The 57,671-nt window shown below is 72.3% G+C and carries 43 protein-coding genes and 2 pseudogenes (1 of these 45 running past the window's edge); 24 read left to right on the top strand and 21 right to left on the bottom strand.

Annotated features, from left to right (window positions below):
- Positions 1-877: the 5' portion of a DEAD/DEAH box helicase gene (locus tag ACIHIX_RS36665; protein ID WP_399964026.1), read on the bottom strand. Its footprint begins 482 nt before the window's first position; the window shows 877 of its 1,359 coding nt (coding positions 1-877); the start codon lies at positions 875-877; the stop codon falls past the left edge of the window.
- A 273-nt stretch (positions 878-1,150) separates the two neighbouring features.
- Here ACIHIX_RS36665 and ACIHIX_RS36660 point away from each other — a divergent pair, with 273 nt between their 5' ends.
- Positions 1,151-1,483 (top strand): non-heme iron oxygenase ferredoxin subunit, encoded by a 333-nt coding sequence (locus tag ACIHIX_RS36660; RefSeq protein ID WP_399964024.1) that lies wholly within the window; start codon positions 1,151-1,153, stop codon positions 1,481-1,483.
- A complete protein-coding gene (locus ACIHIX_RS36655) occupies positions 1,480-2,100 on the top strand; it encodes a TetR/AcrR family transcriptional regulator (protein WP_399964022.1) in 621 nt (206 codons plus the stop codon). The genes ACIHIX_RS36660 and ACIHIX_RS36655 overlap by 4 nt, the downstream gene beginning before the upstream one ends.
- On the opposite strand, the gene ACIHIX_RS36650 is transcribed toward ACIHIX_RS36655, so the two are convergent.
- From ACIHIX_RS36650 to ACIHIX_RS36640, 3 genes are all read right to left on the bottom strand, one after another.
- Entirely contained in the window at positions 2,093-2,740 is a 648-nt protein-coding gene (locus ACIHIX_RS36650) for a response regulator (protein WP_399964020.1), read from the bottom strand. The two genes, ACIHIX_RS36655 and ACIHIX_RS36650, sit on opposite strands and share 8 nt — an antisense overlap.
- Positions 2,737-3,993 (bottom strand): sensor histidine kinase, encoded by a 1,257-nt coding sequence (locus ACIHIX_RS36645; RefSeq protein WP_399964018.1) that lies wholly within the window; start codon positions 3,991-3,993, stop codon positions 2,737-2,739. Before ACIHIX_RS36645 ends, ACIHIX_RS36650 begins: the two co-directional genes overlap by 4 nt.
- Positions 3,994-4,129: 136 nt before the next feature.
- Positions 4,130-5,260 carry an ABC transporter substrate-binding protein gene (locus ACIHIX_RS36640; protein WP_399964016.1) on the bottom strand — a complete coding sequence of 377 codons (1,131 nt, stop codon included), beginning with the start codon at positions 5,258-5,260 and terminating at the stop codon, positions 4,130-4,132.
- Between the two features lie 259 nt (positions 5,261-5,519).
- On the opposite strand from ACIHIX_RS36640, the gene ACIHIX_RS36635 reads away from it, so the two are divergent.
- Entirely contained in the window at positions 5,520-6,377 is an 858-nt protein-coding gene (locus tag ACIHIX_RS36635; RefSeq protein WP_399964014.1) for a nuclease, read from the top strand.
- Between the two features lie 57 nt (positions 6,378-6,434).
- On the opposite strand, the gene ACIHIX_RS36630 is transcribed toward ACIHIX_RS36635, so the two are convergent.
- Together ACIHIX_RS36630 and ACIHIX_RS36625 are read right to left on the bottom strand one after the other, a co-directional pair.
- Entirely contained in the window at positions 6,435-7,118 is a 684-nt protein-coding gene (locus tag ACIHIX_RS36630; protein ID WP_399964012.1) for a peptidoglycan DD-metalloendopeptidase family protein, read from the bottom strand.
- A 9-nt stretch (positions 7,119-7,127) separates the two neighbouring features.
- Positions 7,128-7,844, bottom strand: coding sequence for a peptidoglycan-binding protein (locus ACIHIX_RS36625; protein ID WP_399964010.1), 717 nt, complete (start codon positions 7,842-7,844; stop codon positions 7,128-7,130).
- Between the two features lie 185 nt (positions 7,845-8,029).
- Between ACIHIX_RS36625 and ACIHIX_RS36620 the strand changes: the two genes are divergently transcribed.
- Both ACIHIX_RS36620 and ACIHIX_RS36615 read left to right on the top strand, forming a co-directional pair.
- Positions 8,030-8,833, top strand: a complete 804-nt coding sequence (locus ACIHIX_RS36620) for a BTAD domain-containing putative transcriptional regulator (RefSeq protein WP_399964008.1) — start codon at positions 8,030-8,032, stop codon at positions 8,831-8,833.
- Positions 8,752-9,630 (top strand): peptidoglycan-binding protein, encoded by an 879-nt coding sequence (locus tag ACIHIX_RS36615; protein ID WP_399964006.1) that lies wholly within the window; start codon positions 8,752-8,754, stop codon positions 9,628-9,630. Before ACIHIX_RS36620 ends, ACIHIX_RS36615 begins: the two co-directional genes overlap by 82 nt.
- A 33-nt stretch (positions 9,631-9,663) precedes the next feature.
- Here ACIHIX_RS36615 and ACIHIX_RS36610 read toward each other — a convergent pair whose 3' ends face one another.
- Both ACIHIX_RS36610 and ACIHIX_RS36605 read right to left on the bottom strand, forming a co-directional pair.
- Positions 9,664-11,610, bottom strand: coding sequence for a phospholipase D family protein (locus tag ACIHIX_RS36610; RefSeq protein ID WP_399964004.1), 1,947 nt, complete (start codon positions 11,608-11,610; stop codon positions 9,664-9,666).
- An 81-nt stretch (positions 11,611-11,691) separates the two neighbouring features.
- Entirely contained in the window at positions 11,692-12,927 is a 1,236-nt protein-coding gene (locus ACIHIX_RS36605; protein WP_399964002.1) for a DUF2235 domain-containing protein, read from the bottom strand.
- Positions 12,928-13,151: 224 nt separating this feature from the next.
- On the opposite strand from ACIHIX_RS36605, the gene ACIHIX_RS36600 reads away from it, so the two are divergent.
- Genes ACIHIX_RS36600 through ACIHIX_RS36585 form a run of 4 tightly spaced genes read left to right on the top strand, consistent with a single transcriptional unit; the run spans position 13,152 to position 25,851 of the window.
- Entirely contained in the window at positions 13,152-14,213 is a 1,062-nt protein-coding gene (locus ACIHIX_RS36600; protein WP_399964000.1) for a WD40 repeat domain-containing protein, read from the top strand.
- 5 nt (positions 14,214-14,218) lie between these two features.
- Complete coding sequence (locus ACIHIX_RS36595; protein WP_399963998.1) at positions 14,219-17,125, top strand: DUF6603 domain-containing protein; 2,907 nt, start codon at positions 14,219-14,221, stop codon at positions 17,123-17,125.
- Positions 17,122-19,749: a hypothetical protein gene (locus ACIHIX_RS36590; protein ID WP_399963996.1), complete on the top strand. Its 2,628-nt coding sequence runs from the start codon at positions 17,122-17,124 to the stop codon at positions 19,747-19,749. The genes ACIHIX_RS36595 and ACIHIX_RS36590 overlap by 4 nt, the downstream gene beginning before the upstream one ends.
- 30 nt (positions 19,750-19,779) lie before the next feature.
- On the top strand, positions 19,780-25,851 hold the full coding sequence (locus ACIHIX_RS36585) for a hypothetical protein (RefSeq protein ID WP_399963994.1): 6,072 nt from the start codon (positions 19,780-19,782) through the stop codon (positions 25,849-25,851).
- A gap of 27 nt (positions 25,852-25,878) precedes the next feature.
- Here the strand turns inward: ACIHIX_RS36585 and ACIHIX_RS36580 are convergent, their stop codons facing one another.
- From ACIHIX_RS36580 to ACIHIX_RS36570, 3 genes are all read right to left on the bottom strand, one after another.
- A complete protein-coding gene (locus ACIHIX_RS36580) occupies positions 25,879-26,631 on the bottom strand; it encodes a hypothetical protein (protein WP_399963992.1) in 753 nt (250 codons plus the stop codon).
- 75 nt (positions 26,632-26,706) lie between these two features.
- Positions 26,707-27,678, bottom strand: a complete 972-nt coding sequence (locus ACIHIX_RS36575; RefSeq protein WP_399963989.1) for a hypothetical protein — start codon at positions 27,676-27,678, stop codon at positions 26,707-26,709.
- Positions 27,678-28,553, bottom strand: a complete 876-nt coding sequence (locus ACIHIX_RS36570; protein ID WP_399963987.1) for a hypothetical protein — start codon at positions 28,551-28,553, stop codon at positions 27,678-27,680. The genes ACIHIX_RS36575 and ACIHIX_RS36570 overlap by 1 nt, the downstream gene beginning before the upstream one ends.
- A gap of 167 nt (positions 28,554-28,720) precedes the next feature.
- Between ACIHIX_RS36570 and ACIHIX_RS36565 the strand changes: the two genes are divergently transcribed.
- Complete coding sequence (locus ACIHIX_RS36565; protein ID WP_399963985.1) at positions 28,721-29,806, top strand: FAD-dependent oxidoreductase; 1,086 nt, start codon at positions 28,721-28,723, stop codon at positions 29,804-29,806.
- A 92-nt stretch (positions 29,807-29,898) separates the two neighbouring features.
- Here ACIHIX_RS36565 and ACIHIX_RS36560 read toward each other — a convergent pair whose 3' ends face one another.
- From ACIHIX_RS36560 to ACIHIX_RS36540, 5 genes are all read right to left on the bottom strand, one after another.
- Positions 29,899-31,938: an RICIN domain-containing protein gene (locus ACIHIX_RS36560; RefSeq protein ID WP_399963983.1), complete on the bottom strand. Its 2,040-nt coding sequence runs from the start codon at positions 31,936-31,938 to the stop codon at positions 29,899-29,901.
- A gap of 119 nt (positions 31,939-32,057) precedes the next feature.
- Complete coding sequence (locus ACIHIX_RS36555; RefSeq protein WP_399963980.1) at positions 32,058-34,097, bottom strand: beta-galactosidase; 2,040 nt, start codon at positions 34,095-34,097, stop codon at positions 32,058-32,060.
- 105 nt (positions 34,098-34,202) lie between these two features.
- A complete protein-coding gene (locus tag ACIHIX_RS36550; protein WP_399963977.1) occupies positions 34,203-35,540 on the bottom strand; it encodes an ABC transporter substrate-binding protein in 1,338 nt (445 codons plus the stop codon).
- 94 nt (positions 35,541-35,634) lie between these two features.
- A complete protein-coding gene (locus ACIHIX_RS36545) occupies positions 35,635-36,555 on the bottom strand; it encodes a carbohydrate ABC transporter permease (protein ID WP_399963975.1) in 921 nt (306 codons plus the stop codon).
- Between the two features lie 4 nt (positions 36,556-36,559).
- The gene (locus ACIHIX_RS36540) at positions 36,560-37,486 is read right to left on the bottom strand and encodes a carbohydrate ABC transporter permease (protein WP_399963973.1); all 927 of its coding nucleotides are present in this window, start codon (positions 37,484-37,486) and stop codon (positions 36,560-36,562) included.
- A gap of 227 nt (positions 37,487-37,713) precedes the next feature.
- Between ACIHIX_RS36540 and ACIHIX_RS36535 the strand changes: the two genes are divergently transcribed.
- Entirely contained in the window at positions 37,714-38,775 is a 1,062-nt protein-coding gene (locus ACIHIX_RS36535; protein WP_399963971.1) for a LacI family DNA-binding transcriptional regulator, read from the top strand.
- A gap of 312 nt (positions 38,776-39,087) precedes the next feature.
- On the top strand, positions 39,088-40,647 hold the full coding sequence (locus tag ACIHIX_RS36530; RefSeq protein ID WP_399963969.1) for an alpha/beta hydrolase: 1,560 nt from the start codon (positions 39,088-39,090) through the stop codon (positions 40,645-40,647).
- Positions 40,648-40,679: 32 nt separating this feature from the next.
- On the opposite strand, the gene ACIHIX_RS36525 is transcribed toward ACIHIX_RS36530, so the two are convergent.
- On the bottom strand, positions 40,680-41,279 hold the full coding sequence (locus ACIHIX_RS36525) for a TetR/AcrR family transcriptional regulator (RefSeq protein ID WP_399963967.1): 600 nt from the start codon (positions 41,277-41,279) through the stop codon (positions 40,680-40,682).
- Between the two features lie 111 nt (positions 41,280-41,390).
- Here ACIHIX_RS36525 and ACIHIX_RS36520 point away from each other — a divergent pair, with 111 nt between their 5' ends.
- A complete protein-coding gene (locus ACIHIX_RS36520) occupies positions 41,391-42,305 on the top strand; it encodes an NAD(P)-dependent oxidoreductase (RefSeq protein WP_399963966.1) in 915 nt (304 codons plus the stop codon).
- Here ACIHIX_RS36520 and ACIHIX_RS36515 read toward each other — a convergent pair.
- Positions 42,274-42,552: a hypothetical protein gene (locus ACIHIX_RS36515; protein WP_399963964.1), complete on the bottom strand. Its 279-nt coding sequence runs from the start codon at positions 42,550-42,552 to the stop codon at positions 42,274-42,276. The two genes, ACIHIX_RS36520 and ACIHIX_RS36515, sit on opposite strands and share 32 nt — an antisense overlap.
- 18 nt (positions 42,553-42,570) lie before the next feature.
- Here ACIHIX_RS36515 and ACIHIX_RS36510 point away from each other — a divergent pair.
- The 9 genes and pseudogenes from ACIHIX_RS36510 to ACIHIX_RS36470 all read left to right on the top strand — a co-directional run.
- A pseudogene (locus tag ACIHIX_RS36510) lies at positions 42,571-43,073 on the top strand (ABC transporter ATP-binding protein); the annotation flags it as partial.
- A 59-nt stretch (positions 43,074-43,132) separates the two neighbouring features.
- Positions 43,133-43,723 (top strand): hypothetical protein, encoded by a 591-nt coding sequence (locus ACIHIX_RS36505; RefSeq protein WP_399963962.1) that lies wholly within the window; start codon positions 43,133-43,135, stop codon positions 43,721-43,723.
- Positions 43,724-43,763: 40 nt separating this feature from the next.
- Positions 43,764-44,483 (top strand): YcnI family protein, encoded by a 720-nt coding sequence (locus tag ACIHIX_RS36500; RefSeq protein ID WP_399963960.1) that lies wholly within the window; start codon positions 43,764-43,766, stop codon positions 44,481-44,483.
- An 80-nt stretch (positions 44,484-44,563) separates the two neighbouring features.
- The gene (locus tag ACIHIX_RS36495; RefSeq protein ID WP_399963958.1) at positions 44,564-44,893 is read left to right on the top strand and encodes a hypothetical protein; all 330 of its coding nucleotides are present in this window, start codon (positions 44,564-44,566) and stop codon (positions 44,891-44,893) included.
- Positions 44,890-47,148, top strand: coding sequence for a heavy metal translocating P-type ATPase (locus ACIHIX_RS36490; RefSeq protein ID WP_399963956.1), 2,259 nt, complete (start codon positions 44,890-44,892; stop codon positions 47,146-47,148). The genes ACIHIX_RS36495 and ACIHIX_RS36490 overlap by 4 nt, the downstream gene beginning before the upstream one ends.
- The gene (locus ACIHIX_RS36485) at positions 47,145-47,657 is read left to right on the top strand and encodes a copper chaperone PCu(A)C (RefSeq protein ID WP_399963954.1); all 513 of its coding nucleotides are present in this window, start codon (positions 47,145-47,147) and stop codon (positions 47,655-47,657) included. The genes ACIHIX_RS36490 and ACIHIX_RS36485 overlap by 4 nt, the downstream gene beginning before the upstream one ends.
- Before the next feature lie 81 nt (positions 47,658-47,738).
- On the top strand, positions 47,739-48,377 hold the full coding sequence (locus tag ACIHIX_RS36480) for a hypothetical protein (protein ID WP_399963952.1): 639 nt from the start codon (positions 47,739-47,741) through the stop codon (positions 48,375-48,377).
- A gap of 182 nt (positions 48,378-48,559) precedes the next feature.
- A complete protein-coding gene (locus ACIHIX_RS36475; protein WP_399963950.1) occupies positions 48,560-49,192 on the top strand; it encodes a sigma-70 family RNA polymerase sigma factor in 633 nt (210 codons plus the stop codon).
- Positions 49,193-49,451: 259 nt separating this feature from the next.
- On the top strand, positions 49,452-49,880 hold the full coding sequence (locus tag ACIHIX_RS36470; protein WP_399963948.1) for a VOC family protein: 429 nt from the start codon (positions 49,452-49,454) through the stop codon (positions 49,878-49,880).
- Between the two features lie 56 nt (positions 49,881-49,936).
- Here the strand turns inward: ACIHIX_RS36470 and ACIHIX_RS36465 are convergent, their stop codons facing one another.
- From ACIHIX_RS36465 to ACIHIX_RS36455, 3 genes are all read right to left on the bottom strand, one after another.
- The gene (locus ACIHIX_RS36465; protein ID WP_399963946.1) at positions 49,937-50,806 is read right to left on the bottom strand and encodes a LysR family transcriptional regulator; all 870 of its coding nucleotides are present in this window, start codon (positions 50,804-50,806) and stop codon (positions 49,937-49,939) included.
- 101 nt (positions 50,807-50,907) lie between these two features.
- On the bottom strand, positions 50,908-52,176 hold the full coding sequence (locus ACIHIX_RS36460; RefSeq protein WP_399963944.1) for an MFS transporter: 1,269 nt from the start codon (positions 52,174-52,176) through the stop codon (positions 50,908-50,910).
- A gap of 21 nt (positions 52,177-52,197) precedes the next feature.
- Positions 52,198-53,457, bottom strand: coding sequence for an acyltransferase family protein (locus tag ACIHIX_RS36455; protein WP_399963942.1), 1,260 nt, complete (start codon positions 53,455-53,457; stop codon positions 52,198-52,200).
- Positions 53,458-53,670: 213 nt separating this feature from the next.
- Here ACIHIX_RS36455 and ACIHIX_RS36450 point away from each other — a divergent pair, with 213 nt between their 5' ends.
- Positions 53,671-57,381 carry a helix-turn-helix domain-containing protein gene (locus ACIHIX_RS36450; protein ID WP_399963940.1) on the top strand — a complete coding sequence of 1,237 codons (3,711 nt, stop codon included), beginning with the start codon at positions 53,671-53,673 and terminating at the stop codon, positions 57,379-57,381.
- A gap of 93 nt (positions 57,382-57,474) precedes the next feature.
- Positions 57,475-57,671 (top strand): annotated as a pseudogene (locus ACIHIX_RS36445) (hypothetical protein); the annotation flags it as partial.

The raw sequence follows: 57,671 nt of genomic DNA, 5'->3' as shown, positions 1-57,671 counted from the left end.
TCCCGCTGTGCAGGGCGCCGGCCCGGATGCCGCTGGCCCGCAGATGGCGGGTGAACTGGTCCACGGCGGCCTTGGTGTCCAGGAACATCAGGACCCGGCCGTCCCGCGCGGCGATCTCGGTCGCGGTCGCGTACTTGTCGGCGGCGTGGATGTTCAGCACATGGTGTTCCATCGTGGTGACCGAGCCCGCGGCGGGGTCGACCGACGCGAGCACCGGGTCGTGCAGATAGCCGCTCACCAACTGGTCCACGTTGCGGTCGAGCGTGGCCGAGAACAGCAGCCGCTGACCGTCGGGGCGGACCCGGTCGAGGAGCTCCGTGACCTGCGGCAGGAACCCCAGGTCGCACATCTGGTCGGCCTCGTCCAGCACCGTGATCCGCACCTGGTCGAGATGGCAGTCCCGGCGCTCCACCAGGTCGGTCAGCCGTCCCGGTGTCGCGATCAGTACGTCGACCCCGGCCCGCAGCGCCGCCTGCTGCCGGTTGATCGACAGCCCGCCCACCACGGTCGCCAGCCGCACCTTGAGGGTCTGCGCGTACGGGGTCAGCGCCTCGCTCACCTGCTGGGCGAGCTCCCGGGTCGGCACCAGGACCAGCGCGAGCGGCCGCTTGGCGTCCGCGCGCAGGCCCGCGGTCCGGACGAGGAGCGCAAGGCCGAAGGCCAGCGTCTTGCCGGATCCGGTCCGGGCACGGCCGAGCACGTCGCGGCCGGCCAGCGCGTTGGGCAGGGTGGCCGCCTGGATCGGGAAGGGCTCGGTCACGCCGAGGTCGGTCATGGTCCGGGCCAGCTCCGGCGGCAGCCCGAGCGCGTCGAAGGAGACGGCCGGGGGCAGGCCGGGCGGCACGGTCGGTCCAGGACTCGACGGCTGCGCGTTCATGGGGGAACCTTCCTGATCTGGCGCCCCGGAACGATAGGAGGCCCGTACCCCTTGGCACGGGCCCCGGCGAAGTCGAAGCGTGGCCCCATTTTATCAGCGGCCACCCGCACGACCCGCTGCTCCGGGCGGCGTCCTAGGTCCAAGTGCCGAGACCGGATCGGACCGTGGGCGGGTTTCCGGGCCCGGCCGGCTCGCTGGCGTGGGCGGACCGGCATGATCGCCCGCCCGGCGGTGGGGCGGACGAGCGTGCCCCGGACGCACCCCAGGAGCCCCATGCCCATCAGCGGTCACACGTACCTGTGCAGGTTCGACGTACTGGAGGAGGGCGTGCCCCGGCGGTTCGAGGTGGACGGTCTGCCCGTCTCCCTGGTCCGGACCGAGGGCGAGGTGTTCGCGATCCACGACGTGTGCTCGCACAGCGCCGTCTCGCTGTCCGAGGGGGAGGTGGAGGGGTGCACGGTCGAGTGCTGGCTGCACGGCTCCCGCTTCGACCTGCGCACCGGCAAACCGCTCGACCCGCCGGCCTCGCGGCCCGTCCCGGTGTATCCGGTGCGGGTCGAGGACGGTGACGTGTACGTCGAGGTCATGCTCCGGAGCGCTGGATGACCGACCCGTCGGGCGATCCCGCGGGGGAGCGTGCCGACGCCGTCCGCAACCGGGCCCGGCTGTTGGAGGCGGCCGCCTGGCTGGTGGCCGAGCGGGGCGCCGAGCACGTCACGATGCACGAGGTCGCACAGGTCGCCGGGGTCGGGAAGGGCACCCTGTTCCGCAGGTTCGGCGACCGCAACGGGCTCCTGCTGGCGCTGCTGGACGACGTCGAGGGGGAGTTCTACGACCTCTACACCTCGGGGCCGCCCCCGCTGGGCCCCGGCGTGCCGGCGCGGGACCGGCTGACGGCGTTCGGCTGTGCGCTGATCGACCGCGTCGCCGACGCCACGGACCTGGGCCCGGCACTCGGCCGCCAGATCCCCGTCGAACGCCGCCGCGCCACCCACTACGGCCGGGCCTTCCGGCACCACGTCCAGTCGCTCCTGCGGGAGGCGGACGTCGTGGGCGACCACGCCCTGCTCGCCCACGCCCTGCTCTCCTTTGTGGACCTGGAGACCCTGGACCAGCTGCGCGACGCGGAGTGGGTCACCACCGTGCGGCTGCGGCGCACCTGGGCGGATCTCGTGCGCCGGGTGACCGACGCCGACGCGGGCCCCGGGAGGCCCCTCAGGTGAGTTCGAGCAGGCCCCGGCGTACCGCCTCGGCCACCGCCGCCGCCCGGTTGTCCACGCCGAGCTTGCGGTAGACGCGCACCAGGTGTGTCTTGACGGTCGCCTCGCTCAGATACAGGGCGCCCGCGATGGCCCGGTTGCTGTGGCCGTCGGCCATCAACCGGACGACCTCCCGCTCCCGCCCCGTCAGTTCGGGCGCCGGGGCGACGACCTGGCCGACCAGCGCGCCGACCAGGTCCGCCGCCAGCCCGAATCCGCCCTCGGCGGCGCTGCGCACGGCGCTGAAGAGTTCCTCCGGCGGACCGGCCTTGAGGACATAGCCGCGTGCGCCGGCCTCCAACGCCCGTACGGTGTCCGCGCGTCCCGCATAGCTGGTGAGCATCACCACCGGCAGACCCGGAGCCTCGGCGGCCAGCCGGCGGATCGCCTCGACGCCGTCGATGCCGTCGTCCGTGCCCCCGAAACGCAGGTCCATCAGGACGACATCGGGTGTCAGCGCCAGGGCGAGCCGCACGGCCTCCTCACCGGTGCCGGCCTCCGCGATCACTTCGAGGTCGGGGGCGCCGCTGAGCAGGGCGCGCAGCCCCGCGCGGACGACAGCGTGGTCATCGGCGATCAGGACGCGCCGACGCGGAGCTGTCATCGGACGGCCGCCGCGGACAGGGGCGCATGCGCGCGGGGCCGTACCGGCGTCGGGACCGTGGCCCGGATGCGGGTGCCGCGCCCCGGCGTGCTGACGACCTCCAGGTCACCCCCGTACTCGCGCAGCCGCGCTCGGGCGGCGAGGAGGCCGAAGCCCCGGCCCGCTCGGACCGGACCGCCGCCGCGGGCGGGGTCGAAGCCTACGCCGTTGTCGCTCACGTCCAGCTCGACGCGGTCCTGGAGGCGCCGGAGCGTCACCGTCGCCTGGGTCGCGTGCGCGTGGTCGCGGACGTTCGCCACGACGTTCTGGGCCACCCGGAACAAGGCGGTCTCGGTGTGTTCGTCCAGCTCGACGGTCGGATCTCCCACCGCGCCGAACCGCACTCGGGGGGCGTCGCCCGGCTGGTGGGCCCGGGCGCACAGCAGCCGCAGGGAACCCTCGAGTCCGGCTTCGGCGACGGTCGGTGAGGCGAGGTCCTGGATGATCCGCCGGGTCTCGCCGAGGCCCGCGTCCAGACCTTCGGCGACCGCGCGGACATGGGTGCGGGCCGCGTCGGGCCGTTCGTCCCAGTCCTGTTCGGCTGCCTGCAACAGCATGAGACTGCCGGACAGGTCCTGCGCGAGCGTGTCGTGCAGGTCGCGAGCGATACGGGCCCGCTCCTCGAGCACACCGCTGCGATGCCGCTCGGCGGCCAGGACGTCCCGTGTGCCACGCAGTTCCTCCAGGAGTCGCTCGCGCTCCGCGACGTCGCGCTGCTGGGCCCGGTACAGCGCCACCGTGCCCCACACCGCTGCCACCGGGACGAGCACCATCTCCGGGTCGAACCCGCCCGCGGTACGGGTCAGTTGACCGACGAGCAGGGCGGTGATCAGGGCCAGCGCCGCACCGGCGGCCCGGGGCGGAACACTGCACAGCGCCACACAGGCCAGCGGTACGGCGCACCAGACGTAGGCACCGGTGAAGGGCGGCGGGGCGAGGAGGACGAGGATCGCCCACAGCAGCAGGAGCAGGGCGACCCAGGCGTGCCGGGCACGCGGGCCCAGTCTGTCCCCCAGCGCGAGGCCCACCGCGTACGTCACGGCGAGCAGGGCGCTGACGGTCACGACCTCCCAGCACAGAGGGATGTTGAGCCGCGCCAGGCGCACGGCCGCGGCACCGACGACCAGGAAGAACAACAGGTGCGGCAGCTGCCTCGGGCCGAACCCGCTGCGACGGAACGGCGCGAACGCGTGCGCGGGGCCGGGGTCGGACACGGCAAACCCCCTGGACGGAAGATCCATCAGGACAGGAGAACCGAGTCTATCCACGGCCTGTATGGCCCATGTGAAGAGCGGTGCGGCGGTCACGCCGGACAGGAATCCGCGCGACCACCGCACCGCCGCACAGGGCTCAGGCGCCCGGGTGCAGTCCGAGGCTGCCGGGAGTGGGGGCGCCCTGGACCTCGCCGAAGTACAGGGCGAAGGTCTGCTTCCAGCGCTCCACCTCGGCGCGGTCGGCCATGAAGCGGGGGAAGCCGTCCACGTGGGCCTCGGGGTACTCCCACAGGGGCTTGAGGCCGGCCGGGGGAGTGACGTCGGTGCGCACCGACCATCCGTTGAAGGAGTTGTTCTGCCGCTCGGTCGACAGCTGCCAGTTGAGGAACAGCTTGGCGGCCAGCGGGTTCTTGGCCTGCTTGAGGATGCCCGTGCGCTGCCCCCAGCCCATGAACGGGTGCCCGTCGGCGACGACGAACCGGGCGGGCGACGACTGAGGGGCGACCAGCGAGCCCGCCGTGCCGACGCCGATCGCCTTCTGTCCGGCGAAGACGGCGTCGCCGGGGGAGTTGCTGCCGCGCGCGAACCGCACGTCCTGGGCGGCCAGTCGGGCCACCCAGTCCCAGCCGTACTGCCGGGCGTAGAGGCTGAACAGATAGAGAACGGCGTCGTCGTCGTGCGGGTACGACGAGGCGATCCGGCCCTTCCACTTCGGGTCGACCAGCTCCTGCGGGGTGCGCGGGGCGTCCTGCCCGACGGCTGCCGTGCCGTACAGGAAGCTGAAGGCGATCGCGCCGGTGGCCACCCACGCGCCCTGCGGGTCCTTGAACTTGTCGTAGACCTTCGAGAACCCCGCGGGCCTGTAGTGCAGCAGCCGGCCCTGCTGCTTCCAGCGGTCGAAGTCCTGGAGGGTCTGCAACTGTACGACGTCGGGGACCAGGGTGTCGGTCGCGAACTGGTTGTCGACGCGCACGTCGTGGTACTTGCTGTAGTCGACGATCAGTGTCAGGTCGATGTCCGGGAAACGGTCCCGGAAGGCGGCCTTGGTGCCGTCCTGCTGGGTGGGCGTGTCACCGCCGGCGTAGACGACGAGCTTTGCGCCGTCCGCCACGGCGGCCCGGTAGAGCTCGTCGAGCGAGCGGGTCTCCTCACGGCCGCCGGACCGCCCCGAGGCGCCGGGAGAAGCGGCGGCCGGGACCGCCGAGGCGGCCACGCCGAGCGCGGCACCGAGGGCGAGGACATGTCGTCTGCTGGGCGAAGAGGGCATGCGAGGAGACCTCTCTGAGAGGGGGGTGGCGTCAAGGGCCCGGCGCGTGCCACGGGCGGTGATCAGTGTGCCGCCGCCCGGCCCGCTCGCGCGTCGTCCGTGCGGAGGGAGGCGGGCTCCGGGAGTTGGAAGACGCGTTCAACCGAACGGTTGAACGGAGAACCTGTCGTCGGCGGCGCGCCGACTGCCGCTGAGGTGCGGAACTCCCGATCCGGGCGCACCATTTGAAGGGGGGCCGACCCGTCGCGGAGGTGTCGCCATGCCCATGTTGCTCATCAAGGGGTTCTACGAGGTCAAAGGCTCCCAACCGGACGGGGACACGGTGCATTTCACGGCCGACGACCCCGCGCAGTGGAGTCTGGTCGGCGGCGGACTGGGCCGCGCCGTCGAACACACCGCGGCGGGGCGTGCCTCGCTGCGGCTGGACGCGATCGACGCCCTGGAGACCCATTACGGCCCCAACCGTGTCCACCAGCCGCTGCAGTTCGCCCATGCAGCACGGGACGAACTGCTCAGCTGGCTCGGCTTCACCGACGTCCAGCACGCGGACGAGAGCGTGACGGCCACCACCCCGGAGCAGGTTCCCGGGTTCGTCCTCACCCGCGGTTCCGATGTCCACGGCCGGTGCATCGCCCTGGCCGGGCGCGGAACACCGCCGGGGGACAGCGGCCTGGAGATGGACGTCGACGCCGCCGTGCTGAGGACGACCCTCAACCACCACATGGTGACAACGGGGTTGGTGTACCCGACGTTCTACCGCAGCCTGTTCACCAGTCTCCGGGTGGAGCTGACCACCGCGGCCACGGAGGCCCGGGAGGCGGGACGGGGCCTGTGGCCCGCCGATGTCACCACGACCGGGGCGAAGATCACCGGCCTGTCCACGCTGACGGACGAGGCCGTACTGCTCCCCAAGCTGTTCCGCCGACTGGTGGACTACCTCAAACTGGACATGCCGCTGGCGGCCTTCCCGGCCTTCCTGGCCGGTGTCGGGGACCGCTTCTCCATCCTGTCCACGGGTGAACGCTGCGTCGGTCTGCACCGAGTCGTGGAGACGTCGAACGGCCAGACCGTACGGATGACCCATCCCTGTGAGGACCTGCTCTTCGAGGACTCCTGACCCGCGCCCATGTGAAGGCCCTGGCAGCCCCTGTGGGGCCGGCCAGGGCCTTTCAGGTCACCAGCTCGGCCTGGCGACGTTGCCGTAGGACCACGAGGAGCCTTTCGACATCTCGAAGTGCAGGTGCGGCCCGGTGGAGTTGCCCGTGGTGCCCACCTTGCCGAGCTGCTGCCCGGCGTGGACCCGCTGGCCCACCTTCACCTGACGCTGCGAGAGATGGCAGTACGTGTAGATGTGACCGTTGTCCGCCGACAGGCCGATCCACTGGCCGTACGCCCCGCCCTGCCCGTTGGACCAGGCGATGGTGCCGCCGCGTACGGCGACCACGGGGACGCCGGACTTGGCAGCGAAGTCCTGCCCGGTGTGCCGGCCGACACCGTCGGGCTTCCAGGCGTAGTCGCCGCGCTCGAAGAACTGGAACGTGACCTTGTGCCCGGGCACGGGTGAGGCCACATGTCCCTTGCCGGCGGGCCGTGTCGAGGGGGACGTGTGCCCGCGTTCGACGGTGAAGTGGGCGAAGTGGCCGAGGGTGGTGAGGGAGGTGAGGCCGGGTTTGCCGTCGGCGTCGCTGCCTTTGAAGCCCTGGGCGAGTTGTTCGGCTCGGTAGGCGGCACGGGTCTGTTCGCCGAAGAGGCCGGTGGCTCCGTCGGGGATCTTGCGGCCTCGTTTGATGAGTGCCTTCTGCACGGTGCGTACGTCCTCGTTCCGTTTGCCGAACTGGACGTTGGACAGAGCGACCATGGGGAACTCCTAGTACCAGTGGGGTGGCCGGTGCGGATCGGCCTGCTGGACGCGGGCGGCGAAGTTCGAGCCGGACCGGTTCACGTGGTAGCGGTGGCGTACGTAGTTGATCGTCGCGCACATGCAGGCGACCACGTCATAGGGCGTGTCCGCAGTGCCCGCCTGGTGATACGTGGCGAACGTGGACGGCACGCACTGGGTCGCGCCGCGGGAGCAGTTGAGCGGGTGGCCGTCGGCCGCGGTGCGGCCGTGCGCGTTGACGTCCGTGGTGTTCACCCGGAACTTCGGGTGGTTGCAGGCGGACTCGCGCCGGGCGATGGTGGTGAGCGCCTGGACACCGAACTGCGGGTCCATGCCCGTCAGTTGACAGGCCTTGCGGGCGTAGCGGCGCATCGCCGCCTCGCCCGACTCGTCGCCCGGATCGCGGAAGGTGACCCGGGCCAGGGCGAGCGCCCCCGCCCCGTCGGCGGACGTGTGCCCGCCTTCGACGGTGAAGTGGGCGAAGTGGCCGAGGGTGGTGAGGGAGGTGAGGCCGGGTTTGCCGTCGGCGTCGCTGCCTTTGAAGCCCTGGGCGAGTTGTTCGGCTCGGTAGGCGGCACGGGTCTGTTCGCCGAAGAGGCCGGTGGCTCCGTCGGGGATCTTGTGGCCTCGTTTGATGAGGGCCTTCTGCACGGTGCGTACGTCCTCGTTCCGTTTGCCGAACTGGACGTTGGACAGAGCGACCATGACGGCTCCGCTCCCGGTCTCTGGTTCCGAATGCGATCGGTGCGTTAGAAGGTACGGAGGAGGCGTCAGCAGGGCGTCACCGCGGCGTCATCGGGGAGGCGGGGAGACGTGCCCGTCGAGTTGCCGGGGGGTGCGACAGAGGACGAAAATGGTGGCGGAACACCGTGCGTGAGGCGGTCAAGGTGGTGTCTGCTCCTCCCCGGCTGCGACTGCTCGGCCAGTTCCGGCTGGAACTGGGCTCCGAGAGCGTCGAACTGTGCCGCAACGCCCAACGGCTGCTGGCCTTCATGGGCCTGAGCGGGCGGGTCTCCCGTTCCGTCCTCGCCGGCACCCTGTGGCCAGAGGTCACCGAGGCACACGCGAGGGGCAGTCTGCGCACCACCCTGTGGAAGCTGCCGCGAGCCGAGCCGCCCCTGATCGGCTGCCAGGGCGACGCCCTGCTGGTCACTCCCGCCCTGCGGGTGGACGTCCACGCGCTCACCCGGGCCGCCCTGGGCGTCGTACAGGGCGACGGCACCGCGCTCCACGCGCTGCCCCTGCTGGGACTCCTGACCGGCGAGGACCTGCTGCCCGGCTGGGACGAGGACTGGGTGCTGCTGGAGCGCGAGCGTCTGCGGCAACTGCGGCTGCACGCCCTCGACGCACTGGCCGAGGCGCTGATACGGCAGGGCAGACCGGCCCTGGCGGTGGAGGTGGCGTGGGCCGCCGTACGGGCGGAGCCGCTGCGGGAGAGCGCCCACCGGGCCATGGTGTCGGCGCATCTCGCGGAGGGCAATGTCGGCGAGGCGGTCCGGCACTACGAGGCGTTCCGCCGCCTGCTGGCGGAGGAGCTCGGCGTCGGGCCCTCGTCGCGGTTCGCGCGGATGCTGCCCGAACGTGGGGGAGACAGAGCGAGAAAGGCCGCACCATGCACCAGAGCGTTCGCGACTACTGGATCTCCTTCAACGACCCTCTCGAAGGGCGAGTCCACTTCATGTACCTCGATGTGAAGGGGTATGTGAGCACCGGAATCGGCAACAAGATCGACGAGACCGCGCGGGACAACTCCGCACCCACCGCCCAGGAGCGCGCCCTCTCCCTGGCCGCCGCCGGCCTGCTGCGCTGGCTGGTCAACGACACGGAGAGCGAGGCGACGTCCGAGGAGGTCGCCGCCGAGTGGGACGCGGTCAAGTCGCGGCTGGACCTCGCCCCCTTCGGGCACGGCAACTTCAGGCCGCCGCTGACACGGCTGCACGTGGAGGACGACGACATCGACCGCCATGTGTTCGCCAAGCTCGACGAGATGGAGACGGTGCTCACCGGGCGGGAGGGCTTCGGGGAGTTCGCCTCGTGGCCGGCCAACGCCCAGCTGGCCACGCTGAGCATGTGCTGGGGGATGGGCCCGATGTTCCGCTTCCCCAAGTTCCAGGGCCATGTGGCGGTCCGTGACTGGCCGGGTGCCGCGGACGAGTGTCACTTCACACCGGACGTCGGCACCATCCGCATCCGCAACAAGCTCGACCGGGCCCATCTCCTGCTGGCGTCGGCCTCGCAAGCGCAGGGAGTGCCCGTCGAACAGCTCGTGCTGGACGTCTCCGACGTGTTCGGCGTACAAGGGGCACTGCTCGCCCTGGGCGTCAAGCCGTTGACCCAGGACGGCGTGGACGGCCCCCTCACCCAGGGCAAGGTCAAGGAGTTCCAGTCGGCCAACGGCCTCGCCGAGAACGGGGCGTTCGACGACCCCGACACGGTGTCCGCCCTCGCGTCCCAGCTCTCCGGCCTCGGGTTCACCGTGTTCGGAGCCTGACCGCCGACGCCGTGTGCCGGGCCGACACGTCGCTCAGCACACGGTGTTGGGGTTGAGAAGGTCCCGCAGGAACGACTCGGGGCTGGGCACGAGGTCCGCGAGGACACCGAGGTCCATGCCCGGCACCAGCGGGAGGGGAATCGCGAGCGGGCCGAACACCACCGGGGCCAGAAGCTGCCAGTTCTCCATCTGCTGGACGCTGCGCAGCAGTTCCCGCAGCACCTCGCGCCAGTCCACGGCGGGAACCTGCGGCGGAACCGGGAAGTTCACCAGATGGCCGGTCTTGCCGCCCCCGGTCGGCATACGGCCGAGGCCCACCAGCGGGTCCTCGTGCAGCGACGGGTCCTCGTTGAGGTGCTCGCCCCAGATCTGGGTGCGCAGATCGCGCACGGACACGCCGAAGCGGTGGGGCGCGCCGCCGACCGTGCCGTCGGCCAGATCCGTGTCGAAGACGCCCAGGTGCAGCTCGGAATCCGTGGTGTGCGACCGGAAGTTGAGGTTGGCGCTGCCCGCGGCGGCGTACTGGTCGTCGACGATCATCAGCTTCGCGTGGACATAGATCTGCAGGGCGGTCGCCGCCTGCTCCAGATGGAAGCAGTGGACGTTCGCGGGCGCCGCGGAGGCGATGCGCTGGAGGGCCTCGGCACGCAGCGCCTTGTGGACGTCGCCCAGCCCCGGCGCGTCGAAGTCGCGCGCGGTGACGAGGATGACCTGGACACCCCGGGCCGCGGCGTCGCGCAGGTCGTCGACGAGCGGTGAGGGCCACAGGTACTGGTCCTCGATGTAGATGTAGTGCCGCGCCCGTCCTATCGCCTTGCGGTAGGCGGCCGTGACGGTGAACTCGCCGCCCGGCAGGAAGGAGTAGACGCCCTTGCAGGTGAGGGTGCGCAGCACCTGCACGGCCTGGGTGCCCGAGGTGGGCGAGGGGCCAGGTTCCTCCGACGACGGGATCGGTACCGGCGGGGCATCGATGCGGCTGGGCGTGGTGGGGTCGTTCCAGCGCTGGACCAGGGCCTGCCAGATCTGGGCGGTGGCGGGCCCGAACACCCCGCACTGCACGTCGTGCCAGCCGGGCAGGCTCGCCTTGACACCGAGGAAGTCGGGCTCCCGCTGCCGGAAGGGAGGATCGACGTGGGCGGCGTTGTCCCAGCGGTCGAGACAGACGTCGATCCCGCCGACGAACGCGCACGGCCCCTCGGCGGTCCCCTGCACCACCGCGCACTTCTGGTGGTGGGAGCCGAAGTGCCCCACGCGGGCGTCGAGAACGGCCTGGGCGCCCGCGCCGACCAGCGCCGTACGGAAGTCGAAGTTGTCCTTGGACGGCAGGGTGGGCACCCTGGGCCTGCGCACGGGCAGGGTGGAGAACTGCGAGCCGTACAGCAGCGCTCGGACGACGACACCGTCGGTGTGGAGCTTGAGGAGCCGATCGAGGATCCCCGGTGAGCCCGCGGTCGCCGGGCGCAGCATCTGCTCGGGCGAGAACCGCCAGCCGGCGAACAGCACCCGGTCACCGGCGGCCAGCGCGTCCAGCCGCGCGGCCAGTGTGTCGTAGTACCCCTCGCCGTCGACGAAGAACACCACCAGGTTGTCCAGGGTGAAGGCGGGGGAGCGGAAGGGCCCCGTCTCGGCCTCGGTGAGCAGCCAGTCCTCGGGTACGACGCTCTCCACGGGCGGCCGTTCGGCGGCAGCGCGCAGCTCGTCCAGCTTCTGCACCGTCAGCGGGCCGACGTCGTCGATCACCTCGGCCTGGGGAACGCCGAGCACCTGGACCTTGAACCGGGCCACCGCGCCGGCGGTCTCGTCGCCGTAGTCGCCGTCGGCCCCGAACCGGGGCAGACAGTCCGGGTCCTGGTCGAGCAGGGCGATCTGGATCTTCCGCACCGCCGGATCGTTGCGGTGCCGGGTTCGCGAGATGCGGTCCTGGTCCTGCGCGATCGCTTCCAGCAGCGGGTCGCCGGCGAAGAGGGCGGAGGTCAGCATCCCGGTTCTCCTTCACCAAGGTGGGGCCGCCTTCGCGTGGTCCGGCAGTCGGCGGCTGTGGCCCGAGCGGCCACGGCGGTGTCACGTCGTGCGGTGGAGGTCGTCGCTCGTATCGGCCGGCGCCTCCTGACCGGAGGAGGCGGACGGCGCGGGCGGCGCGGGCGGCGCGGAGGGCAGGGGCGGCAGGCCCGCGGCAAGTCCCGGCAGCAGCACCGGCTCCAGACGGATCCGATCGGCGTCGGCCAGATACCGTTCCAGCTCCGGCGGCCGGTAGCCGGGCTCCTGGTCGTACCGCTCCTTCGCGGGCACCGCCAGGAACTCGTTCCCGTCGGGCTCGCCCTGGTCGTTCAGCGCCGCCGCGATCGACCGGTGCAGCGGCTTGGCCAGCTTGAACATCTTGGTCCGTGAGTCGTGCAGTGTCCCCAGGGCGTCCGGCCGTACGCGGAAGTCGATGCTCTTCTCGGGCTCCATCTTCTTCGGGCCCGCCTCGCTGAGCGCGTCGTCGTCGAACTCCAGCTCGTGGCGGCGGGCCTGATCGACCATCCACAGCAGCGGGATGTCGGACAGCCCCGTCTCCATGTAGCTGCCGCCGACATCGCAGTGCACCCCGGAGAACCAGACCTGCTGGAGCTCCTGACCCTGCTCGGCGGCGCCGGGCTGCTGGTGCCACAGGGTCGGCCGGAACGCCGAGCGCTGCTCGTCGACGGCCAGTGCGTGGAAGGCCGCCCTGACCCAGCCGCTCAGTTCGGTGTTGTGGAACGCCCAGCGGTGGTTGAACCGGTTGGCGGCCGGCTGGAGCCAGGCCGCGTCCGGCACCGGGATACCGAGGGAACCCACCGTGTCCCACACCCCGATGAAGCGGATCTCCGTCTCGCGCGCGTACGAGCGGCGGAACAACGTCGCTGCCGCGCCGTTGGGCTGCTCGATCCGGTCGCGGTACAGCGCCCAGGCCTCGGGGATCCGGTCGGCGTGGTCGCGGCGCAGGATGCCGCAGTTGCGGATCAGCCCCGCCAGGCTGCGCGCGGTGAACGCGCCCCGGCTGAAGCCGAACAGGAACAGCTCGTCGTCGGGCTCGTACGTCTCGACGAGGAAGCGGTAGGCGTCGACGATGTTCCGCGACAGGCCCGCGCCGAACGCGCCGCCCCGCAGCCGTTCCCGGCGAAGGGTGCCGACGCCGCTGTGGTAGTAGACGCGCTGTTCCTTACCGGCGGCGGTCCCCGAACGCAGGGACAGGGCGACCTTGGCGACGTTCGTCTTGCTGGGCTGGTCGGCGAAGTTCCAGGTGCCGTCGCAGCAGACGATCAGACGTTTCGCCATGACCATCCCTCCTCGCGAGAGCGCGGAGCGTCATATCACACCACCTCCATGCTTGCACCGCTCAAACGGTCGCGCCATGCGACAGCAGTTCGGGTCGATGACCTGCGACGGTTCATGTGGCGGGCGTCGACATTGCGGCTAGGCTGGTGAGTTGCCGCAATTCGCAGACGAGCAGACGACCTGACGTCACCACCGAACTCCTCGCCGTCAAGGAGGAGCCGCTCATGAGTGAGCCGGGCACCGTGGCACTCCCCGTCAAGCACGACGGTTCGGTCCAGGCGATCGCCTTCAGCCCGGACAGCACCCGCTTCGCCGGCGCCGGCAGCGACTCCCTGCTCCGGATACGCCCGATCGGCATCGGTGTCCCGCTGGACGTCCCCGTGGACGGCTCCGTGACCGGCTTGGCCTTCAGTCCCGACGGTACCCGGATCGCCGTGGCCGACTTCGAGTCGGTGTCGCTGCGGGACAGCGGGACCGGCGCGGTCGTCTGGCAGGGGCCGCTCGATCCGGGCAACTCCGTGAACACCGTGCGGTTCGCCCCGGACGGGCGAGTGATCGCCGTCACCGACACCCTGGTCGCCGTACTCGACCAGGCCACCGGCGCGACCATCAAACGGATCACGGTCGACCCGCCCCTGATCGCCGACGTGGATCTGAGCCGGGACGGCACCCGGATCGCGCTGGCCATCGACGAACGCCACGGCGGGAACCACAAGTTCGCCGGATCCGCGCGGGTCCTCGACCTGGCCACCGGCGCCGAACTCGGGAAGCTGACCCCTGCCAACGCCGTCCACGCGGTCGCGTTCAGCCCGGACGGGACAAAGGTGCTGTGCTGCTCTGCGGACGACACCACCCGCATGCTCAAGGCGCAGGGAGGAGCGGAGGAGTGGCGGGTCGGAGGCGAGGCCGACGACGAGGTCACCAGCCCGAACTGCGTGGCGTTCGACCCGAAGGGCAACTGGACCGTGGTCGGCGGCTCGGACGGGTTCGCGCGGGTCCTGGAGGCGGAATCCGGGACCAAGAAGGCTCAGGTGCCGAAGCTGGTCGCCGGTGGCTCGGACCCGGGAGCCGTCACCCACGTGGCGTTCAGCCCGAACGGCAAGCTGGCGGCCAGCGCCTGCATCGACAACGTCGTACGGCTGTTCAATCTCAACAGCGATGAGCTGTACGCGGTGGGCACCGAAGAGGTGCTGACGATGGCGTTCAGCCCCAACGGCCGCTGGCTCGGCGTCGGTTGCTTCGGCCGCGCGCTGGTCATCGACAACGGTGAAGCCAACCAGGGGTGAGCGCCATGGACCCGCACGAACTCCTGCACCAGGTCGCCGACCAACTGCGCGCCCTGACCCGGGACGCCGTGGAGGGACTGGTACGCGATCTGCCCGAGCTCGGCGAGGACCCCTCCGCCGCCGGCACGATCCTCGCCGGACGGCTGCGCGCCGTCCACGACCGGCTGCCCCCCGGGAACTCGCTGGTGGAACTCGTACGGGAGATGCTCGGCGACCTGCGAACCGACTCGCCGGTGCCGTTGCGACTGCACGGCTGGCAGCGGGCGCCCGGCGCGCGGGGCGTGGCGCTGGTCCTCACCGCCCCGTCCGGAGCGGCATTCGGGCGGGCCGTGCTCGGAGTGACCCCGGACGGGCCGGTGTTCGACGTGGTGGTCACCCCGGGGACCGCCCTCTCCCTGTCCTCGACGGCCACGCAGGCATGGAGCGCGGAGGCCACCGTCGCCGCCCCGCCCGAGGGCTGGGACAGCGCCTTCGGCCCCGGCCTGCCGCCCGCGCCGCCCGGCGGCACCGCGACGATCACACTCCAGCGCACCGGACGACTGGCCGCCGGGATGACCGAAGGACCGGGCATCGGCGTCGACGGAATCGGCCTCAAGGTCATCGCGGCCCCGGGAGTGCCCGCGGCCGTCGAGGTCGAGCTGCGCCGGCTCACCGCCGCCGTCCTGCCGGCCGCGCTGGCCCGGCTGGTCGGCCTCGGCGGCGGCAGCCCGATGTCCGACGGCTCCGGACCGGTCGACGTCACCCTCCGGGCGGACGGGGCCGAGGGCCTGCGCTTCACGAGCGGCGCACTGCGCGTCCCCCTCCCGCTGCGGGTGAACGCGCCGTACGTGTCCACCCGGGGCGCGGCCCTGGAACTGACCTCCGACGAGGGCGGGCCACGGCTCGCCCTCTCCGTGTCCGCCACCGCCGGGCTGCCGGGACTGCCCCTGCGGGTCTTCCTGGAGGGCGCCGGAATCGACCTGCCCGTGGCGCTCTCCCCGGCGACCCGCCCGGGCCTCGACCCGAGCCGGCTGCGCGAACTGTTCCCGGACGGCATCGGCACCGAACTGAAGCTGCCACCCGTCTCCGGCGGCGGTGTGGTCCGGCGGACCCCGGACCAGGGGTACGCGGGGCTCATCTCCGTCGACCTCGGGGTGCTGCGCGTGCAGGCCGTCGCGCTGTTCCGGCCGCCCGACGGAAAGGCTCCCACCAGCTTCCTGGTGCTCCTCTCCGCCCAGTTCCCGGCCCCCGGCATCCAACTGGGCCTCGGGTTCGCGCTGGACGCGGTCGGCGGCCTGGTCGGCGTCAACCGGCGCGCGGACATCACCGCCCTTCAGCAACTGGTCTGCGACGGCAACGCCGACCACGTGCTGTTCCCGGACCGCGTGGTGGAACGCGCCCAGGAGATCACCGGCTCCCTCGGCGCCGCCTTCCCGGTCGCCACCGGGCGCTTCCTGGTCGGACCGATGGTCCGCATCACCTGGGGCGGCCGGATGGTGTCCCTGTCCGGCGCCCTCATCCTGGAACTGCCCGCCCCGGCCCGCGCGGTGCTGGTGGGACGGCTGCTGGTCGGACTGCCCGACCCGGCGGCCCCGCTCATCCGGTTGCAGGCGAGCGTCCTCGGCCGGCTCGAACCGGCCGTCCCGCTGGTCGAACTGCTGGTGTCGCTGTCCGGCTCGTGGATCGTGGGACTCGCCGTGCGGGGCGAGCTGTATCTGCTGGTACGCGGCGGCGCGCAGCCGGAGTTCGTCCTGTCCGCCGGTGGCTTCCACCCCCGCTACACCCGGCCCGCCCGGGTGCCCGCGCTGCGCCGGCTCCAGGTCGACCTGGCCCCGGGCAACGGGTTCGGACTGCGGATGGAGGCCTACTTCGCGATCACCTCCAACGCGCTGATGTTCGGCGGCCAGGTGCAGTTGGACGCCTCGATCGCCGGCTGCGGGGTGCAGGGCTGGCTCGGCCTTGACGCCCTGTTCGTGTTCGACCCGTTCGCGTTCTCGGTCCACGTACGCGCCGGGGTGGCGGTGTGTGCCTTCGGCCGCCGACTGGCCGGCATCGGCCTCGACTTCACCCTGGAGGGTCCGGCGCCGTGGCACGCCTTCGGCACCGGCAGCATCTCGGTGCTGTTCTGGGACGTCGAGCTGGACTTCGACGTCCGCTGGGGCTCACCGCCCGCGGTCGGGCAACAGCCCGCGCGTCCGCCGATCGAGGCGCTCACCTCGGAACTGGCGCGGGCGAAGGCCTGGGCGGCGGAGCGGCCGGCCGAGGAGCGCACCGCGCTCGTGTTCACGCCCGCGGCGACCGAGAAACTGAACCAGGGGAGCCTCGTCCACCCCGACGCCACCCTGCGCGTCACCCAGCACGCCGTGCCGCTGGGCGTGCCGATCTCCCGGTTCGAACGACGGCCGGTGCCGGTGCAGACCTGGACGATCACGGAGATCACCCTCGGTACGCCGAGGCCCGCCGCCGGACTTCCCTCGTTGCCCGAGCGGTTCGTGCCCGGCGAGTTCTTCGACCTCACCGAGGACGAGCAGCTGACCAGACCCGCGTTCGCCAGCTACGCCGGCGGGCTGCGGACGGGCCCCGACGACGGCATCCGCGTCGGCGTCGGGCACCGGGTCGACGACGGTTACGAGACGGGCTACGAACCGCCCCTGCCCGAGCGGCAGTTCTCCTCCTGGCCGGGGTTCTTCCGCCGCGAGGCGGTCTACGGGGTCAGCGCCGCCGAGCGGCTGGAACGGTGGCGCACACGCGAAGCGGCCGTCACCGTACGCCCGCCGACGCTCACCGTGGCCGCCGCCGACACGCTTCGACCACTGCTGGACGACGTCACCCTGGTCGACGCCACGGCGGACGCGTGGGAGGCGGTCCGCGGACAACTCGCGCGACCGCAGGACGAGGTGCGGCTCGTCGAGCGCTGGGAGATCCACCCATGAGCGCGCGATGGTTCTTCTCCTCGGCGCGACTGGGCGCCGCCGCCTCGGCCCAGGGCCAGGCGCTGGCGACGTCGGTGCGGTTCGCCCGTGACATCGACGGCCGCCGTGAGGAGCCGGCACCGGTGCAGGGACCGACGCTGACGCTGGTGGGGCCGGGAGACGTGTTCGGGTTCGAACGCACCATGGTCCTGCGGGAGGAACCACCGCCCGGCACCGCCGACGCCGCGGAGAACGTGCTCGCCGGAGTGGAGCTGGCGCACGCCGACCTGCCCTGGCTGCTGTCCCCGGGAACGGCGTTCCCCCCGGGCGGCCCCACCCCGCAGCCCTGGCTCGCGCTGATCGTGCTGGCCGAGGACGAAGCGGCGCCGCCGCGTGACGCGCGCCCGCTCCCGGTGCTCACCGCTCCCGTCGCCGCGCTGCCCCCGCCGGCCGAGCGATGGGCCTGGGCCCATGTGGAGGCGCGGCTGCCCGACAACGTCACCGACGAAGCCGGTGCGCGGACGCTCGTGGAGCAGGGGCTGCGCGCCCACTCGGCCGACGTCGTCGCGCGACTGCTGTGCCCGCGCCGACTGGCCCCGGACCGGGGCTGGATCGCCGCCCTGGTGCCCGCCACCGCCGCCGGACGCGACGCGGGCCTGAACGTGACGCCCGGGGGAGCGGCCACCGAGGACGCCTGGCCGATCGCCGGGCGGGACACCGTCGACCTGCCCGTCTACCACTGGTGGAGATTCCGTACCGGGAAGGCGGGCACCTTCGAGGAACTGGCCCGCCGACTGCGCTTCCGGCCCGCCGCCGAGGCCGGACTCGGCAGCCGCACCATCGACGTCGGCCGTCCCTGGCCCGCCGAGCCGACCACCGGACCGGCCACCGTGCCCCTGGACGGCGCACTGCGGCCCCCCGGCACGGCGGTGCCCGAGACCTGGTCCGACCCCGTCGCACAGGACCGGTTCCGCACCCTGCTCACCCAACGCCTCGACGCACCGGCCCGGCGCCGCGAGGAGCCCGTGACACCGGGCGAGGAGGGGGCGGACCAGCCGCCGGAGGAAGGTGACGGACAGCCGGTCGAGGACCGGGACACGGTCGCCGTGGCACCACCGCTCTACGGCAGCCACCACACCGGCCGGCAGACCGTGCCCGACGAGCCGGACAGCTGGATGAACACCCTCAACCTGGAGGTCCGCCGCCGGGTGGCGGCCGCGCTCGGCACCCGCTACGTGCAGTTGGAGCAGGAGTTCCTGATGGCCCGGGCCTGGGAACAGGTCGGCGAGATCCGGCAGGCCAACCGACTGCTGGCGACCGGAGAACTGGCCGCCGTCGCGGCCGAGCGGGCCCAGCGCAAGCATCTGGACCCCCTGGGGGTCGCCGACCTCGTCACCGTCATGGCACCGGTCAGCGGCCGCATGGCGCTGTCCGTCCCCGCGTCGGTCGCGTCCGAGACCACTCTGGCCGTCCCGGACCCGGACGAGTCCGGGACGGCACCGGAGATGATCGGGACCACCCTGGCCGGTCTGCTGGCCTCGGCCAAGGACAAGGTGCTGGCCGGCACGGCGAGCACCTCGTTCGTCCGGCTGACCCGCAGCAACGGCGCCCTCGCCCGCCGCGCCCGGCGTGGCGCGAGCGGCGACACCCCCGGCGACGAGCAGCCGGCCGACCCGGTCCTGGCGCGGGGGCTGAGAGACATGGGCGTCATGGGCGACGACGCGCCCGAGAACGGCCTGCCGGGCGAACTGCGCGCCGGACTCGCCGCGGCGCGGCTCCAGATGCTGCGCATGAGCGACCGCATCCCCGCCGACTTCTGGGCGGAGCGCGCCCCGACCGACGCCCGCCCCCTGCGGCCGATCATGGCCCACCCCAAGTTCACCGTGCCCATCGCCGAAGAACTCCTGGCCCGCTGGCCCGAGTGGGCGCTGCCCGGCATCAGCGCCCTGCCGCCCGACTCGGTGACCCTGCTGGAGACCAACCCCGAGTTCATCGCCGCCCTGCTCGTCGGACTCAACCACGAGTTCAACCGGGAACTGCTGTGGCGGGAGTTCCCCACCGACCAGCGCGGCACCCCCTTCGCCCGGTTCTGGCCCGGTGACGACGCGGACGTCGAGGAGATCGCGCTGTGGCCTCCGGACACCCCGCTGGGCAGCCGGTTGCGCACGGGCGGCCAGGGCAACCTGGTGCTGCTCGTGCGCGGCGACCTGCTGCGGCGCTTCCCCGGCACCGCCCTGCTCGCCGTACGCGGGGTCGACGGCAAACTGCCCCCCACGTTCGACGGAGTGCCGGCCACCCCGCTCGCGCTGGACGAGTCCACGGTGCTCTATCTGTTCGCCGGCCTCGACGCCGCCCGGGCCCGCGCCGAGGACTGGTTCTTCGTCTTCCGCGAACCCATGCGCGGCACCCAGTTCGGGTTCGACTCAGGGGGGCCGCCCGAGGAGCTGAAGACCTGGGCGGACCTGACCTGGGGCGCCGTCGGAGTGCCCGAGGCCGCGTGCGTCCGGCTCGACCCCGCACCCGGACCACCGACCCGGCAGCCCGACCCCCCGCTGTGGGGCCACGACCCGGCCGACATGGCCCGCATCGCCTTCCAGCAGCCGTTCCAACTGGCCTTCCGAGCCACCACCTTGCTGGGCGGCTGACCACCGCGCGAGGACAGGAGCACCCCCGACATGACGGACGCCTTCGCCGCCCGCGCGCAACTGGACCGGGCACGCACCGACGCGGATGCCGCCCAGGCCCTCGCGGACGAGCAGGAGGCCGTCGTACGGCGCCTCCAGGAGCACATCCGGGCCGGACTGCCCGACCCCGTCCAGATCGGCCAGCGCCCCAGCGCCGAACTGCTCACCGAGGCCGAGGCCGGCCTCACGGAACTGCAACGGACGGCCGAGCAGGCCAACAGCCTCGTCGCCGACGCCGAGGAGGAACTGACCCGCGCCCTGGGCGAGGGCGCGGCGCTCTTCCCCGACGGCAACACCGACCCCGTCGCCCTGCTGCCGGTACGGGTGGAGACCATCTGGTGGGAGCCGAGCACCCTGCGCGTGCGGATCTACCCGGACGACATCCTGCTCACCCCCTTCGACCCCCGGCTGACGCCCGCCGAGGCGGCCGCCGCCGCCGAGTACTGGCAGAAGCCGGGCCCCGACGCCTGGCAGAAGGTCCTCGGCACGCTGCGCCCGGCCCGCGCCTCCTGGGCGGTCCGCGCCGCCCGCCCCGGCTCCCCGCCGCCCGGGGAACGCCCCGACGACCCGGGCCAGCAGCGGCAGCGGCAGGTCGCGATGCCGAAACGCTGGCGCTTCCTCGGTCTGCTCGACGGTCAGATCGTCGTGGACAAGCTCGGCCGCCCGGTGCCCGACCCGCTGCCCGTCGGCCTGCTGCGCGCCGAGGAAGAGGGCTGGGAGACCGACTGGTTCCAGGCCCTGAAGTCCGGCATGGGCATCGAGCTGACCTTCCCGCCCGACGGCACCGACCACCTGGACGAACTGCTCGTCGTCGGCGTCCGTGAGGACTCCGCGGCGGACGGCGCGGCCCGGCTGCGCGATCTGCTGCACGGCCACCGGTTCGCGGGCGGACTCGGCATCCTGCCCTCCGGAACCGCCACCAACAACACCCCCCGCACCCGCTCCGGCTGGTCCTCCGCACCCGCCTACCCCGGTCCTGACGCCGACCCCGAAGCGGGGCAGCGACCCGTCGCCGACGCGCTGGCCGCGGCGCTCGGTCTGCCGGACGCAGGGTTCCTGCGCGGCTGTTCCGGCGCGGACGACCCCGAGCCGTCCGCCGTCGCCGCGCTGACCCTGCTCACCTGGCCCACCCTCGGCAAGGGGTTCGCCGAGTCCGCGCTGAGCACCCTCGACCTGGGCACCCGTCAGGTCAGCGGCGTCGCCCCGGGCCGCCCGTGGCGGGCCGTCCGCGACCATCTCGCCGAGCATGTGCGCGGTCGCGGGCCGCTGCCGATGCTGCGGGTCGGGCGCCAGCCGTACGGCGTGCTGCCGGTGACCGCGCTGGGCGACTGGCGTGCCGAACGCACCCGTGACGTCGACGCCCTCCTCGCTGCCTGGCTGCTGCGGCTGCGCGAGTGCTGGCGCGCGGCGCTGAACGGCAGGATCCCCATCGACCCCATCCCTCATGTCGAGCCGGGGCAACCGGTCGACCAGGTCACCGTGGAGGCGCTGAAACGGCTGCCCGTGGCGACCGGCCTGGCCATGCGCCGCATGGACGGCCCCACCTTCGCCGTGCCGAAGACCTCGCGCGACGAGCCCCCCGCCCGGCCGGGCCTGCCCGGACTGGCACCCGACGGGAAGCTGCGCTGGACGACGAGCGGCGACGGCTGGACCTCCCTCGGCTGGGGTCTGGACGACGGGACCGGCGTCCCCGGGTTCGTCACCCGGATCACCCCGGACGCCACCGCCTTCCCGGCCCGGGCGACGGCCACCGCGGACTATCTGGGGGCCGTACGCGCCTTCCTCGCGGGCCAGTTGGACGCCGCCGCCTTCGACGCGGCGTGGCCGGTCGAGCTGTCCTCGGGGCGCGAGACCCCGCCCCGGCGCAGCACCCTCTTCGACCTTCCGGGAGCGCAGGCCGAGGAGCCGGGCGAGGGCGAGACCCCCGACGAGGGCGGCGAACAACCGCAGGACGGCCAGGACGGCCAGGACGGCGGGGAGGCGCCGCCCGAGGACGACGGCACCCCGCAGGAGTTCCCGCCCGAGGCCCCACCGGACGCGAGCGGACTGCTCGACGCCCTGCTGTTCCTGCCCAACTGGGCGTTCTTCGACGGCGACGACAGCGAGCAGGGCACCGACGACCCCGTGCGCCAGGCGCTCGCCGCCACCAGCGACGTGGACCAACTGGTGGCCGACGTCATCGACGGACTCGACGAGCAGGAGCGCGCCGAACGCGTCGCCGCCGCCACCCGCGCCACGGCCGCGCTGCCCCGCCTCGAACAGGCGCTGCGGACGCTCGCGGCCGTACCGGTGACCCGGCTGCCCGAACTGTTGCTGGAGGTCATCGACGCGTACGCGCACCGACTGGACGCCTGGGTCACCTCACTGGCGTCACGGCGGCTGGCCGAACTGCGGGCGTCCGGCGTCGAGGGCGTCCGGTTCGGCTGCTACGGCTGGGTGGAGAACCTGCTCCCGCCCCAGGCGCGCGAGACGGTCGACATCGAACTGGACGACGTGGACACCACCGTCGAGGTGTCCGCCCAGGACGGCTACATCCACGCGCCGTCCCTGCAACACGCGGCCACGGCGGCCGTCCTGCGCTCGGGCTTCCTCGGCAACCCCGACGAACAGTCCTACGCGGTCAACCTGACCTCCCGCCGGGCCCGCGTCGCCCGCTGGCTGCTCGGCGGGGTACGCCAGGGCCAGAACCTGGGCTCCCTGCTGGGGTACCGGTTCGAACGGGCCCTGCACGACGCGCAACTGGACACTCTCGTCCCGCAGTTCCGCCGCCAGTTCCCTCTGCCGGTCGTGCCCGAACCGCAAGGAGAGGCGGGCGACGCCGACTTGTGGGCGCGCAGCGCGGAGGCGGTCGCGGCGCGCAACGTGGTCGACGGAATGGCCCTCGCACGGGCCGGCGGCAGCGCCCTGGACCTGGTCCCGCCTGAGCAACAGGCGGCGGTGACACCGCTGTTGGACGACCTCGTCGACGCCCTGGACGCGGTCGGCGACCTGGTGCTGGCCGAGAGCGTGCACCAGTTGGTGGGCGGCAACCCGATCCGGGCCGGCCTGACCGCCGACACCCTGGGCCGAGGCGAGGACGTGCCGGACACCTTCCGAGTACTGCGCACACCGCACCGGGCCCGCGCCCTCACCCACCGGATCGCCGCGCTGCTGCCCGCGGACGCCACCCCGACCGGCTGGCCCGACGACCCGCTCGCCGCGCTGCAACCCGCCCTGGAGGCCTGGACCGCCCAACTGCTGGGCCCGGCGTCGGGCTGGACCCTGACCGGAGTGCTCGGCGGACACACCGACGGCGAAAATCAGGACGGCGACGCTCAGCCCGACGGCCAGAGCCATGAGGGCGACGCTCGGTCCAACGGCCAGGCGGCTTTCCAACTCACCGCCGATCGCCTGGGGTTGGGCGCCCTGCGGACCGTACTGGACGCGGCCGCCGTCCAACCGGCCGGCCTGCGGGAGGCCGTTCGGACCGCCATGGGCGTTCCGCCGGACACACCGGTCGAGTTCACCGGACCCGGCTGGAGCGGTCTGCGCGGGCGGGCGGCCCGGATCCGGTCGCTGCTGACCACCGCACAACCACTGCTGCCGGCACACCTGCCCGAGGACCCCGCCGGCCGCACGATCGACACGGCCGGGCTGCGGACCCGCCTCGCCGCCTTCGCCGCGAGCCCCCTGGTCGCCGGACACCCGGCGCAGGCCGCCTTGCGCGACCTGGCCGCCGAACAGGTCACCCCGCGGACGGCCGAGGCCTGGCTGTCCCGGGCCCGCACGACACTGACGGAGGTGCTCGGCGCGGACGTACCCCTCCTGCCCACGCTCACCGCACCCACACCGCCACCCCCCTCACCCGGTGACGTGCCCGGCGCCGAACTGGAGGACTGGCTGCGGCGCAACGCGGCCGTACGGCCGATGGTGCGCACCCTGCACGAGACGCTGCTGCTGGCCGGAAATCGTGCCGGACGGGCCGAACGGCTGCGCGCGGCACAGCATCCGGCGGGCGCCGGCGACGCGTGGATCGGCGGCACCTTCCCCGCCGGGCACCGCCCGCCCGCCACCACCCATCTCGTCTGGCACGCGCCCGTGGACGTCCCGTCCGGCGCGGCTGTCACCGGTGTCGTCCTCGACGAATGGATCGAACTGCTGCCCGGCTCCGACCAGCCGCCCCCGCCGCCCGAGGGCGCGCCACCCGCCGAGGCCGCCCCACAGACCGAACTGACCGGGGTGGCCTTCCACTACGACCGGCCCGACGCCAAGGCCCCGCACAGCGTGCTCATCGCCGTGCCCCCTGACCTGAGCCGCGGCTGGACCTCCGACGGCCTGGTGCAGGTGCTGCGCGAGACACTCGAACTGGCCAAGCTGCGCGCGATCGACCTCCAGGACCTGCCGCAACTGGACGACCTCCTCCCCGGCATCCGGATCAGCCAGCAGGGCGCGACCGGCCGAGCCCTGGCCGGGATGGAGACCCGGCGGCCGAACACCGACCCGGACGGGCCCTTCCGGCTGGAGCCCGGTCACCGCGCCGGCGACATCGAACCCGGACTGGCCGCCAAGGTGCACGATCCGCTGTGGCTGCTCACCCGGCAGTGGCAGTTCGGTGAGTTCGCCGCCCAGGACGCCGGTTCGCCCGCGGTGGTCCGGATGAACGGGGGCAGCGCACCGATCGACGCCTGGCGACCGGGCGGGAGCACGGACTGGATTCCCTACGATCCACGCCTGGGGCCGCTGGACACCCAGATCGAGGACGAACCCGTCCAGGTCGACGAACGGCTGCGCGCCGAGGGCGGTGCCGCACTGCTGCGGATGTGCGACGACGCCGGACTGCTCACCGCCGCCCGCACGGCACTCGCCGCCCATCTGCTCCCGGCCGGAGAGCCGGACGCGAGCCTGATCGGTCTGCTGGACGGCCGCGTGCCGGACGCGGCGTCGGTGGCGGCGGCGCTGGACGCGGGCACCTTCGACAGCTCATCGGACCCGCAGCTCGCCGAGACCGTCGGGCGGTGGCGTACGTGGTGGGCCGGACAACTCGCCGAGCACGGCCCGGACTGCTTCGATCCGCACCGCTTCGAGTACGCCGTGGAACTGTCCACCGGCGGGACGGTCCTGCGCGCCGAGGAGTACCAGGGCGACGGTCTCGACTGGTACGGCCTGGACGTCCACCCCGACCCCGAGGCCGAGGCGGCACCGCAGGGACCGCGCCGGACCTTCGCCGAGGAGGGCCTGCCCTCGACCGTGCGCTACGGCGGACTCCCGGCCGACCGGTTCTGGGAGATGGAGGACGCGCGCGTCGATCTCGGCGCGACGGACGTGTCCACGCTCGACACCGGCCGGCTGCTGCTGATCTCGTTCGCCACGGTCTTCGGCAACGACTGGTTCCTGGTGCCCCTGGAGGTGCCGACCTCTTCCCTCACGGTCGTGGACCGACTGCTGGTGCGCGATGTGTTCGGCCGCCACCATCTGATCCGGCGGGCCGGCCAGGACGACCCGTCCTGGTCGATGTTCACCCTGAACAGCCCGGACCCCGACCAGCCGGCGGCCTCCGGTCTGCTGATCCTGCCCACCGAGCCCGGCCAGACGGGCCGGCCCCTGGAACACGTGGTGCTGGCCCGCGACGAACTGGCCAACCTCGCCTGGGCCGTTCAGCACCACTACACCGACGGCCGGGGCGAACCGGTCGACCGCCGGGACAGCTGGGCCCGCCGCACCCCGCCCGAGCCCGTCCCCGCCGGTGAGCTGCCCGCGTACGCGGTGCAGACGATCGTGCCCGACTACTGGTTCCCCCTCGTCCCCGAGGCGATCCGCACCGCCGAGATCCGCTTCCGCCTGGCCGACCTCACCGCTCCCGGTCTCGACGCACGCCCCGAGGGCCGCCTGATCACGCCCGGACTGTGGGTGCACGAGGAGGAGGTGCCGCGCGACGGGGTGTACGTCACCCGCCGCCCGGTGCTGGCCCGTTGGTACGACGGCTCCTGGCACAGCTGGGTCCGCAGGGAGAAGGCGCCCGGTACCGGGGAGAGTTCCAGCGGGCTCGCCTTCGACACGGTACGGCCGACGGAGCCGTGGCCGTGACGTCGGATCGCCGACGTACGCGACAGATCAGTTGTGCAGGCCCCTCACCAGCGCGGTGAGGACCCGGCGGGTCTTGTTCTCGGGGTGTTCGGAGAGCGCCACCCCGCGGCCTCGCACCGCGTCCTCCAGCGAGCGCTGCTTGTGTTCGGCCCGCTTGGCGAGTCCCTCGGCGTCGTCGTCGTCCTTGGGCTTGACCCGGATCGAGACTTCCAGGAAGTCCAGACCAGCCACCGACCACGCCTCCAGGTTCACCTTCAGGCCGTCCAGCGGAAGGTCCTCGACCTTGGTCGCGAGGATCGGTCCCAGCGCGACCAGCCCGTCGAACGGGACGGTGGGCGCGCAGGCGTGCAGGAACTGGTGGTGCAGCGCGTCGACCGACGCGGCGGGGTCGCCGCCGGGAGACACGGCCTCCGACAGTGCTCCCGGCGGGTGGTCGTGCACCAGGGAGGCGGCCAGTACCTGGCGGTCCGCCGACCAGTCCTCCTCGATCTTGTAGGTGAACGGGTCCGCGTCGAACGGGGCGGAGAAGCGGCCGACCAACTGCCTGCTCGTGCACGGCCGCAACTTGACCGTCAGATCGTCCGCATCGCCACCGAGCCTGAACCGTACGATCACCCCGGCGTCCAGCAGCGGCACGCGGCGCTCGGCGACGCCGTCCCGGTCCTCGGCGAACCAGATCCGACGTGTGGTCCGCACCCCGTGCGAGCCACCGAGGGCGGACAGAGCCCCCGCCACGTCGCTGTCCACGTTGACCTTGATCTCGACCGGCAACAGGTCCATCGCACCGCTCCCTACGCTCTCTTGGACGCTAGCGCGGTCGCCCGGCGGATGCTGCCGGACGAACCGGTTCCCTTCTCAGGGCTGCGGCAGGAGCTGCACCCGGATGTCGTCCCCATAGGGGAGGACGACCGTCCGGTCCCGGCCGAGCACCCAGTCCGGGGTGACCAGGAACAGCCGCCCACCGGACGACAGCAACAGCCGGAAGCCCGCGTAACGGTGGTGGTACGCCCCGGCGTCCTTCCCCTTGGCATCGAGCGGGGTCTCCGTGACGCCGGTGGGCAGGCCGTCGATCGGATCCTTGGTGTCGACGACGACTTCCGGGCGGTCCACCAGTCGAGATGCGTCCTCCTCGCCGCGACCCGTGCCGTACGCCCAGGCCAGCTGCGTCGAGGCCCAGAACAGCCCGGCGACGAACAACCCCACCGCGGCTAGTGCCCCGTTGCGTGCCAGCCGCTGCGACAGCAGGGGCCGACCGCGCTGTTGCGCGTAGACCCAGACGCCGTACGCCACCGCCGCCGGCCCGATCGCCAGCGACAGCGGTGTGGCACCGATGACGACACTGGTGTCGGAGTCCGCGACGAACATGCCGATCAGGGCTCGGGCGATGAGAAGCACGCCGACGAGGATGATGAGGTACGCCAGCAGGGCCCGGTCGGCGGAGGCGTCGCTGCCGGTGTCGCGGGCGAGCAGCCATCTGACGAGGGCGTGGATGCCGACGCACGCCAGGATGCCCAGGAACATCAGGGCCGCCGGGACGTACACCACCTCCAGGCCCTGGAGCATCAGGTCCTGGTTGGACAGTCCCGTCATGTCGAGGGGGACGCCGAAGTACTGGTAGCGCGCGCGGGTGGCCACGTAGCCGAAGTAGACGAGCAGCGCGGTGGCCAGGGTCGTCGGACCGATCGCCTCCGCCAGTTTCCGGACGCGGGTCGAGACGGGGATCTGGTCGGCGGAGGACTCGGGTTGGTCCGGCGGTTCCGCCACGGGCGGTGTGGGCGGCCCGGTCGGGGCGGCCGGCGGTTCCCGCGGCGGCGCCTCCTCGGCCATCAGTCCTGCTCCAGATCGGACGCCCCGTCGGGTACGTCGGGCAGCGGCTGGTCGTCCTCGGGCGAGGGTGTGACGTTCTCAGGGGTGTCGGGCGCCGGAGTGACCTCGTCCTCCGGGTTGTCCTCCGGTTCCCCGCCCACGACGATCGTCACGGGGGGAACCTTGTTGGAAGTCGAACCACTGATCACCACCGGATCCTGGGGCGTCGGTGGCGAACCACCCCAGTCCTTCACCTCGTCGCACGGCGAGTTCTCGGGGTCCACGCACACGTAGGTGAAGTTGACGGTCGTGGTGATGACGTACCTGCCGTTCGGGGAGCCGGGCGGCAGGACCGCCCCCGCGTCACACTGATATCCCTCTTGCACCCTGGCCCCGAGGCACCGGGGGTTGCCGTTCGAACAGTGCGCCGCGTTGTCGGAGCTGACAGCCGGTTTGGCCGGGCCGCTGGCCACGGTGAAGGACACGCTGTTGAAGGTCGCCGGCGTGCTCGTCTTGTTGATGATGGTGGCGCAGCCACTGCCGCTGGGGTTGCCGTCGAGGCGCACCCCGTTGACGTGGATGGACCGGCGACCGTCCTTGCGCGTGCCACCGTCCGGCGTGCTGCTGCCGGTGGCCGACGTGCCCTGCGAGGCGGCCGCGGAGCCCGTATCGGTACCGGTGCCCGGGCCCGTGTCGTTGCCCCCGATGCCCCCGTCGGCGTCGGGATCGTTGCCGTTGCCGTTGCCGTTGGAGGCGGCCGCGGAGCTGACGGTTCCTTTGCCAGCGGTGTTCTCGCCGTCGATGGTTGCGGATCTGACCAACCAGACGATCCCGAGCACGGCCACGAGACCGAGGATGATCGCCAGGGCGATGGGCCGGGCACGCATAGTGGCCATAAGTGCAGAATAAGCGCATTTTCGGCACTCTTCCTGCTGAACGAACGGCCCGCCGTCGTCACGGACGCGAGCACGCGTCCCTGGGACCTGATCGCCCGGACGGTAGAGTCCTCGGCCATGGCACGTGTGCCGCTCACGGGCACGAACTGGACTTCTGGGGAGGGGCATTGATCGCCGTCGTGGGTGCCGGCCTGATGGGCGCGGCCACCGCCTGGCAGCTGGCCCGTCGCGGCCACCAGGTCACCGTGATCGAGGCGTACGGCATCGGTCACCGGCGGGGGAGTTCGCACGGCAGCTCGCGGATCTTCCGGCGCGCGTACGCCGAGGACCTGTACGTACGGCTGACCGGCCAGGCGTACGAACAGTGGCGTGAGCTGGAGCGGGACAGTTCGACTCCCTTGCTGCGGACGACCGGCGGCCTGGACTTCGGGGCGGGACGCGACCCGCGGGGCCTGGCCAGAGTGCTGGGCGAGGCCGGAGTGCCGCACGAGGTCCTGTCCGCCGGGGAGGCGGCGGAGCGCTGGCCGTACGTCCGCTTCGACGGGCCGGTCCTGCACCACCCCGAGGCCGGAGTGGTCGATGCCGACGCGACGGTCGCTGCGTGTGTGCGCCGGGCCGTCGAGCACGGGGCACAGGCGTGGACCGGCGTCCGGGTCACGGGCTTCGACGTGCGGGAGAAGGTGCGCCTGCGTACGGACGACGGCCGGGAACTGACCGCCGACACCGTGGTGATCGCCGCCGGAGCCTGGTTGCCCGAGCTGGACCTGCCGGTCGCCCTGCCGCCGTTGAAGGTGACCCAGCAGCAGGTCTTCCACTTCCGGCAGCGGGACCCCTCGCTCGGGTGGCCGACCTTGGTGTTCGGGGACGAGACGATGCAGACCTACGGGCTGCCGTCCGGCAGCGACGGAGGAGCACTGCCCGCCGTGAAGGTCGCCGAGCACGACCGCGGCACTCCCACGACGGCCAGTTCGCGGACCGGGGTCGTCGACCCGTCGTCGCGCACCCGCGTCAGCGACTTCGTCCGTGACCGGCTCCCGGGCCTGGATCCCGACCCGGTCGCGGAAGCCACCTGCCTCTACACCACCGCCCCCCACGACGACTTCGTCCTCGACCGGCACGGGCCGCTTGTCATCGTCTCCGCCTGCTCCGGCCAGGGCGCCAAGTTCACCCCGCTCATCGGCGCGATGGCCGCCGACCTCGCCACGGGCCGCGCCGAGCCCCACGAGCGCTTCCGCCTGCGTCCCACGGCCTAGGGTGCGGCGGTGGTGCCGGACGACGGCACACGCTCAACGCCCGGCCGGGAAGCCCGGCCGGGCGTCTGTCCTCAACGGGCTGAGCGGTGCGGTCAGTTCACCTCGGTGATCCGCCACCGCTGGTTGGAACCGGAGTTGGCCTGCCACGTCGTGACGGCCGCGCCCTCGTTCGTCGCCTGGCCGCCGACCTCCAGGAGCCGTCCGGTCGCCTGGTTCACCAGGGTCCAGGTGCCGTCGCCCGTGGTGGACAGGATCCACTCGGTCGCCGGGTCCCGGTCGCCGGTGTCGGGCTCGATCACCGGCACGTTGTCCCGTACGGCGAGCCGCTTGCCCTCGGCCGGGTTGGCGAAGACGTAGCGGGCGCGGTTGCTGCCCTTCTTGCCGTACTTCACCTCAAGGCGCCACTCCTGCGCGACCGTGCTGTTCGCGGAGTTGATGGTGAGGTTGGTGCCGTTCGCGCCGACCGTCACCGCCTTGCCGCTCTGCACACCGGTCAGGGTGTAGGAGGCGCCCTTGCTGAACAGGCTCGCGTCCTTCGCGACACCGGAGACGCCCTTGACGGCGAACGAGGTCACGGACTGCGCGGGGACGGTGAACGTCGCCTTGCCGTCCACGACGTCGACCGGGGCCTGCCGCACCAGCTTGCCGGCCGCGTCGGTCACCGTCGGGGTGACGGTCGCGTTGTCCTTGATCTTCTCGAACTTCGACAGGTCGATCGTCACCGCGCGGGGCGCGGTGGTGGAGTTGACGTGGACCAGCGAGGCGCCCTTGCCGTCCTTCGTCACCGCGGCGGCGCTGGAGGTGTCGTCCACCTTGATCAGACTGTCGCCGGGCTTGATGAAGTGCGTGAAGTTGCGGGCCGTGTCGAACTTCGTGTTCGTGTGGATCGGGCAGGACTGGAGGGTGTCGGCCGACGTGCAGCTGAACGGGAGCTGGATGGAACCCCAGTTGCCGCCCTTGGCGGACTCGCCGCCCGGCTTCATGTTGTCGTAGTCCTCGACCGGCTGCCAGAACACCCAGGCCTTGGGCTCCAGTTCACGCAGGTCGTTCACCATCTGCTGGGCCAGGCCCAGGCCCGGGCGCATGTCGGTGAAGCTCTGCCCGTCGCCCCAGTCGCCCTCGACCTCGCTCATCCACAGCGGCTTGTCGGCCGCCTTGGCCAGGTCACGGACCGTGGTGCGCTGACCGGTGCCGTAGGTGTGGACGTTCATCTGGCCGACGAGGTCCTTGGACGCCTGCGAGTAGGAGTTCCAGTTCGTCGCGAACAGACCCGGGTTGGTCTCGTCCATCGCCGATATGTGGGCCTTGACCTTGGCCTTCTTCAGCGCCGGCGCCAGCGCGGCCAGCACCTTCTCCTGCATCGCGGGCCCGATGTGCGCACCCTCCTGACGGCCGCCCACCGGTTCGCCGTCGGCGTCCAGACGGGTGCCCCAGTAGCCGGTGTTGGGCTCGTTGAACGGGTCGACGGTGTCGACCCTGATGCCCTCGGACTTCTCCAGCCGCTTCGTCGCCCCGGCGAGGTAGGCGGCGAAGTCGCCGACCGAACTCTCCTTCAGCTGCTCGGCGTTGGCGTTGAACCCGCCCGAGACATAGCCGCTCTCGGTCATGAACCACGGCGGGGAGTTGGAGAACGTCTCCCAGTGGTCGATGTCGTCCTTGATGTGGTCGACCCACCAGCGCTGTGTGGCGTCCGCGTCGGCGTTCCAGTCGGCGGGGTCGTCGGCGCTCCACCAGTCGGTGTCGGTGCGGGTCGTGCCCTCGGGAGCCTTCCACCAGCCCTCGACCGCACCACCGGCGCGCAGATAGTCCTTGACGTCCGGGGCGTTGCCGCCGCCGATGTTGTAGCGGGCGATGTTCAGCGCCAGACCGTCGTCCCCGAAGAGCAGATCGGCGAGCTTCTCGCGGATCTCCTTCGGGTAGTCACCGGTGGCGTTGGCGAACCAGACCAGACTGGTGCCCCAGCCCTCGAACTGCTCCTGCTTGTACGACGGATCGGGCTGGACGGTGACCGACGCGGTGACCGTGTCGGCCTGCGCGAGCGGCGCGGGTACGGAGAGCAGTGCCGCTCCGGTCGCGAGCGCGGTCATGGAGGCGGCCCCGAGGAGCCGTCTGCTGCGGGTGAGTCCTGCCATCGTGTGCTCCCAGCTTCATAGGTGGAAACGCTGCGGTGGTCCCTCCCATCGGACGCACGGGGAGGGGTGTGCCCCCGGGCGGGTCAGGTGCCGCCCGGGGGACAGAGGTGGGGGGTGGGTCAGGCGAGCGGTCGGCGCACCACGGCGACCTCGCGCGGACCGAGGACGAGCCCGTCGTCGCCGGTCGTGCCGTAGAGCACGTCGCCCGGGAAGCCGGGCAGCGGCACCGTGTCGTCGGTCCGGTTCACCAGGAACAGGAACCTCGCCTCGGCGCCCTTGCGGACGGCCAGTTCGACGCGCCCGCGTGCCTCGGCCGGGAGTTCGCTCGTCACGCCGGCCGGCGCGAGCAGACGCGGCAGCAGCGCGGTCAGCCCCGCGACACCGAGGCGCGTGGAGACGTACGACGCCGAACCGGCCGCCGCGGTACGGCGGGTCACCGCCGGACGCCCGGCCTGGTTGCCGGAGTCGTAGCGGGCGAGGACCTCGGTCCGGTCGTCGGCCGGGGTGATGCGGTCGGTCCACAGGGTGCCGGTCGAGCCGTCGTCCAGGGACACCGACTCGTCGGCGAGCAGCGGGCCGAACTCCTCGACGCGGATACCGAGCAGCTCGCGCAGCGCGCCGGGGTAACCGCCCAGCCACACATGGTCGTTCTGGTCGACGACGCCGGAGAAGTAGGTCGTGACGAGGTGGCCGCCCTGCTCGGCGTAGCGGGTGAGCTCCTTGGCGAGCTCCGCCGGGATCACATGCAGGACGGGCGCGATCAGCACGTCGTAGCGGGCGAAGTCGCTCTTGGTGGTGATCAGGTCCGCGCGCACGCCGAGCGCGAGCAGCGCCGAGTACCAGTCCAGGCCCTCCTGGCGGTAGTTGAGCAGGGAGGTGGGGTGGGAGTCCTGCTCGCTGGCCCACCAGGAGTCCCAGTCGAAGACGATCCCGACCTTGGCGCTCTCCCGGTGCGAACCGGCCACCGGCGCGAGGGACTTGAGGGTGGCGCCGAGTTCGGCCACCGCGCGGAACAGCTCGCTGTCGGCGCCGGCGTGCGGCACCATCGCCGAGTGGTACTTCTCTGCGCCCGCCGCCGACTGCCGCCACTGGAAGTAACAGACGGCGTCCGCGCCGTGCGCCACGTGCAGCAGCGAGTCCCGGGCCAGCTCGCCCGGCCGCTTCGCCACGTTCACCGGCTGCCAGTTGACGGCGCTGGTGGAGTGCTCCATCAGGAACCAGGGCCGGCCGCCCGCGATGCCGCTGGTGAGGTTCGCGGAGAAGGACAGCTCGTCACGTGACTGCGGACCGGGGTGGACGTAGTGGTCGTTGGAGACGAAGTCGATCTCCTCGGCCCAGTCCGCGTAGTTCATGCCCTTGGTCTCGCCCATCACCATGAAGTTGGTGGTGACCGGGACGCCCGGGGTGAGCTCCTTCAGCAGGTCCCGCTCGGCGCGCAGGTAGTCCTTGAGGGCGTCGGAGGAGAAACGCTTGAAGTCCAGCTGCTGCGTCGGGTTCGGGTGCGAGGCCGCCAGACGCGGGGGCAGGATCTGCTCCCAGGCGCTGTAGCGCTGGGACCAGAACGCGGTGCCCCAGGCGTGGTTGAGGGCATCGAGAGTGCCGTAGCGGGCGCGCAGCCAGTCGCGGAAGGCGTGGGCCGCGTCGTCGGAGTAGTCGTAGACGTTGTGGCAGCCCAGCTCGTTGGAGACATGCCAGGCGACCAGCGCCGGATGGTCGGCGTAGCGGGTCGCCATCTCGCGGACCAGGCGCAGGGCGTGCTCGCGGAAGACGGGGGAGGTGGGCCGCCAGTGCTGGCGGGCGCCCGGCCACAGCGTCTCGCCGGTCGCGGTGACCGGCAGGATCTCCGGGTGGGCGGTGGTCAGCCACGGCGGCGGGGAGGCGGTGGCGGTCGCCAGGTCGACGCCTATGCCGCCCGCGTGCAGCAGGTCCATGACCTCGTCGAGCCAGCCGAAGTCCCAGCTGTCCGCGGTCGGTTGGAGACGTGCCCAGGAGAAGATCGCCACCGAGACGACGGTGACACCGGCCTCGCGCATCAGCCGGACGTCCTCCTCCCACACCTCCCGGGGCCACTGCTCGGGGTTGTAGTCGGCGCCGAAAGCGAGACGCGGGGTGAGGTCACCGTCCGCCCCGCTTCTGCGGGAGTGGAGGGTGGAGATCATGGCGGTCCTTCCGAAGGGGTGGTGCACGGGGGCGGCGCGGCCCGGGAGCCGCGCCGCCCGGCGTTCGTTGCGTCCGCGAGAACTACTTCTCGACTTCTGCGAGAACTACTTCTCGATGGTGAAGCCCTGCTCCTCGCCGTACTTGACGGAGGCGTCCTGCCAGGCCTTCAGGCCGTCCGCCAGCGTGGTGCCGGAGACGTACGCCTTGCCGACCGTGTCGTTGAAGATCGAGTTCGCGTACTGCTGGAAGGGCAGGTACGACCAGTCGCTCGCCACGTTCGCCGCGGACTCGGCGAAGATCTTGTTCGCCTCCTGGCCGTCGAAGTAGTCGAACTTCTTGCTCTGGAACGCGGGGGCCTCCAGCTCCGCCTTGGTGGCGGGGAAGGCGCCCTCGGAGACACGGGTGGCGACACCGGCGCCGGAGTTGGCGTACTCGGTGAAGGCGTAGGCGAGTTCCTTGTTCTTGGCCAGCGCCGGGACGGTCAGCGAGGAGCCGCCGTTCTCCGCGCTCGCCTTGTCACCCTTGATCCAGGCCGGGAGGGCGGCGGCACGCCACTGGCCCTTGGCGCCCGGGACACCGGTCTCGAAGTTGGCGGGCATCCAGGCACCACTGGCGAGGGTGGCGATGCTGCCGTCGCCGAGGCCCTTGTACCAGTCGTCGGTCCAGCCGTTGATCGGGGCGAGCAGCTTCTCGTCGATCAGCTTCTGCCAGACGGTCTCGAACTTCTTGGCGCCCGCGTCGTCGAAGTTGATGCCGACCTTGGTGCCCTCGACCTTGTACGGGCGCGAACCGGCCTGCCACAGCATGGAGGTGGTGAAGCCCGCGTCACCGGCGTCGTTGGCGATGTAGACCTTCGGGTCGGCCTTGTGGAGCTTGCGGGCCGCGTCCAGGTACTCGTCCCAGGTGGTAGGAACGGCGATCTTGTACTTGTCGAAGACCTTCTTGTTGTAGAACAGCGCCATCGGGCCCGAGTCCATCGGCAGGCCGTACACCTTGTCGCCGTCGCTGACCGCGTTCCACGGACCGGCCGTGTACTTGGAGGCGAGCTTGTCGGCGCCGTAGGGGGCCAGGTCGGTCAGGCCCTTGGTGAGGGAGTACTGACCGAGCGCGAAGTACTCGACCTGGGCGACGTCCGGAACACCCTTGCCGGCCGAGATCGCGTTGGACAGCGCGGTGTAGTGCTTGTCGCCGGAGCGCTCGCTGACCAGGTTGACCTTGACCTTCGGGTACTTCTTCTGGAAGTCGGCGGCCACGGTCTTCAGGGTGGGCTCCCAGGCCCAGACCGTGATGGAGCCGCCCTTGTCCAGGGCCGCCTTGATGTCGGCGGCGGACACGGCCTTGGTGTCGGAGTCGTCGTCCGAGCCGCCGCAGGCGGTGGCGCCCAGGGCGAGGGTGGAGAGGAGGGCGATGCCGCGCAGGATGCGGCTCGTTGTTCTGCGCATGGAGGTGCTTCCACTTCTTCGTGGGTGGGACGGGTGAGGGTGGTGGTACTTCAGGGGTGCTGCATGGGGGGCTTGGGGGCGGGCGCCGCCGGTGTCACTCCTTGACGCTTCCGGCGGCGAGGCCGGACTGCCAGTACTTCTGGAGGAACAGGAAGGCGGCGATCAGGGGGATGATCGTGATGAGGGAGCCGGTGATGACCAGGTTGAAGATCACGTCGCCGCCGATGGTCTCCGCCTGGGAGTTCCAGGCGCTGAGCCCCAGGGTCAGCGGGTACCAGTCCGGGTCCTTCAGCATGATCAGCGGAAGGAAGTAGTTGTTCCAGGTGGCGACCGTGGTGAACAGCAGCACGGTCACGATCCCCGGGGCCAGCAGTGGCAGCGCGACCTGGAAGAAGGTGCGCACCTCGTTCGCCCCGTCCATCCGGGCCGCTTCCAGCAGCTCGGTCGGGATCGCCTCGGCGGCGAACACCCACATCAGATAGAGGCCGAACGGCGAGACCAGCGACGGGATGATCACCGCCCAAGGGGTGTCGGTGAGCCCCATCTTGCTGAACATCAGGAAGGTGGGCACCGCGAGGGCCGTACCCGGCACGGCCACCGCGCCGATGACGACGGCGAAGATCCCGCGCTTGCCCGGGAAGTCGAACTTCGCCAGCGCGTATCCGCCCAGCACCGCGAGCAGCGTCGCGCCGCCCGCGCCGAGCACCACGTACAGCAGGGTGTTCAGCAGCCAGCGGACGAAGATGCCGTCGTGGTAGGTGAACGTGGTCCGGATGTTGTCCCACAGGGCGAAGTCATGGGCGAACCACAGCCCGTTGGAGGCACCCAGACCCGCCTGGGTCTTGGTCGAGTTGATGACCAGCCAGATCAGCGGCGCCACGGTGTAGACGACCATCAGGGCCATCAGCCCCGTGAGCAGCAGGCTGCGCCTGGGCTTGCCCGGGGTGTGCTTCTTGCGCGGGGTGCGCAGCGGCGAGGCGCTCTTGGTGGGGGGAGCGGCGACAGAGGTGCTCATCGGGTCACGCTCCCTTGCGCATGCCGCGCAGCTGGACGGCGTAGGCGACGATCATCGTGAGGACGCCCATGATGATGGCCACCGTCGCGGAGTAGTTGTGCTGCTGGCCGTTGAAGGACAGCGAGTACGTGTAGAAGTTCGGCGTGTAGTCGGTGGTGATGGCGTTGCGGGCTAGCGGGCGCAGGATGTTCGGCTCGTTGAAGAGCTGGAAGCTGCCGATGATCGAGAAGATCGTGGCGATGACGATCGCGCCCCGGATCGCGGGCAGTTTGATCGAGCTGATGATCCGCCACTGACCGGCGCCGTCGATCTCCGCCGCCTCGTACAGCGAGGTCGGGATGACACGCAGGGCCGAGTAGAAGATCAGCATGTTGTAGCCGACGAACTCCCAGGTCACGATGTTGCCGATGGAGGCGAGCACCCAGTCGGGGGAGAGCAGGTCGGGCAGCGAGGTACCGAACGCCTCGTTGATGTCGCCGACCAGGCCGTACTTGGTGCCGTACATGAAGCCCCACATCAGGGTGGCGACCACGGCGGGCACGGCGTACGGCAGGAAGATCGTGATCCGGAAGAAGCTCTTGCCGTAGAGCCGGCCGCTGTCCAGCGCCAGCGCCACCAGCAGGGCGATGCCCAGCATGATCGGCACCTGGACGGCCAGGAAGAGCGCCACCCGGCCGACGGCCTGCCAGAACTGATCGTCCTTGAGCGCCTGGGTGTAGTTGTCCAGGCCGACGAACTGGTTGCCGCCGATGAGCTGGTTGCGGAAGAGGCTCAGGTAGATCGAGTACGCGATGGGCGCGAGGAAGACCAGTGCGAAGACCGCCACGAACGGGCCGATGAACCCCCACCCGGTCCAGGAGCGTCGGTCCCGTTTTGCCGGAGGCGGTGCCGGGCGCGGCTCGGCGGCGGCCGGCGGTTGCAGCGTTGTCATGATCGTTCCTCGCTCGTTCACTCATGGAACCCGCGCGCCGCGGTGGTCTCCCGTGCGGTGCGGCCGTGATGTTTACGCAAACATCGATCAGCGGAAAAGCGGCTTGTGCTGTTATGTTTACGTAAACATCCGATGGCGGCATGTCTACACTCCTCCGCTGACAGAGGTCAAGGGTCCCCCTGGAGGATCGTGATCAAAGCGATGCAAGGAGAGGCAGGGGGTTGAAAATGGACGCGACGCGCGACTCGCTGCCGCAGGCGCCGCACCGGGGCCGCCGAGTGGGCACTCCCTCGGTCTCGATGGCCGATGTGGCACGGCTGGCCGGAGTGTCCTCCCAGACCGTCTCCCGCGTGTCGAACGGCTATGCGGGCGTCAACGAGGAGACCCGACAGCAGGTCCTCGCCGCCATGCGGGAGCTGGGCTACCGTCCCAACAGTGCCGCCCGCGCCCTGAAACGCGGCGAGTTCCGCACCCTCGGCGTGATCACCTTCTCCCTCTCCACCACCGGCAACGTCCGCACCCTGGAGGCGATCGCGACCGCGGCGGCGGCCGAGGGCTACGCGGTGACCCTGTTGCAGGCCACCGTTCCCACCCAGGACGAGGTCCGCGGCGCCTTCTCCCGCCTTGAGGAACTCGCCGTCGACGCGGTGATCGTCATCATGGAGGTGCACCTCCTGGACGCGGCCACCATCAACATCCCGCCCCACGTCCAGGTGGTCGTCGCCGACTCCGATGCGGGCGAGCGGTATACGGTCGTCGACACCGACCAGGCGGGCGGCACCCGCACCGCCGTCGAGCATCTCCTCGGCCTCGGCCACGAGACGGTCTGGCACCTCGCGGGCCCCGAGGACTCCTACGCCGCCCAGCGCCGTACGGACGCCTGGCAGGCCACGCTCGCCGAGGCGGGCCGACCGGTGCCGCCGCTGGTGCGGGGCGACTGGTCGGCGGAGTCCGGCTACCGGGCAGGCCTGGAGCTGGCCGCGCGCGAGGAGTGCACGGCGGTCTTCACGGCCAACGACCAGATGGCCCTGGGCCTGCTGCGCGCCCTCCACGAACGGGGCCGCCGGGTCCCCGAGGACGTCAGCGTCATCGGCTTCGACGACATCGCCGAGGCATCGTCCTTCCAGCCGCCCCTGACGACCGTCCACCAGGACTTCGCCGAGGTCGGCCGGCTCTGCGTACAGGCGGTGCTGCGCAAGATGCGCCACGACGCCACCCCGTACGGCACGACGCTCGTGCCGACCCGCCTGATCGTCCGGGCGAGCACGGCGGCGCCGAGAGCGGACTGAGCACCGGCCGAAGGAGCCCGCCGCCTCGGCGGGCAGCCAAGGTCGGCCTCAACGAGGCAGGGAAGACAGCCGAGTTGGGGCCCCGCCCCTGGGGTGTGCCCCCTGTTCCCCGCTGGGGCTGCCCCCACTCACGAACCGGCTGCCAGCCAGAGTGACCCCGCCGCCCCGCCTCCATAGCGTTGAGGGCCCGTCCGGCGGATCATGCCGCGGACGCGGGGTTTGGCGTCACTTTCCCGCTACCTGGTCCGCCGGACAGGCCCTGGGCGTACGAACCGTCCGCTGCCCACAGCGGTCTTCCGAAGGGGGACACCAGTGATCCGTTCAGCCCGCTCGCCGCAGCGCGCTTCGCGTACGACGAGAAACGCGGCCCTTGGCCTGGCCGCCACCGCTCTCGCCCTCACCGCGCTGCCCGCCACGGCCCTCCCGGCCCAGGCGGTCGCCGCCGACCCGCTCGCCCGCTACCACCACCAGCGCCTCGACTGGGCGAGCTGTGTGCTCGGCCCGGACGACGCGACCGGCAAGGAGCTGGAGCAGGCGGGCGCCCAATGCGCCGACGTGAGCGTGCCGTTGGACTACGTCAGCCCCGACGGCCGCACGATCACCGTCGCGATCTCCCGGATCCGGGCCACCGACACCGCCCACCGCGTCGGCCCCCTGCTGCTCAACGGCGGCGGCCCCGGCGGGCAGACGCTCGGTGACCCGCCGTGGGTGCGCCAGGCGATGAAGGACGTCGGGGCACGCTACGACGTGGTGGGTGTGGACCCCCGCTTCGTCGGCCGCAGCACCCCGCTGGACTGCCACTGGCCGACCGGCTCCGCGTTCCGCGGCGCGGGCGTCGACCGGGCCGGCTTCGACCGCGTGGCGGAGTTCTCCGCGGACCTCGCCGAGCGCTGCCGGCGGCACGCGGGGGACGTGCTGCCGTACGCCACCACCCGCAACACCGCGCGCGACCTCGACGTGATCCGTGCCGCGCTCGGTGAGCGACGGATCTCCTACCTGGGCTACTCGTACGGCAGTTACCTGGGCGAGGTGTACACGACGATGTTCCCGGCCCGCATCGACCGGGTCGTCCTGGACGGGGTCATCGCCCCGGACCGCTACGGCCCCCGCCTGTTACGGGGTACCGAGAAGGCCAACCGCCACGCCCTGCGGGACTGGGCCGCATGGACCGCCGTCCGCGACGCGACGTACGGCCTCGGCCGCACACGCGCGGCGGTGCTGGCGGCCGTGGACCGGGTCCAGACGGCTGCCGCCCGCACACCCCTGCGGATCGGTGCCCACCGGGTGGACGAACACAGCGTTCCCCTGGTCGTCTTCAACGGCCTCTCACAGGACAACGACACCGCCTACGGCGATTTCGCGCAGGGCATGCGGGACCTGCTGCGCGCGACGGGCGGGCACCGGGTGGACCCGTCTCCGTGGCTCGCCGAGGTGCTCGGGTTCATGCTGACCGGGGCCGACTCGCCCTACGGCAGCGTGCAGATGGCGATCGTCTGCGGTGACATCGAGGCCCCGCGGGATCCGGAGGTCTACTGGCGCGACGTCCAACACGCCCGCGTGCGCGACGCGTTGTTCGGCCCCGTCACCAACAACCTGAACCCCTGCGCCTTCTGGGAGGCGCCCCGCGAACGCCCGACCACCGTCCGGGACGACCTGCCCGCCCTGCTCGTCAACGCCACCGGTGACCCGCGCACCACCTACGAGGGCGCCATCGCGGTACGCCGGGCCTGGCCCTCCTCCCGCCTGGTCACCCTGCGGGGCGCCGACCAGCACGCGGTGTACGGCGTCCACGGCGTGCCGTGCGTCGACACCACGGTCAACGCCTACCTCGCCACCGGCCGACTCCCGGCTTCGGACATCACCTGCGGATGACGAAAGCGCTGCCTGCTCGTCGGCCCGGCCCGTCAGGAGCGCCCTTCACCCGACCGCGCCGCCGCGTCGAGCAACGGGCCCAGTTCGCGGGCCACGGTCGTCAGGGCGCGTACGTCCTGTTCGGCTCGGGCCATGAGGATCGCCCCTTCCAGTGCGCTGATCATGAGGGTGGCCAGTGCGCCGGTCCGTTCCTCGGGTACGCCCATGTCGGCGAGGGCCCGCGCCACGGGCCGGGTCCAGCCGGCGAACGCGGCGGCGGCCGCCTCCCGGGTGGACGCGGTGGACTCGGCGCAGTCCACCGTGGCGGCGGCCACGGGGCAGCCGCCCGCGAAGCCGGCGCGTGTGTACTCGTCGGTCCACTGGCGGACCATCTCGGCGAACAGCCCACTGGGCGTCGGCTCCGGCAGCGCGGCGAGGAAGCGGGCGACACGGTTGCCCGCGTACCGGCCCGCCCAGCCGACCGCCTCGTTGACGAGTTGTTCCTTGCCGCCCGGAAAGTAGTGCTGGAGCGACCCGCGCGGCGCCTCGGCGTGGGCGGCGACCTCACGCATACCGGTGGCGGCGACGCCGTCGCGCCGGATGAGCTGGGCCGCGCTGAAGACCATCCGCTCCCGCGGCCCTCGTTCCGCCATCCCCGGCCTCCCTCAGTCGAAGCTTGCGCACGCCATCCTATGACCACGGTCATAAGGTGTCGGCTACTATGACCGCTGTCATAGTCGATGGTGGGCGACGGGTGGTGGCGCATGGTGTACGTCGGTTTCGTCGGCCTCGGTGTCATGGGGCAGCCCATGGCCCTCAACCTCGCCCGCGCGGGCACGCCCCTCGTCGTCTGGAACCGCACGCCGGGCCGGTGCGACCCCGTGTGCGCCGCCGGGGCGGAGGTCGTGGCCACCTGCGCCGAGGTCTTCGCGCGGGCGCGCACCGTGATCCTCATGCTGTCCGACGAGGACGCCATGGACGAGGTCCTCTGCCGCGGCACCGCGGCCTTCACCGCGCTTGTCGCCGACCGCACCCTCGTCCACATGGGCACCACCTCCGCCGAGTACTCGGCGGACCTGGCGGAGGCCGTCCGGGCCGCGGGCGGACGATACGTCGAGGCCCCGGTCTCCGGCTCCCGAGTCCCGGCGGAGCAGGGGGCGTTGGTCGGGATGCTCGCGGGGGAGCGGGACGCGGTGGAGGCCGTACGGCCGCTGCTCGCGCCGCTGTGCCGCGAGACGTTCGACTGCGGGCCGGTACCGGGCGCCCTGCTGATGAAGTTCTCGGTGAACCTCTTCCTGATCACCCTGGTCACCGGGCTGACCGAGGCGTTCCACTTCGCCGACCGGCACGGCCTCGACCAGCGGCTGCTCCGGGACGTCCTGGACGCCGGCCCCATGGCCAGCGCCGTCTCCCGAGTGAAGGGCGCCAAGCTGGTGGACCGTGACTTCGGGGTCCAGGCGGGCGCCGCGGACGTGCTGAAGAACAACCGGCTGATCGCCGAGGCCGCCCGCAGGACGAAGCTGGCCTCCCCGCTCCTCGACGTCTGTCACGCCCTCTTCGGCGAGACCGTGGCGCGGGGGCACGGCGGTGAGGACATGGTGGCCGTACTGCGGGCGATCGAGGCCCGGACGGACGGCGCCCCCGCGCCTACCGGCCCCGCAACCACTGCTCTTTCGTGATCTCGTAGCGCACGCCCTCGTGCTCGGAGCCCTCGACCCGCTCTGTGCCGGAGGGGGTGGGGGCGGCGTCCGTGAAGGTCGTCCCGAGCTTCTCCATGACGTTGCGCGAACCGCGATTCACGACCATCGTCTCGGCCCGGCCCGTGCGCACACCGAGTTCGGTGAGCGCCGTGGCCGGCAACGCCCGTGAGCCCTCGGTGCCATCACCGACGCCGTCGACCGCTGCGGCGTACGTCCCTTCGTGCACCGCGACTACGCCTCCCACTCCGGCGGCAACACCGCCGGCCTGACCGTCACCGAGATCGTCGCCCTGGGCCGTGCCCCGCACCACGGTCTGCCGGGTCGCGACGGCACCGAGGACCGGGCCGCCGTCACCGACGCCGTCGACCGCTGCGGCGTACGCCCCTTCGCGCACCGCGACTACGCCTCCCTCTCCGGTGGCGAACGTCAACGCGTCCTGCCGGCCCGCGCGTCGGCCCAGCAACCCGGCCTTCTCGTCCTGGACGAACTCGCCGACCACCTCGACATCCGCGCCTGCTTCGCACCGCTCAACCTGATCCGCGCCGGCGGCGTCACCGCACTCGCCGTCCTGCACGACCTCGACCTCGCCACCCGCCTCTGCGCGGGGGAACGGAGGCGGCGGCGGGCCCGGTCCTCGACGTGCTCACCCCGGACCTGCTCGCCGACGTCTTCGACGCCCGCGCCCGCACCGAACGGCATGCCGACCGTGTCATCCGCATCACCTACGAAGCACGGCCGCTCGCATGACGCGCAGTAGGCACGGGCGGACGCGGCGGCTCCCGGGCGGCATGGCAGCATCGGGGGCGATGCGAGTGTCGATGGCGGTCCGGAGCGTGCGCGCGGCGGTGTTCGCGGTGCTGTGCGTGCTGCTCGCCACCGGGGGACACGCACTGGCCACGGGCGAGGCACCGCCGGTGCGGTTCCAGATCGCCGCGGCCGTACCCGTCTTCGCGGTCGGCTGTCTTCTCGGCGGCCGGGAACGCTCGCTGACCGGGATCGGTGCCGTGACGCTCGCCGCCCAGGGCGGACTGCACGTCGCCTTCCATTCCGTCCGACAGCAGCACTCCGCGATGGCCCTGCACGGCATGCGGATGAGCACACACGCCCACGCCCACTCGCACGCCCTGACCCCGCACGCCACCGCCGTCCACATCGCAGCGGCGCTCACCCTCACCTGGTGGCTGCGGCGGGGCGAGGCCGCGCTGTGGGCGCTGCTGCGGTGGGCGGTCGAGTGCGTGCCGGGGCTCGTGGCGTGGTGGCGGACGGCCGGGGGAGCGCCGGAGAGGCCGCTGCCCGGACCGCGGATCCGGGTGGCCTGCCGATCACTGAGGAGCGCGCGGCTGCGGTACGCCGTGCGTCGACGAGGACCGCCGACCGGGATGTCGTACGCCGTCTGAACCCCGACATCCCTTCCGCAGTACGGAGATCCCCTCAGTCATGTCCACCACCCCGCGCCGAGTCGGCGCCGTCCTCACCCTCGCCGCCGTCGGCCTCCTCGCCACCGCGGGTGTCGCCTCCGCACATGTCACCGTCCATCCCGAGAGCTACGCCAAGGGCGCCACGGACGGCGTGCTGACCTTCCGCGTCCCCAACGAGGAGGACAGCGCCAGCACCACCGAGGTGCAGGTCTTCCTGCCCACCGACCACCCGGTCCTCGGCGTCCTCGTCTCGCCGCGGGACGGCTGGACCGCCAAGGTCACCACCACCAAGCTCAAGACGCCGGTGAAGACGGACGACGGCAGCATCACCGACGCCGTCTCCGAGATCACCTGGACCGGCGGGAAGATCACGGCCGGGCACTACGAGGACTTCGACGTCGCCTTCGGCCAACTGCCGGACGACACCGACCAGCTGACCTTCAAGACCCTCCAGACGTACTCCGACGGCAGGACCGTCCGCTGGATCGAGGAGGCCGCGCAGGGCGACGAGGAGCCGGAGAACCCGGCACCGGCCGTCAAGCTCACCGCGAAGGCGGCAGAGGCCGGGACGGCGGTCGCTCCGTCGGCGAGCGCGAAGAGCACCGAGTCGACGGCGTCGGGCAGCGACTCCACCGCACGGGGGCTCGGCGTCGCCGGGCTCGTCGTGGGCGTACTCGGGCTCGCGGCAGCGGTGTTCGCCGTCGTGCGCGGCCGTACCCCCGGTGCGCGCGCCGAGTGACGCAGGCGCCGCCCGCCCGGCCGACGCCGCAACGCCGGCCGGGCGGGGGCGCTACGACTCGCGTGATATGGATCACATCGATGTCGTGGAACTTGACGACCCGTCATCCCGACTCCTGGAACGGTAGGGCCGACGGCCGTACGACCTGTGATCTGGAGACGCGGTTGATGGACGAGTTCCGGCATTCTCCCTCCGCCCCGGGCGCGGGCGCGGCGCCGCGGAGGTTCGCGCCGCCGCCCGCGCTCTGCGGCTTCCTCCTGCTGCTGGCGCTGATGTTCACCGTGTCGTACGCCGTCGGCGCGGCCTCCGGCCCGGTCGCGCCCGGCATGCACGGCACCAGCACCGACGGCGACGCCGCCGACGCGGACGACATGGACATGGACGGCGGCACGCACGGGGCAGACTGGTGAACGGCACCGGATCCGTGACCGCCCCGGTGACCACCGACCTCACCGTCGGCGGCATGACCTGCGCGGCCTGCGTCCGACGCGTCGAGAAGAAGCTCGGCGGACTGGACGGCGTCACGGCGACCGTCAACCTCGCCACCGGGCGGGCCCGCGTCAGCCATCCGGCCGGGATCAGCCCGCGAGAGCTCGTCGAGACGGTGGAGAAGGCCGGCTACACGGCCGCGCTGCCCGAACCGCCGAAGCAGCGGCGGCGCGCGCAGGCCGACGCGTCCGACGAAGCCCGCGAGGAGCGGCGACGCCTCCTGACCACCGCGCTGCTCGCCCTCCCGGTGCTCGTGCTGTCGATGGTGCCGGATCTCCAGTTCCGCAACTGGCAGTGGCTGTGCCTCGTCCTGGCCGCACCGGTCGCCGTGTGGGGCGCCTGGCCCTTCCACACCCGGGCGGTCCGCGGGCTGCGACACTCGGCGGCCACCATGGACACCCTGGTCTCGCTCGGCGTGATCGCCTCCTTCTCCTGGTCGGTGTACGCGCTGTTCCTCGGCGGCGCGGGCGACCCGGGCATGCGGATGCCGTTCAGTCCGGTGCCCTCCGCGGCACGGGACGGTGTCGCACACGTCTACCTCGAAGCGGCCGTCGGTGTCCCGCTGTTCGTCCTGGCCGGACGTTTCCTGGAGGCCCGGGCCCGGCGCGGGACAGGGGAGGCGCTGCGCTCGCTGGCCCGGCTCGCCGCCAAGGAGGTGGCCGTACGGGAGGACGGTGCCGAACGGCTCGTCGCCATCGAGGACTTGGGTGTGGGACAAGTGTTCGTCGTGCGGCCCGGCGAACGGGTCGCCACCGACGGGCAAGTGGCGGAGGGCAGTTCGGCGGTCGACGTCTCCCTCGTCACCGGCGAGAGCGAACCGGTGGAGGTCGGGCCCGGCTCGGCCGTCGTCGGCGGGGCCGTCAACGCGGGCGGACTGCTCCTCGTACGGGCCACAGCGATCGGCGCCGACACCCAACTCGCCCGGATCACCCGGCTGGTGACCGAGGCCCAGGCGGGCAAGGCGAAGGCGCAGCGACTGGCCGACTCGGTGGCCGGGGTCTTCGTGCCGGTCGTGCTGGCGCTGGCCGTCACCGCGCTCGGGTTCTGGCTCGGCGCCGGAGCCGCTCCGCAGGCGGCCGTCACCGCGTGCGTGGCCGTCCTTGTAGTGGCCTGCCCGTGCGCCCTCGGCCTGGCGACACCGACCGCGCTGATGGCCGCGACCGGGCGCGGGGCCCAACTCGGCGTTCTCGTCACCGGTCCACAGGCCCTGGAGGGACTCCAGCACCTGGACGCCGTGGTCCTGGACAAGACCGGCACCCTCACCACCGGCCATATGAGCGTCGCCCGCGTCACCGCCGTACCGGACGGTCTCGGCGGGGACGCCGTACTGCGCCTGGCGGGCGCGGTGGAACAGGGGTCGGAGCATCCGATCGGGCGGGCGATCGCCGCGCACGCCCGGCGTGAACTGGGTGAACAGCTGCCCGAGGCAGGCGAGTTCAGCGCGCTGCCCGGTCGGGGCGTGCGAGGGCGGGTGGACGGGCGCCTGGTGGAAGTCCGATCGCCGGACGACGAGTTGCCGACCGGCCTGGCCGTCACGGAAGACGCCGCGTACACGCCGGTACTGGTGTACGTGGACGGCGTCGCCCAAGCGCTCATCGAGGTCGGCGACGTCGTACGCCCCGGCAGCTACCGGGCCGTCGACCGGCTCCGGCGTCTGGGCGTACGGCCCGTGCTCGCCACCGGCGACCGGGAGGCGCCCGCCCGGGCCGTCGCCCGGGCACTCGGCATCGACGAGGCGTACGCCCGCTGCACTCCCGAGGAGAAGGCCGACCTCGTGCGCGGCCTCCAGGCGCGGGGGCACCGGGTCGCGGTCATCGGTGACGGCGTGAACGACGCCGCCGCCCTCGCCCGCGCCGACCTCGGCATCGCCATGGGCACCGGCACGGACGTGGCCATCGGCGCCGCCGACGTCACCCTCGTACGCGGCGACATCGAGGCGCTGGCGGACGCCGTCCGGCTGGCCCGGCGCACCCTCGGCACGATCCGCGCCAACCTGGTCTGGGCGTTCGGCTACAACGTCGTCACCGTCCCGCTCGCCATGGTCGGCCTGTTGAACCCCATGCTCGCCGCGGCGGCGATGTCGGCCAGCTCGGTCCTGGTGGTCGCCAACAGCCTGCGCCTGCGCGCCTGGCAGCCGACGCCCTCCTCCTCGCCCGCCCGGAGGCGCACCCGATGACCGCACAGAACCCATGGCGCCCGACCCGGCGCCGCCTCGCCGACACCCTGAACGCCGCGCTCGTGCCCGTCGCCGCGTGCGGCCTCGCCCTCGGCGGCCTGACCACCTGGGTCACCGCCGGTCAGGCGGGCAGCCCGCCCCGGATCACCGTCTCCCCGGGACGGGTGCTCCTGCCGTACGGCGACACGACACAGACCGCGGCCTTCTTCGACATCGCCAACACGGGCGACGCGGACGACCGGCTGCTCCGGGTGACGTCCGCCGAGACCGGGGGCGACATCGAGCTCAGCCGCCACCTCATGACCGGCGAGGCGGCCGCCTCCCGGGAGACCGTGACCACGGTCTCCGTCCCCGCACGCGGCGAACTGTCCATGTCGCCCCAGGACGTGGACGTCGTCCTGCGGTCCCGATCGGGGTGGCGGGCGGGCGACCTCGTCGCGTTCACGCTCCACTTCGAGCACAGCGGGACCGTCGAGACGCTCGCCCTGGTCGTCCGGCCGGGCGGCTGAACAGGGCCGACCCGCTGTGGCACCTGTGGATTCGCGTACCCCCGCCTGCCGACCGCTGCCCGGATGCGAGGATGAGGCGCCATGACAACAGGGTGGTGTTCTCGCACAGTACGGGCCGCGGTGTTCGCGGCCGTCTGCGTGCTGCTCGCCGCCCTCGGCCACGTCCTGATGTCCGGTGCCGACGTGCCCGCCTGGGCCCTGGCCGCCGGCGTGACCGGGACGGGTGCCGTCGGCTGGGGTCTGGCCCGACGGGAACGCGGGCTGCCGTTGATCGTGACGGCCGTGGTCGTCGTACAGACGGTGCTGCACCAGGCGTTCTCTCTCGCCCAGACGTCACCGGACGAGCCGACCGCCATGGGCATGCACATGGACATGGACATGGACATGGGCATGGACGCGGGCATGGGGTCGATGCACATGGGGCACGCCATGCACAGCGGCGTCGACTCGTCGTCTTACGGCATGCTCGCCGCCCATCTGCTCGCCGCGCTCCTGACCGGCCTGTGGCTGGCGTACGGCGAGAAGGCCGCCTTCCGTATCCTGCGCGCCGTCGCCGGACGGCTGGCGGCGCCGCTCCGGCTGCTCCTGGCGCTGCCGACGCCCGCCGACCGCCCCCGCGTCCGTCGCGGGCGCCCGCGCTCGGACCGGGCCCCGGCCCTGCGCCTCCTCGTCCACGCGATCACCTCCCGGGGTCCTCCGGTGGGGCCGGCTGTCGGCTGACGACAGCGGGCAACCCGAGGCCGCCCCAGCGTGCCTCGGGTCTCGGCCGTACGCCCACGCGGGCGCCGCACACGCCATGGCGTGGGCCCGTCCCCGCGTGCCGTAGGGCCGTCTCCCCCTTCACCGGACCTCGCGCCCTCGCGCGCACCGGTCCGGTTCACGGATCCCGAGAAGGACACCAGGTGATCACCTCTGCCCTGCCTGACTCGCCCACCGCGACGGACGCCAGAACCGGCACGTCCGCCTCGATCGACGAGTCGATAACCGCCTGGGCCCTGGCCGCCCGCGGCGGTGACACGGACGCCGTCGAGCGGTTCGTGAGCGCGCTCCAACGGGACGTCCAGCGCTACGTCGCCCATCTGTGCGGCGACCCCCAGGCCGTGGACGACCTCGCCCAGGACACGTTCCTGCGGGCGCTCGGCAGTCTGCACCGCTTCGAAGGGCGCTCCTCGGCGCGCGCGTGGCTGCTGTCGATCGCCCGCCGGGCCGTCATCGACAGCTACCGGTACGCCGCCGCCCGGCCGCGCCTGTCCGACGTACCCGACTGGCAACTGGCCGTCGAGCACGCCCAGCCGCAGGGCCTGCCCGGCTTCGACGACGGCATCGCGCTGCTGGACCTGCTGGCCACGCTGCCCGCCGAGCGCCGGCAGGCGTTCGTCCTCACACAGTTGGCCGGCCTGCCGTACGCGGAGGTCGCCGAGGCCGGTGACTGTCCGATCGGCACGGTCCGCTCCCGTGTGGCCCGCGCCCGGGCGAGCCTGCTGGAACTGCTGACCGAGGCGGAAGAGCCAACCGCCGTCCTCGCGGCGGTCTGAGGCCTTTCCGCACGCGGATGTCGGGGCGGCGGTCCCTTGCCGGAGCGCCGCCCCGAATGATGTTGCCCCCGCCGACGACGATCACTAGGGTCGGTCGGGTGACTGCCGGGTCGGCCTTGGGCCACACACGAGTGAGGTACCCGGCCTCGACGTGAGCGCGAGGCGGGCACGCGGCCCGCCCCTCCCTCCGTGTCTTTGCTCCCGGCGCCCGTGTGCGGCGCCCGTTCCAGCGGATCCCAAGACCGGAGACTCACCTTTCATGTCCCCTGACCAGCCGTACCCGTACGACGCCGACCTGCCGACGGCCGGAGTCCAGTTGAACCACACCGCCGTCTACGCGAGCGACCGGCACCTGTCCGCCGAGTTCATCGCCGTGATCCTGGGGCTGCGGGTGGGCGCCCCCTTCGGGCCGTTCGTGCCCGTGGACCTCGGCAACGGCGTCACGCTCGACTACTACGAGAAGCGGGACGAGCCGATCCAGTCCCAGCACTACGCCTTCCTCGTGCCCGACGACCGGTTCGACGCGATGATCGCCCGCCTGGAAGCGGTCGACGTGACGTACTACGCCGACCCCGCGCACACCGATGCAGGCCGGATCAACCGTCTGTTCGGGGGCCGCGGCGCCTACTTCGACGACCCGGACGGCCACAACATGGAGATCATGACGCGGCCTTACGTCCGTCCCTAGCGGGCGAAGGCGCCGAACCGGGTGCCCGCAAGGGCATTTGCCCGAGAAGCACGTGGTCAGGTGATGTGGCGCAGCAGCGCGGCGGCCGCCGGGGGCGGCTCGCCAGGAGGCCGAACCACCATGATCTTCCAGTGGGGTGCGTGGCGGTCGAAGCGGTACTGGGCCAGATCGGGGAAGCGGTCGGCGATCGACTGGGGCATGACGCACACGCCCAGGTCGTTGCGGACCAGTTCGGCCGCCGCGCCGATGTCGTTCACCTCGAAGGTCGTGGTGCGGTCGACGCCCGCGGCCCGGAAGGCCCGGTCGACGGCGTAGCGAATGGCCCAGCCGGACGTGAAGTCGACCAGGGGCAGCCGGGCGATGTCGGCGAGCCGCACCGGCCCGTTCGGCGCCGCCCCGAAGAGGTCCCGCCGGGGCGCCGCCAGCAGCACCATGTCCTCGCGGGCCAGCAGCCGCGTCGCGAGCCCGCGCTGCTGCTGGCGGTCGAGCGCCACCACGGCCAGGTCCACCGTGCCCTCGCGCAGCGCCTGCCGGATGTCGGCGACGGCGGCCTGCCGCAACTGCACGACCACACCCGGATGTTCGGCCCGCAGCGCGGCCAACGCGTGGTGGAGCCCCGCCCAGACGCCCTGCATCGTGCCGACCGTCACCCGCCCCCGAAGCTGCCCCTTCACGGCGTCCACGGCCTCCCGGGCCTGTTCGGCGGCCCGGAGCGTCGCGCGCGCGGCGGGCACGAACGCCTCGCCGGCCGGGGTGAGCGCGACGCGGTGGGTGGTGCGGTCGAACAAGGCGGTGCCCAGCTCGCGCTCCAGCGCGCGGACCGTGCTGGACACGGCGGACTGGACCACGTTCAGTCGCCTGGCCGCCGCCGTGAAACCGCCCGCGTCGGCCACCGCGACGACGACCTCCATCTGCCGCAGATCCATCATCCGCTCCAGGTCAGGCAGCGCTCCGACCGGCGCTGCTGCGACGGTCGCCGATCTTCGTCGGCATCGTATGCGCGCGGCGTCCGCTCGTGAGGCATCCGTCAGCGACCCGCCTCGGGGTTCCGCGGCCGTTCGGTGGCCCAGTAGAGCAGCGCGGCGAGCGGCAGGGCCGCCCCCAGGACGGTCAGGGCGGTCCAACCGCCCGCGTGGTAGACGACGGACCCGAGCTGTGAGCCGGCCGCGCCGCCGACGAAGAACAGGGCGATGAAGGCGCTGTTGAGGCGGGCACGGGCGGCCGGGTCGAGCTGGTAGACGGTGTGCTGGCCGAGGATCAACGTGGTCTGTACGGCCATGTCGACGACGATCGCGGCCAGGGCGAGCAGGACGACGCTGTGTCCGCCGAACCCGGCGACCGCGAACGCCAGCGCGGCGGCCACGAAGGCGATGCCGGTCATGGGACGGACCAGCCCCCGGTCGGCCCACCGTCCGGCGAACGGGGCGATGGCCGCGCCGGCCGCGCCGACGAGGGCGAACACGGCGACCCCGACGGGGGAGTAGTGGAAGCCAGGGCCCGTCAGGACGAAGGAGACGGTGGTCCAGAACGCGCTGAAGGCGCCGAACATCGCCGCCTGGTAGAGGCCACGCCGCACCAGCACCGGGTGCGTGCGCACCAGCCGGGCGGTGGAGCGCAGCACGTGGTGGTACGGCACGGTGATGGTCGGCGCGTGCTGCGGCAGCGCCGCGAGCAGGGCCACGGCGAGCACGGCCATCAGCGCGGCGGAGCCGAGGAAGACGACACGCCAGCCCGCGAGGTCGGAGACCAGACTGCTGACCGTACGGGAGAGCAGGATGCCGGTGAGCAACCCGCTCATCACCCGGCCGACGACACGACCGCGGGCGTGGTCGGGGGCGAGTCCGGCGGCGAAGGGCACCAGGATCTGGGCGACGACCGACGTGGCGCCGCTGACCAGCGAGGCGATCAGCAGCATGGGGAAGCTCGTGGCGAGTCCCGCCGCCACCAGGGCGAGGGTCGTCACCGTCAGCAGGACGGTGACCAGGTTCCGCTTCTCCAGCCGGTCGCCGAGCGGGACCAGGAACAGCATGCCGATCACATAGCCGATCTGGGTGACCGTGACGAGGGCGCCGGCGGTGGCCGTGCTCGTGTGGAACACCCCGCTCAGCGAGGACAGCAGGGGCTGGGCGTAGTAGAGGTTGGCGACCGTCATGCCCGAGGCGACGGCCAGCAGCGCCACCAGTCGGCCGGACACGCCTCGGGTAGCCGGCACGGTCGCGGACAGGTGCGCCTTCTTGAACTTCTTCGCTGTGGTCACGCAGGCGTAAGCGTCGGTCCGCCCCGGTTGCTTCCTCATCGGAGGCGATGATCCGGAATGTCAGTCATCTCGATCGGAGATAGGCACCGTCGTCGGCCGCCCGAGCCGTCGGCCCCAGCGCCGGCCCGGCTCCTCGACGTACCGGTGGGTCAGCAGGCACACGGGCAACAGCACGACGAAGAACGCCACTTCGAGTACGGCATCGTCGTGCCGTCGCCGGCCGACCGTGCCGTCGACGACCGCCAGCAGCACCGGATGCACCAGATAGACCGAGTAGCTGATCGCCCCGAGCCCGGTCAGCAGCCGCGGCAGGCGTCGTCGGCGCATCAGCAGCCCGGCGCCGAAGGTGAGCACGGCCAGCAGGAACGCGACGATCCAGCCGCGCCGGGTGAAGGGGGCGTCGCCGCCGTACCCGTACGCGCTCCCCACGGCACACACGACCACGACGACCGCGCCGACGACCACGTGGCGCCGGCCGCTGCGACCGTTCTCGGCGCGGTGGACGGCGGTGCCCAGGAACATCACGGCGAGGATCACCAGGCTCTCCCACAGCGGGACCGTGCCGTTGAACGCGACCAGGACGAGTGCCAACACCCCGCCCAGGACGCCCCCGAGGCGCCGCAGCGAGGGAGAGCCGGAACTCGCGCAACCGATGGCGACCGCCATGGTGACCGAGGCCGAGGCGACGAGCGGTCCGGTGCCGAGAAGGCCGGACAGGGCGGAAGGCGGGACGGTCAGGCCGACCGTCACACTCACGGCGGCGAGCACGGCCAGCAGGACCGACGTCGCCGCCGACCGCTGGTGAAGGCGGACCGTGAAGAGGGCGACGACGAGGAGATAGAAGGACATCTCGTAGGAGAGCGTCCACAGCACCAGCAGGAGGCTGGGTGTCCCCAACAGCTCCTGGAGCATGGTGACATGGGCGACGGCCACGGAGACGACGCTCCGCGTGCCGAAGTCACGGATCTCCGCGACGCCCAGCAGGCGGGCGACGAGAAGCAGGGCGACGACGGCCGCCCACAGCGGGTACACCCGGAAGAGCCGCCCGATCCAGAACGTCCGCACACAGCCCCGGCGCTCCAGCGACGCGGGCACGATGTAGCCGCTCACCAGGAAGAACACCATGATGCCGTAACGGCTGGTGTTGAACTGCGGCATCAACTCCCCTCGGAAGTCGGCCAAGAACGTGTACGACGAGTGGTCGAACACCACGACGAGCGCGGCGATGCCGCGCAACGCGTCCAGCCAGCCCAACCGTGACGGACCGGGGGTGGTGAGGGTGACCGGACGGCGTGCGGCGTCGGCGGGTGGGGCTTTCATACGTGGGTGACGTCCTCTTCGGTCAGGTGTGCCGCGGATCTGGGCAAGCGGCGCGGCACCGCTTCCGTCGACGAGTCCAGCGGGCCGCGCATTGTTCGGCAGGCCTGTCCCGGCGGCCGAACAACGCGGTGGGCGGGTGAGCCGTTCGGGCCTGAGGGACGTACGGGTAACGGCTGGTCGCGGTGGAGCGGTTACGGCCGGAAGGGGGAAGGCGTGGCGGGGCGTCGTGAACTGCCGGTGGATCCGGCGGCGGGACCGGTGCAGCGGTTCGCGTGCGCGTTACGCGAGTTGCGGGCGGCGGCGGACGGGATGACCTACCGGTCGCTGGCACGGCGGGCGGGCTACTCGGTGAGTACGTTGTCGCAGGCCGCGGCGGGCGAGCGGTTGCCGACGCTGCCGGTGGCCCTCGCCTATGCGCGGGCCTGCGGTGGGGACTTGGCGCAGTGGGAGGCGCGGTGGAAGGAAGCCGCGGAGGGCGCGGCCGGTGACGACGACGGCTCTTTCCCGCCGTACCGGGGCCTGGCGAGGTTCGAGACCGCGGACAGCGACCTCTTCTTCGGCCGGGACCGGCTCACCGCCGACCTCGTCGACCTGCTGCGCGGACGACGGTTCGCCGCCGTCTTCGGACCCTCCGGCAGCGGCAAGTCCTCGTTGCTGCGGGCCGGCCTGATCCCCGTCCTGCGAACGACACGGGAGCCGGGCCTGCGGCCGGCCGCGATCAGGATCCTGACGCCGGGCGAGCACCCCCTGCGCAGCCACGCCTCCCTGCTGGAACCCGCCCCCGCCGAGGCGGACACCTTCGTGATCGTCGACCAGTTCGAAGAGGTCTTCACGCTCTGCCAGGACCCGGCCGAGCGCGCACGCTTCATCGACCTGCTGCTCACCGCCCGGCAGCCCGCCGCCCGTCTGCGTGTGCTGCTGGCGGTACGCGGCGACTTCTACGGCCGCTGCGCCGAGCACCGCGAGCTGGCCGACGCCCTGCGCGACGCCAACCTCCTGGCCGGAGCGCTGAGCCCGGCGGAACTGCGGGACACCGTCGTCAAGCCGGCCACGGCCGCCGGACTGACCGTGGAACGCGCCCTCACCGCGCGGCTGGTGAAGGAGGTCGCCGACGCGCCGGGCGGACTGCCGTTGCTGTCCCACGCGTTGCTGGAGACCTGGCGCCGACGCCGCGGCAAGACCCTGACCGTGGCGGGGTACGAGGCGGCCGGATGCCTGGACGGCGCGATCGCCACCACCGCCGAGCAGATCTACGACGGCTTCACCGACGACCAGGCGACCGCCGCCCGCCGGGTGCTGCTGCGCCTGGTCGCCCCCGGGGACGGCACGCCCGACACCCGTCGTCCCGTCCGGCGCGCCGAACTGCCCGGCACCGGCCGGGACGGCACGGCCGCGGTGGTGGACGCACTCGCCCGGGCACGGCTGCTCACCCTGGACGACGACACGGTCGAGATGGCCCACGAGGCCCTGATCACGTCGTGGCCCCGGCTGCGCGGCTGGATCGACGCGGACCGTGAACGCCTGCGCGCACACCGGAAACTGACCGAGGCGGCGCACACCTGGCGGGAGTTGGGCCGGGAGAAAGGCGCCCTGTACCGGGGGAGCAGGCTCACCGCCGTACAGGAATACTTCGGCGGCGCGCCGCGCGGGGAACTGACCGAGCTGGAAAGGGACTTCCTCGACGCCAGCCGTGATGACGCGCGGCGCGGCCGTCGTCGGTACCGGCTGGTGCTCACCGGGGTCACCACCGCCCTGTGCCTCGCCCTGGTCGCCGCCGGCCTCGCCGTGGGGCAGTGGCGGAGCGCGATCACCGCCCAGCACACCGCTCAGTCCCGTCAACTCGCCGCCCAGTCGCGTGCCTTGCTGGACTCGGATCCCGACCTCGCCGCCCTGCTCGCCGTGCACGCCTACCGGACCAGCCCGACCCGTGAGGCGGCCGGGGCCCTGTACGCCGCCGCCGCGTCACCGCTGCGCGAGCGCCTCGCCGACGGCACCGCGCCGGTGGAGTCCCTCGCTCTCACCCCGGACGGACACACCCTCGCCACCCACAGCACGGACGGCACGGCGCGGATCTGGGACCTGTCCACAGGCCGCCTCCGCAAGGCGTTCACCGCATCCGCCGACGACGAAGACAGTCAGGTCGCGGCCCTCAGCCCCGACGGACGCACCCTCGCCGTCGCCACCACCGGTGACACCGGTGCGGCGGTGACCCTGTGGGATCCCGCGACCGGCAAGAAGCTCAGCACCTTCCCGATTCCGGACGGCGCGGTCCGCGCGCTCGCCTTCAGCCCCGACGGTCGGAGCGTGGCGGCCTCCTCCCCGGCCGCGGTACGGGTGTGGGACGTGTCCACCGGGCGTACCCGACACCGCTTCAGCGGCCATCCCGACCCGCACGGGGTCGCCTTCGGCCCGGACGGCCGTACCGTCGCCGCGGTGGGACCGGGCGGACAGGTGCGGGTGTGGGAGCTGGCCACGGGCCGCACCCGCACCTCACGGGACAGCCTGATAGGGGGCGGCGGCGCCGTGGCTCTCAGCCCCGACGGCCGGACCTGTGCGATCGCCGGCACCGACGGTTCGGTGCAACTACGGGAGACGGCCACCGGCGCAGTCCGGCGCACCATCAGAGATGTCCCCGTGGCGCTGAACGGACTGCGGTTCAGCGGGGACGGGCGGACCCTCGCCCTCTCCGGCAGTGGTGACACGGTCCGCCTGTGGGACACGGTCTCCGGTACGGCGATCGGCACGGTGACCGCCGGTCACCACGGGCGCGGGGCCGTGACGGTGGCCCTCGACGTGGACGGCCGCACCCTCGTGACCAGCAGCACCACGGACGCCGCCGCCCGCGTCCACGGTCTGTCCGTCGACCGCCCGCGGATCACGCTGCCGGGCCCCACCGGCACGCACCTCACCGACCTGACCTTCAGCCGGGACGGAAGCTTGGTGTCCGCGGTAGGTCAAGGTCCGCCGGGGGGTGGGGCCGTACGCCTGTGGGATGCCCGGACCGGCGACGCCGAAGCCACCCTGGCGTCGGCACCCGAAGCCGCTCCGGAGTTCAGTGGACGGCGGTTGCCCTTCGTGAGCTCCCGCCTCGCGGCGGTGGGCTTCAGCCCCGCCGGGCGTGCCCTGGTCGCCCGGGCGGGCAAGGGCGAGGTGATCGAGGTCCGGGACCTCGCCACGGGCCGCTTGCATCGAAGCCGGGCCGTGGACGCCGCCGGTCCGGCGGTCCTCAGTCCCGACGGAACCCGCCTCGCCTTCGCCGGCGCGAGGGGCGCGGTGCGGATCTGGCAGCTGTCGACCGGCGCGGTGCGCACCGTCCACGCCGGCGGCGGCGAGCTGGTGAGGGGGCTGGTGTTCGCCCCGGACGGTCGCACCCTCGCCGTCGTGGGCATCGAGGGCGACGGCGATCGGGTCACCCTGCTCGACCCCGCGACCGGCCGCACAGTGCGCACCCTCCGTCCGGGCATCCGCAGCCCACTGTCCCTCGCGTTCAGCCCGGACGGACGCTCCCTCGCCACCGTCGGCACGACCAACGGCCAGGTGAGGACGTGGGACGTGCGGACCGGTGATCTCCTGGCCGACTTCGGCGTCGGCGAAGGGGTGACCTCGCCGGCGTACAGCCCCGACGGACGCGCACTGGCCATGGGCACCGTGAGCGGAGTCCAGCTCTGGGATCTCGGCACCACCCAGAAGAGAGGCACCCTGCCGACCCGCTCGCCCACGGCGATGGCGTTCAGCCCGGACGGCCGCACCCTGGCGATCGCCACGGGCAGCTCCGTCGGCCTGTGGACCGTCGACCTGCCCGACCCGGCCGAGGCCATCCGCGCCCTCTGCGAGACCGTCGGCCGGTCTCTCACCGCTGTCGAACGGTCCCGCCATCCGGACGCCGGGGCCGCCGAATCCGGCTGCCCGGCGCGTGCAACCTGAGCCTTCCAGGAGGGGTGTTACTGAGGAGGACATCGTGCGCGCCCTGACCAGCGCGCACCGGGGAAGGAATCGGGGTGAACCGGGGTGCGTGTGATGACCAGCCCAATGCCCATCGCCTCACGCGGAGAGGGACCGGGGGACGACGGCGCGTACGACCCGCATGGCGCGGACGACGCACATGACGCGTACGACATGCGGGACTTCGAGACGTACGCGGCCGTCCGTTGGTCTCGGCTGGTGCGTACCGCGTATCTGCTGACCAACGGGGACCATCACGAGGCGGAGGACCT

Origin of the sequence: Streptomyces sp. NPDC051913, assembly GCF_044593635.1 — a bacterium.
In the GTDB taxonomy this organism is placed as follows: domain Bacteria; phylum Actinomycetota; class Actinomycetes; order Streptomycetales; family Streptomycetaceae; genus Streptomyces.
Note: the sequence above shows the minus strand (reverse complement) of the source record. Positions and strands in the feature narration are given on the sequence as shown.

Bases quoted from the DNA above. Each gene is read 5' to 3' on its own strand.
- ACIHIX_RS36660 (WP_399964024.1), top strand. From the start codon at position 1,151: ATGCCCATCAGCGGTCACACGTACCTGTGCAGGTTCGACGTACTGGAG.
- ACIHIX_RS36655 (WP_399964022.1), top strand. From the start codon at position 1,480: ATGACCGACCCGTCGGGCGATCCCGCGGGGGAGCGTGCCGACGCCGTC.
- ACIHIX_RS36650 (WP_399964020.1), bottom strand. From the start codon at position 2,740: ATGACAGCTCCGCGTCGGCGCGTCCTGATCGCCGATGACCACGCTGTC.
- ACIHIX_RS36640 (WP_399964016.1), bottom strand. From the start codon at position 5,260: ATGCCCTCTTCGCCCAGCAGACGACATGTCCTCGCCCTCGGTGCCGCG.
- ACIHIX_RS36635 (WP_399964014.1), top strand. From the start codon at position 5,520: ATGCCCATGTTGCTCATCAAGGGGTTCTACGAGGTCAAAGGCTCCCAA.
- ACIHIX_RS36630 (WP_399964012.1), bottom strand. From the start codon at position 7,118: ATGGTCGCTCTGTCCAACGTCCAGTTCGGCAAACGGAACGAGGACGTA.
- ACIHIX_RS36625 (WP_399964010.1), bottom strand. From the start codon at position 7,844: ATGGTCGCTCTGTCCAACGTCCAGTTCGGCAAACGGAACGAGGACGTA.
- ACIHIX_RS36615 (WP_399964006.1), top strand. From the start codon at position 8,752: ATGCACCAGAGCGTTCGCGACTACTGGATCTCCTTCAACGACCCTCTC.
- ACIHIX_RS36610 (WP_399964004.1), bottom strand. From the start codon at position 11,610: ATGCTGACCTCCGCCCTCTTCGCCGGCGACCCGCTGCTGGAAGCGATC.
- ACIHIX_RS36605 (WP_399964002.1), bottom strand. From the start codon at position 12,927: ATGGCGAAACGTCTGATCGTCTGCTGCGACGGCACCTGGAACTTCGCC.
- ACIHIX_RS36600 (WP_399964000.1), top strand. From the start codon at position 13,152: ATGAGTGAGCCGGGCACCGTGGCACTCCCCGTCAAGCACGACGGTTCG.
- ACIHIX_RS36595 (WP_399963998.1), top strand. From the start codon at position 14,219: ATGGACCCGCACGAACTCCTGCACCAGGTCGCCGACCAACTGCGCGCC.
- ACIHIX_RS36590 (WP_399963996.1), top strand. From the start codon at position 17,122: ATGAGCGCGCGATGGTTCTTCTCCTCGGCGCGACTGGGCGCCGCCGCC.
- ACIHIX_RS36585 (WP_399963994.1), top strand. From the start codon at position 19,780: ATGACGGACGCCTTCGCCGCCCGCGCGCAACTGGACCGGGCACGCACC.
- ACIHIX_RS36580 (WP_399963992.1), bottom strand. From the start codon at position 26,631: ATGGACCTGTTGCCGGTCGAGATCAAGGTCAACGTGGACAGCGACGTG.
- ACIHIX_RS36575 (WP_399963989.1), bottom strand. From the start codon at position 27,678: ATGGCCGAGGAGGCGCCGCCGCGGGAACCGCCGGCCGCCCCGACCGGG.
- ACIHIX_RS36570 (WP_399963987.1), bottom strand. From the start codon at position 28,553: ATGGCCACTATGCGTGCCCGGCCCATCGCCCTGGCGATCATCCTCGGT.
- ACIHIX_RS36560 (WP_399963983.1), bottom strand. From the start codon at position 31,938: ATGGCAGGACTCACCCGCAGCAGACGGCTCCTCGGGGCCGCCTCCATG.
- ACIHIX_RS36555 (WP_399963980.1), bottom strand. From the start codon at position 34,097: ATGATCTCCACCCTCCACTCCCGCAGAAGCGGGGCGGACGGTGACCTC.
- ACIHIX_RS36550 (WP_399963977.1), bottom strand. From the start codon at position 35,540: ATGCGCAGAACAACGAGCCGCATCCTGCGCGGCATCGCCCTCCTCTCC.
- ACIHIX_RS36545 (WP_399963975.1), bottom strand. From the start codon at position 36,555: ATGAGCACCTCTGTCGCCGCTCCCCCCACCAAGAGCGCCTCGCCGCTG.
- ACIHIX_RS36540 (WP_399963973.1), bottom strand. From the start codon at position 37,486: ATGACAACGCTGCAACCGCCGGCCGCCGCCGAGCCGCGCCCGGCACCG.
- ACIHIX_RS36535 (WP_399963971.1), top strand. From the start codon at position 37,714: ATGGACGCGACGCGCGACTCGCTGCCGCAGGCGCCGCACCGGGGCCGC.
- ACIHIX_RS36525 (WP_399963967.1), bottom strand. From the start codon at position 41,279: ATGGCGGAACGAGGGCCGCGGGAGCGGATGGTCTTCAGCGCGGCCCAG.
- ACIHIX_RS36520 (WP_399963966.1), top strand. From the start codon at position 41,391: ATGGTGTACGTCGGTTTCGTCGGCCTCGGTGTCATGGGGCAGCCCATG.
- ACIHIX_RS36505 (WP_399963962.1), top strand. From the start codon at position 43,133: ATGCGAGTGTCGATGGCGGTCCGGAGCGTGCGCGCGGCGGTGTTCGCG.
- ACIHIX_RS36500 (WP_399963960.1), top strand. From the start codon at position 43,764: ATGTCCACCACCCCGCGCCGAGTCGGCGCCGTCCTCACCCTCGCCGCC.
- ACIHIX_RS36495 (WP_399963958.1), top strand. From the start codon at position 44,564: ATGTCGTGGAACTTGACGACCCGTCATCCCGACTCCTGGAACGGTAGG.
- ACIHIX_RS36485 (WP_399963954.1), top strand. From the start codon at position 47,145: ATGACCGCACAGAACCCATGGCGCCCGACCCGGCGCCGCCTCGCCGAC.
- ACIHIX_RS36480 (WP_399963952.1), top strand. From the start codon at position 47,739: ATGACAACAGGGTGGTGTTCTCGCACAGTACGGGCCGCGGTGTTCGCG.
- ACIHIX_RS36470 (WP_399963948.1), top strand. From the start codon at position 49,452: ATGTCCCCTGACCAGCCGTACCCGTACGACGCCGACCTGCCGACGGCC.
- ACIHIX_RS36465 (WP_399963946.1), bottom strand. From the start codon at position 50,806: ATGGATCTGCGGCAGATGGAGGTCGTCGTCGCGGTGGCCGACGCGGGC.
- ACIHIX_RS36460 (WP_399963944.1), bottom strand. From the start codon at position 52,176: ATGAGGAAGCAACCGGGGCGGACCGACGCTTACGCCTGCGTGACCACA.
- ACIHIX_RS36455 (WP_399963942.1), bottom strand. From the start codon at position 53,457: ATGAAAGCCCCACCCGCCGACGCCGCACGCCGTCCGGTCACCCTCACC.